This window comes from Martinezella multihospitum (assembly GCF_900094585.1).
GTDB classification, from domain to species: Bacteria; Pseudomonadota; Alphaproteobacteria; order Rhizobiales; family Rhizobiaceae; genus Rhizobium; species Rhizobium multihospitium.
Genome location: NZ_FMAG01000001.1, coordinates 572,058 through 629,728, shown reverse-complemented (window position 1 = coordinate 629,728; position 57,671 = coordinate 572,058). Strand labels below are relative to the sequence as shown.

General features: G+C 60.0%; 50 protein-coding genes and 1 pseudogene (2 of these 51 cut by a window edge). 28 read left to right on the top strand and 23 right to left on the bottom strand.

The window, feature by feature from the left end:
- From GA0061103_RS02835 to GA0061103_RS02815, 5 genes are all read right to left on the bottom strand, one after another.
- Window positions 1-277, bottom strand: partial view of a M20 aminoacylase family protein gene (locus GA0061103_RS02835; protein WP_092706884.1) — the beginning only. 905 nt of this gene lie to the left of the window's left edge; only the first 277 of its 1,182 coding nucleotides appear in the window; its start codon is at window positions 275-277; the stop codon falls past the left edge of the window.
- A gap of 75 nt (window positions 278-352) precedes the next feature.
- Window positions 353-1,132, bottom strand: coding sequence for an amino acid ABC transporter ATP-binding protein (locus GA0061103_RS02830; protein ID WP_092706882.1), 780 nt, complete (start codon window positions 1,130-1,132; stop codon window positions 353-355).
- Window positions 1,129-2,073, bottom strand: coding sequence for an amino acid ABC transporter permease (locus GA0061103_RS02825; RefSeq protein WP_092706880.1), 945 nt, complete (start codon window positions 2,071-2,073; stop codon window positions 1,129-1,131). The genes GA0061103_RS02830 and GA0061103_RS02825 overlap by 4 nt, the downstream gene beginning before the upstream one ends.
- The gene (locus GA0061103_RS02820) at window positions 2,070-2,960 is read right to left on the bottom strand and encodes an ABC transporter substrate-binding protein (protein WP_092708560.1); all 891 of its coding nucleotides are present in this window, start codon (window positions 2,958-2,960) and stop codon (window positions 2,070-2,072) included. The genes GA0061103_RS02825 and GA0061103_RS02820 overlap by 4 nt, the downstream gene beginning before the upstream one ends.
- Before the next feature lie 44 nt (window positions 2,961-3,004).
- Window positions 3,005-3,982, bottom strand: coding sequence for a substrate-binding domain-containing protein (locus GA0061103_RS02815; protein WP_092708557.1), 978 nt, complete (start codon window positions 3,980-3,982; stop codon window positions 3,005-3,007).
- 100 nt (window positions 3,983-4,082) lie between these two features.
- Here GA0061103_RS02815 and GA0061103_RS02810 point away from each other — a divergent pair, with 100 nt between their 5' ends.
- Entirely contained in the window at window positions 4,083-5,411 is a 1,329-nt protein-coding gene (locus tag GA0061103_RS02810) for an aminotransferase-like domain-containing protein (RefSeq protein ID WP_092706878.1), read from the top strand.
- Window positions 5,412-5,420: 9 nt separating this feature from the next.
- On the opposite strand, the gene GA0061103_RS02805 is transcribed toward GA0061103_RS02810, so the two are convergent.
- The 5 genes from GA0061103_RS02805 to GA0061103_RS02785 all read right to left on the bottom strand — a co-directional run bounded on the left by GA0061103_RS02805 (window position 5,421) and on the right by GA0061103_RS02785 (window position 10,673).
- Window positions 5,421-6,491: an acyltransferase family protein gene (locus GA0061103_RS02805; RefSeq protein WP_092706876.1), complete on the bottom strand. Its 1,071-nt coding sequence runs from the start codon at window positions 6,489-6,491 to the stop codon at window positions 5,421-5,423.
- A 38-nt stretch (window positions 6,492-6,529) separates the two neighbouring features.
- Window positions 6,530-7,345, bottom strand: a complete 816-nt coding sequence (locus tag GA0061103_RS02800) for a galactosyl transferase (RefSeq protein WP_092708554.1) — start codon at window positions 7,343-7,345, stop codon at window positions 6,530-6,532.
- A gap of 91 nt (window positions 7,346-7,436) precedes the next feature.
- Complete coding sequence (locus tag GA0061103_RS02795) at window positions 7,437-8,933, bottom strand: lipopolysaccharide biosynthesis protein (protein WP_092706874.1); 1,497 nt, start codon at window positions 8,931-8,933, stop codon at window positions 7,437-7,439.
- 226 nt (window positions 8,934-9,159) lie between these two features.
- Window positions 9,160-9,789: a DnaJ domain-containing protein gene (locus GA0061103_RS02790; protein WP_092706872.1), complete on the bottom strand. Its 630-nt coding sequence runs from the start codon at window positions 9,787-9,789 to the stop codon at window positions 9,160-9,162.
- Between the two features lie 188 nt (window positions 9,790-9,977).
- Entirely contained in the window at window positions 9,978-10,673 is a 696-nt protein-coding gene (locus tag GA0061103_RS02785; RefSeq protein ID WP_092708551.1) for an NrtR DNA-binding winged helix domain-containing protein, read from the bottom strand.
- 122 nt (window positions 10,674-10,795) lie between these two features.
- Between GA0061103_RS02785 and GA0061103_RS02780 the strand changes: the two genes are divergently transcribed.
- Both GA0061103_RS02780 and GA0061103_RS02775 read left to right on the top strand, forming a co-directional pair.
- The gene (locus GA0061103_RS02780; RefSeq protein WP_092706870.1) at window positions 10,796-11,815 is read left to right on the top strand and encodes an SPFH domain-containing protein; all 1,020 of its coding nucleotides are present in this window, start codon (window positions 10,796-10,798) and stop codon (window positions 11,813-11,815) included.
- Window positions 11,816-11,818: 3 nt separating this feature from the next.
- On the top strand, window positions 11,819-12,772 hold the full coding sequence (locus GA0061103_RS02775; protein WP_092706868.1) for a diacylglycerol kinase catalytic domain-containing protein: 954 nt from the start codon (window positions 11,819-11,821) through the stop codon (window positions 12,770-12,772).
- Between the two features lie 58 nt (window positions 12,773-12,830).
- Here the strand turns inward: GA0061103_RS02775 and GA0061103_RS02770 are convergent, their stop codons facing one another.
- From GA0061103_RS02770 to GA0061103_RS02750, 5 genes are all read right to left on the bottom strand, one after another.
- Window positions 12,831-14,333: a DegQ family serine endoprotease gene (locus GA0061103_RS02770; protein WP_092706866.1), complete on the bottom strand. Its 1,503-nt coding sequence runs from the start codon at window positions 14,331-14,333 to the stop codon at window positions 12,831-12,833.
- Between the two features lie 269 nt (window positions 14,334-14,602).
- Complete coding sequence (locus tag GA0061103_RS02765; protein WP_092706864.1) at window positions 14,603-15,259, bottom strand: DUF2161 domain-containing phosphodiesterase; 657 nt, start codon at window positions 15,257-15,259, stop codon at window positions 14,603-14,605.
- Window positions 15,260-15,416: 157 nt separating this feature from the next.
- On the bottom strand, window positions 15,417-18,677 hold the full coding sequence (locus GA0061103_RS02760) for a GH36-type glycosyl hydrolase domain-containing protein (protein ID WP_092706863.1): 3,261 nt from the start codon (window positions 18,675-18,677) through the stop codon (window positions 15,417-15,419).
- A 177-nt stretch (window positions 18,678-18,854) separates the two neighbouring features.
- A complete protein-coding gene (locus GA0061103_RS02755) occupies window positions 18,855-21,323 on the bottom strand; it encodes a glycoside hydrolase family 2 protein (RefSeq protein ID WP_092706861.1) in 2,469 nt (822 codons plus the stop codon).
- Between the two features lie 28 nt (window positions 21,324-21,351).
- Entirely contained in the window at window positions 21,352-22,050 is a 699-nt protein-coding gene (locus tag GA0061103_RS02750) for a FadR/GntR family transcriptional regulator (protein ID WP_092708548.1), read from the bottom strand.
- Between the two features lie 118 nt (window positions 22,051-22,168).
- Between GA0061103_RS02750 and uxuA the strand changes: the two genes are divergently transcribed.
- The 3 genes from uxuA (at window position 22,169) to GA0061103_RS02735 (ending at window position 26,187) form a co-directional block, all read left to right on the top strand.
- Window positions 22,169-23,347, top strand: coding sequence for a mannonate dehydratase (gene uxuA, locus GA0061103_RS02745; protein ID WP_092706859.1), 1,179 nt, complete (start codon window positions 22,169-22,171; stop codon window positions 23,345-23,347).
- Window positions 23,348-23,533: 186 nt separating this feature from the next.
- Window positions 23,534-25,624: a putative bifunctional diguanylate cyclase/phosphodiesterase gene (locus GA0061103_RS02740; RefSeq protein ID WP_092706857.1), complete on the top strand. Its 2,091-nt coding sequence runs from the start codon at window positions 23,534-23,536 to the stop codon at window positions 25,622-25,624.
- A 137-nt stretch (window positions 25,625-25,761) separates the two neighbouring features.
- Window positions 25,762-26,187, top strand: a complete 426-nt coding sequence (locus GA0061103_RS02735) for a VOC family protein (protein ID WP_092706855.1) — start codon at window positions 25,762-25,764, stop codon at window positions 26,185-26,187.
- Window positions 26,188-26,250: 63 nt separating this feature from the next.
- On the opposite strand, the gene GA0061103_RS02730 is transcribed toward GA0061103_RS02735, so the two are convergent.
- The 5 genes from GA0061103_RS02730 to GA0061103_RS02710 all read right to left on the bottom strand — a co-directional run bounded on the left by GA0061103_RS02730 (window position 26,251) and on the right by GA0061103_RS02710 (window position 31,263).
- Window positions 26,251-27,081 (bottom strand): alpha/beta hydrolase, encoded by an 831-nt coding sequence (locus GA0061103_RS02730; RefSeq protein ID WP_092706853.1) that lies wholly within the window; start codon window positions 27,079-27,081, stop codon window positions 26,251-26,253.
- 34 nt (window positions 27,082-27,115) lie between these two features.
- Window positions 27,116-28,354 (bottom strand): kynureninase, encoded by a 1,239-nt coding sequence (gene kynU, locus GA0061103_RS02725; protein ID WP_092706851.1) that lies wholly within the window; start codon window positions 28,352-28,354, stop codon window positions 27,116-27,118.
- Between the two features lie 20 nt (window positions 28,355-28,374).
- Complete coding sequence (locus GA0061103_RS02720) at window positions 28,375-29,298, bottom strand: ABC transporter permease (RefSeq protein ID WP_092708545.1); 924 nt, start codon at window positions 29,296-29,298, stop codon at window positions 28,375-28,377.
- 7 nt (window positions 29,299-29,305) lie between these two features.
- Entirely contained in the window at window positions 29,306-30,085 is a 780-nt protein-coding gene (locus GA0061103_RS02715; protein ID WP_092706849.1) for an ABC transporter ATP-binding protein, read from the bottom strand.
- A 191-nt stretch (window positions 30,086-30,276) separates the two neighbouring features.
- On the bottom strand, window positions 30,277-31,263 hold the full coding sequence (locus GA0061103_RS02710) for an ABC transporter substrate-binding protein (protein ID WP_092706847.1): 987 nt from the start codon (window positions 31,261-31,263) through the stop codon (window positions 30,277-30,279).
- Window positions 31,264-31,449: 186 nt separating this feature from the next.
- On the opposite strand from GA0061103_RS02710, the gene GA0061103_RS02705 reads away from it, so the two are divergent.
- Both GA0061103_RS02705 and GA0061103_RS02700 read left to right on the top strand, forming a co-directional pair.
- A complete protein-coding gene (locus tag GA0061103_RS02705) occupies window positions 31,450-32,178 on the top strand; it encodes a GntR family transcriptional regulator (protein ID WP_092706845.1) in 729 nt (242 codons plus the stop codon).
- A 148-nt stretch (window positions 32,179-32,326) separates the two neighbouring features.
- A complete protein-coding gene (locus GA0061103_RS02700; RefSeq protein WP_092706843.1) occupies window positions 32,327-33,772 on the top strand; it encodes a site-specific integrase in 1,446 nt (481 codons plus the stop codon).
- A gap of 322 nt (window positions 33,773-34,094) precedes the next feature.
- On the opposite strand, the gene GA0061103_RS02695 is transcribed toward GA0061103_RS02700, so the two are convergent.
- Together GA0061103_RS02695 and GA0061103_RS02690 are read right to left on the bottom strand one after the other, a co-directional pair.
- On the bottom strand, window positions 34,095-34,589 hold the full coding sequence (locus tag GA0061103_RS02695) for an NUDIX hydrolase (RefSeq protein WP_092706841.1): 495 nt from the start codon (window positions 34,587-34,589) through the stop codon (window positions 34,095-34,097).
- 171 nt (window positions 34,590-34,760) lie between these two features.
- Window positions 34,761-35,282, bottom strand: coding sequence for a GNAT family N-acetyltransferase (locus GA0061103_RS02690; protein ID WP_245304636.1), 522 nt, complete (start codon window positions 35,280-35,282; stop codon window positions 34,761-34,763).
- A 403-nt stretch (window positions 35,283-35,685) separates the two neighbouring features.
- Between GA0061103_RS02690 and GA0061103_RS02680 the strand changes: the two are divergent.
- The 4 genes and pseudogenes from GA0061103_RS02680 to GA0061103_RS02665 all read left to right on the top strand — a co-directional run.
- A pseudogene (locus tag GA0061103_RS02680) lies at window positions 35,686-36,250 on the top strand (DUF932 domain-containing protein); the annotation flags it as partial.
- 625 nt (window positions 36,251-36,875) lie between these two features.
- Window positions 36,876-37,412 (top strand): tyrosine-type recombinase/integrase, encoded by a 537-nt coding sequence (locus GA0061103_RS35225; protein ID WP_208603474.1) that lies wholly within the window; start codon window positions 36,876-36,878, stop codon window positions 37,410-37,412.
- Window positions 37,413-37,698: 286 nt separating this feature from the next.
- Window positions 37,699-37,944: a CopG family ribbon-helix-helix protein gene (locus GA0061103_RS02670; RefSeq protein WP_092706835.1), complete on the top strand. Its 246-nt coding sequence runs from the start codon at window positions 37,699-37,701 to the stop codon at window positions 37,942-37,944.
- On the top strand, window positions 37,941-38,231 hold the full coding sequence (locus tag GA0061103_RS02665; RefSeq protein WP_092706833.1) for a type II toxin-antitoxin system RelE/ParE family toxin: 291 nt from the start codon (window positions 37,941-37,943) through the stop codon (window positions 38,229-38,231). The genes GA0061103_RS02670 and GA0061103_RS02665 overlap by 4 nt, the downstream gene beginning before the upstream one ends.
- Window positions 38,232-38,457: 226 nt before the next feature.
- Here the strand turns inward: GA0061103_RS02665 and GA0061103_RS02660 are convergent, their stop codons facing one another.
- Window positions 38,458-39,822, bottom strand: coding sequence for an MmgE/PrpD family protein (locus GA0061103_RS02660; RefSeq protein WP_092706831.1), 1,365 nt, complete (start codon window positions 39,820-39,822; stop codon window positions 38,458-38,460).
- 39 nt (window positions 39,823-39,861) lie between these two features.
- Here GA0061103_RS02660 and GA0061103_RS02655 point away from each other — a divergent pair, with 39 nt between their 5' ends.
- The 16 genes from GA0061103_RS02655 to GA0061103_RS02580 all read left to right on the top strand — a co-directional run.
- Complete coding sequence (locus GA0061103_RS02655) at window positions 39,862-40,836, top strand: LysR family transcriptional regulator (RefSeq protein ID WP_208603473.1); 975 nt, start codon at window positions 39,862-39,864, stop codon at window positions 40,834-40,836.
- A gap of 37 nt (window positions 40,837-40,873) precedes the next feature.
- Window positions 40,874-41,779, top strand: coding sequence for a LysR family transcriptional regulator (locus GA0061103_RS02650; RefSeq protein WP_092706827.1), 906 nt, complete (start codon window positions 40,874-40,876; stop codon window positions 41,777-41,779).
- A gap of 169 nt (window positions 41,780-41,948) precedes the next feature.
- Complete coding sequence (locus tag GA0061103_RS02645; RefSeq protein WP_092706825.1) at window positions 41,949-42,893, top strand: ABC transporter permease; 945 nt, start codon at window positions 41,949-41,951, stop codon at window positions 42,891-42,893.
- Entirely contained in the window at window positions 42,890-43,708 is an 819-nt protein-coding gene (locus GA0061103_RS02640) for an ABC transporter permease (protein ID WP_092706823.1), read from the top strand. The genes GA0061103_RS02645 and GA0061103_RS02640 overlap by 4 nt, the downstream gene beginning before the upstream one ends.
- Complete coding sequence (locus GA0061103_RS02635) at window positions 43,705-45,345, top strand: dipeptide ABC transporter ATP-binding protein (RefSeq protein WP_092706821.1); 1,641 nt, start codon at window positions 43,705-43,707, stop codon at window positions 45,343-45,345. The genes GA0061103_RS02640 and GA0061103_RS02635 overlap by 4 nt, the downstream gene beginning before the upstream one ends.
- Before the next feature lie 85 nt (window positions 45,346-45,430).
- Window positions 45,431-46,210, top strand: coding sequence for a serine hydrolase (locus GA0061103_RS02630; RefSeq protein WP_425349467.1), 780 nt, complete (start codon window positions 45,431-45,433; stop codon window positions 46,208-46,210).
- A 29-nt stretch (window positions 46,211-46,239) separates the two neighbouring features.
- Window positions 46,240-47,781 (top strand): ABC transporter substrate-binding protein, encoded by a 1,542-nt coding sequence (locus GA0061103_RS02625; RefSeq protein ID WP_092706817.1) that lies wholly within the window; start codon window positions 46,240-46,242, stop codon window positions 47,779-47,781.
- A 127-nt stretch (window positions 47,782-47,908) separates the two neighbouring features.
- On the top strand, window positions 47,909-49,384 hold the full coding sequence (locus GA0061103_RS02620) for a M20 family metallopeptidase (RefSeq protein ID WP_092706815.1): 1,476 nt from the start codon (window positions 47,909-47,911) through the stop codon (window positions 49,382-49,384).
- Window positions 49,385-49,510: 126 nt separating this feature from the next.
- On the top strand, window positions 49,511-50,644 hold the full coding sequence (locus GA0061103_RS02615; protein WP_092706813.1) for a transporter substrate-binding domain-containing protein: 1,134 nt from the start codon (window positions 49,511-49,513) through the stop codon (window positions 50,642-50,644).
- A 1-nt stretch (window position 50,645) separates the two neighbouring features.
- Complete coding sequence (locus tag GA0061103_RS02610; RefSeq protein WP_092706811.1) at window positions 50,646-51,269, top strand: ANTAR domain-containing response regulator; 624 nt, start codon at window positions 50,646-50,648, stop codon at window positions 51,267-51,269.
- A gap of 195 nt (window positions 51,270-51,464) precedes the next feature.
- A complete protein-coding gene (locus GA0061103_RS02605) occupies window positions 51,465-52,310 on the top strand; it encodes a nitrilase family protein (protein WP_092706808.1) in 846 nt (281 codons plus the stop codon).
- 34 nt (window positions 52,311-52,344) lie between these two features.
- On the top strand, window positions 52,345-53,493 hold the full coding sequence (locus tag GA0061103_RS02600; protein ID WP_092706806.1) for a substrate-binding protein: 1,149 nt from the start codon (window positions 52,345-52,347) through the stop codon (window positions 53,491-53,493).
- Between the two features lie 51 nt (window positions 53,494-53,544).
- A complete protein-coding gene (locus GA0061103_RS02595) occupies window positions 53,545-54,378 on the top strand; it encodes a branched-chain amino acid ABC transporter permease (protein ID WP_092706804.1) in 834 nt (277 codons plus the stop codon).
- On the top strand, window positions 54,371-56,128 hold the full coding sequence (locus tag GA0061103_RS02590) for a branched-chain amino acid ABC transporter ATP-binding protein/permease (protein WP_167376512.1): 1,758 nt from the start codon (window positions 54,371-54,373) through the stop codon (window positions 56,126-56,128). The genes GA0061103_RS02595 and GA0061103_RS02590 overlap by 8 nt, the downstream gene beginning before the upstream one ends.
- On the top strand, window positions 56,121-56,828 hold the full coding sequence (locus tag GA0061103_RS02585; RefSeq protein WP_092706800.1) for an ABC transporter ATP-binding protein: 708 nt from the start codon (window positions 56,121-56,123) through the stop codon (window positions 56,826-56,828). The genes GA0061103_RS02590 and GA0061103_RS02585 overlap by 8 nt, the downstream gene beginning before the upstream one ends.
- A gap of 35 nt (window positions 56,829-56,863) precedes the next feature.
- Window positions 56,864-57,671 carry the 5' portion of an amidase family protein gene (locus GA0061103_RS02580; protein ID WP_425349453.1) on the top strand. 329 nt of this gene lie beyond the right edge of the window, so 808 of the gene's 1,137 nt are visible here — the first part of the coding sequence; it begins with the start codon at window positions 56,864-56,866; the stop codon falls past the right edge of the window.

The following is a 57,671-nucleotide window of genomic DNA, read 5'->3' as shown; positions in this document are numbered from 1 at the left end:
CGGTCTGCTCGGTGATCGGCAGGGCGTCCATATCGGCGCGGATCGCGATGCTCTTCTTGCCCGCGCCCACCGTCATGCGCGCGACGACGCCATGGCCGCCGACATTGCGGGTGACTTCGTAGCCCCAGGCTTCCAGCTTCTCGGCGACGAAACGCGCGGTTTCTGCCTCTTCGAAGGAAAGCTCGGGATTGGCGTGCAGGTGCCGGCGGATACCGGTCAGCTCGTCCTTCATCGGTTCGAAGTCGGAGAGGCGGGCGAAATCGTTGTCGAGGGTCATGGCTATTCCAATGGTTCGCTTGAGCCGCCATTCGCCACAAGGCGCGCGGGCTTTGCTGATGATATGTGCATCGCGCTAGATGAAGCGCGACAGGAAGCTTCTGGTGCGCGGATGCTGCGGATTGCCGATCACATCCTCCGGCTTGCCTTGTTCCACGATCTTGCCGCCGTCCATGAAGACGACGCGGTCAGCAGCCTCACGGGCAAAGCCGATTTCGTGGGTGACGACGATCATCGTCAGGCCCTGTTTGGCAAGGTCGCGCATGGTGGCAAGCACTTCGCCGACCAGTTCCGGATCGAGCGCCGAGGTCGGCTCGTCGAACAGCATCAGCTTCGGCTTGATCGCCAGCGCCCTGGCGATCGCGACACGCTGCTGCTGGCCGCCCGAAAGTTGCCTGGGATAGTTGTTGGCCTTGGCTGAAAGCCCGACACGGTCCAGCAATGCCATCGCGTTTTCCGTTGCCTGCTTGCGGCTTTCACCATGGATGCCGATCGGCGCCTCGATGACATTCTGCAGCGCCGTCATATGCGGATAGAGATTGAACTGCTGGAACACCATGCCGATCTTGCGCCGCTGTAGTGCGATCGCATGGTTGGAAAGCTTGACCAGCCGTCCTTTGTTCAGCCGGTAGCCGATCTGCTCGCCATCGACTTCGATCGAGCCGCGATTGATCGATTCCAGATGGTTGATGCAGCGCAGGAAGGTCGACTTTCCGGAGCCAGAGGGGCCGAGGATCACCACGACTTCGCCAGGCGTCACGTCGAGATCGATACCCTTCAGCACCTCCAGATGCTCAAAGGATTTGTGGACGTTGCGCGCCTGTACCAGCGGCGCCATGTTGACGACAGCGTTCATTGTCCCGCCTCCTGCGCCGGCACGAGCGCTGGCGCGTTCTCCTTTGCGGCCTTGGTAGTGCCCGTGCGGCGATCGGCGCGACTATAGTAGCGCTCGATATAGCTCTGGCCGATATTGAGCACCGAGGTGATCAGTAGATACCAGATGACGGCGACGAGCAGCATCGGGATGACTTCGAAGGTACGGTTGTAGATCGACTGCACGGAATAGAGCAGGTCGGCCATGGCGATGACGCTGACGAGCGACGTCGCCTTGATCATGCTGATGAGCTGGTTGCCCGTCGGCGGTACGATGGAGCGCATGGCCTGCGGAATGATGATTCGCCGGAGCGCCCGGATGCGGGTCATGCCGAAGGCTTCAGCCGTTTCGAACTGGCCCCTGTCGACCGAAAGCAGGCCGCCGCGGATGATTTCGGCCATGTAGGCCGCTTCGTTTAGCGCGAGGCCGGCGATTGCGGCCGTCATCGGGCTGATGACCGAATTTGTGTCCCAGCTGATAAAGGTAGGTCCGAACGGAATGCCGATCGATAGCGTGGGGAAGAGCGTCGACAGATTGTACCAGAAGATCAGCTGCACGAGCAGCGGCGTGCCGCGGAAGAACCAGATAAACAGCGAGGTGAGCGTGCTTGCCAGCGTGTCTTTCGACATGCGGGCAATCGCCAAAAGCAGGCCAAAGATGATGCCGAGCGCCATGGCGACGACGGTCAGACCGAGCGAGACATAGAGGCCGCTGATGACAACGGGATCGAAGAAGTACTGTGCGACGACATGCCAGCCGAAGTTTTCATTGTGGGCGACCGACCAGGCCCAATAGGCGGCGATCGCAAGGGTAACGACCCAGGCAGCCACACGGCCTTTCGGGAACGGCGTATGGGCATTCGCCACATCTCGTTCGGCCGCATCGCCGGAAGGCGATGCGATATCTCTGGAATTCGTGCTCATTTCGGCAATGTCCCGCCAAGATTGATGCCCGGTTCCTTGATCATGTTGTTCTTAAGGCCCCATTTCTTCATGATGGCGGCATAGGTGCCGTTGTCCATCAGAACCTTGACGGTGTCCTTCAGAATCGGGCCGAGCGGCGAACCCTTCGGCACGACCGCGCCCTGATAGAGATCTTCAAAACCGTTCTTCTGGCCGACGCCGGTCAGTTCCAGCTGGCCGTTCGCCTGCGAGACGAAATAGGTGAGCGGCGCCTGCGACGAGAAGAAGGCGTCGGAGCGCTTGGAGCGGACGGCGAGGATCGAGCTCGGCTGGTCGGTGAAGGACTGGACTTCGATCGCGCCCTTGCCGTCGGTCTTGCACTTCTCGGCCTGCACCTGGATCACCTTTTCGGCCGAGCCGCCGGCCATGACGGCGATGCGCTGGCCGCAGGCGCTGTCGAGCGAGGTGATGCCCTTCGGATTGCCCTTCTGGACGGCGAAGACGACGAATTCCTGTACCCAATCGACAAAGTCATTGGCTTCTTCGCGGCTCTTGAAATCGCCGATCGGGCCGAAGGCGAATTGATAGCGGCCGGAATTGATGCCCGCGAGAATGGCAGGCAGGCCGCTGACGCTCTCATGCTCGATCTTCACGCCGAGCACCTCGCCGATCGCGTCGGTCAGATCGGCGCTGGCGCCGGTCAGCTTGGTGCCGGTGACGATCTCGTAGGGAGGGAAGGAGCCGTTGTTGACGGAAATCATCTTACCCGACGTGCGGATTGCTTCCGGCAGCTTGGCTTGCAGATCCTTGTTGACCGAAAGTTTCGGCAGGCTCGCATCCTCCGCGAAGGCAGCACCTGACATCATCAGGCTTGCCAGGGCGACGTAGGTCATTTTCTTCAGCGACATGTTCATTCCCCTTTTTGCTTTGTGTCTCTGATTTCAGGCGGTCGTCAGGCAGCGCTTGTCCGGCTGCCATCAACGTCGAACGGGAAGAGTTCCTCTGGTGTCAGGAGCCGCGGCAGGATGCCCTGCACATGCAGTTCCCCAGCGAAGTCCGCGATCATCTTGCGGTTGGCGGCAAAGCCGCTCGCATCCCACCCTTCGGGCAGCTCGGTTGCCGATTTCAACAGCTCGTCGAGCATAAAGGGCGTGGTGTCGGCATATTTACGCCGCTTGCTGAGCCACATGCGCTGGGATTCATCGATCAACTTGCTCAATTCGGCAATGACCCAGGGATGCTCGGCGACGATCTCGGCCTTCAGGCCGATCAGGTGCATGCCCGGTACATAGCCCACATCGGCAAAATAGCGATGCTCGGCGGCACGGAAATCCGGCAGCAGCTGGCGGAAGCCGGAATTGCCAGCGAAATAACCATCCGGCATGAAAGGCGTGAAGATCGCGTCGAGCTGGCCTTCCTTCAGCAGATCTACCATCGGCCTTTCGCCGGGCGCTGCCTCGATGCGGCCGGGGTGGCCGAAGCCGTCGAGGCGATCGGTGATCGGATGCGCTTCGGTGAGGCGGCCGGCATACCACATGGCGTCCTCGACGCCAACGCCTTCGCGCCGTAGTGCTGCCCGCGTCCAGGTATTGCCGGAGTCGCGCCAGCCGGTGACGCCGATACGCTTGCCGGCAAGCTCGGCAAAGCTCGTGATCGGGCTCTCCCTGGTGGTGATGACGCAGCGATGGCGGAAGCCACGCATGATGAAATTCGGAATGCCGACCACGCTCTCGTCGCCATCGATGCGCAGCTGCGTGTAGCGGCTGAAGGAGGTTTCGGCGGCATCATAGGCGTCGCTCTTGCCGACATGCGAGATCAGGGTGCCGACCCGGTCGACCTTGATGTCGAGCTTGGGGGAGGAGACGTCACCCAGGACCAACGGCGTCATGTAGTCCCAGTCACGGAGAGCAAGTCGAAGAGTAAGGGCCATGAAATTCACTCGCGGGAAAACTTGTTTTCTCAACGACTAAATGTTCAATATAGGTCGATCAAATGTTATTACGTTATTGAACATTAAAAATGGTGCGAAAATGAGCGAAGATCGGGATGCGAAATGGTTTGCCTCAAAATTGAGCGATCGGACCATCCGCGGCATCGCGCTTGAGACGAGCGCGCTCATTCGCGCCGGCGCCCTGCCTGTCGGCACCAAGCTTCCGCCGATCCGCGACCTCGCTTTTGTCCTTGGAGTGAGCCCGGCAACCCTATCGGAAGCCTGGAGCGAGCTCAGGCGTCAGAAGATCATCAGCGGACGCGGCCGGAATGGCACATGGGTCAGCGGTGACCGCTTCGTCGCCAAGCCGGCACGGCTGGCAAGTGTCGGCGACTACGGTTCCGACGCCCTCAATCTGACGGCTGCCGTTCCCGATGTGCAGCTGCTACCGAAACTCGATGCGGCGATGGCCTATGGCGCCTCGGCCGAAAATCTCAACAGCTACGAGCGCAGCCGTATCCTGCCGGAGCTTGAACGCGAGGTCAGGAAGACCTGGCCCTATGAGCCGGAAGCGTTCCTGGCCACCAATGGCGGCTATAATGCCGTCTACACTCTGATCAACGCCCTGGTCATGCCGGGTGCTGCCGTTGCGATCGAGGATCCGACGGGCATGCGGCTTCTCGATATTCTCGAGGACCGGGGTGCCCGCATCATTCCAGTGAAATGCGACGAGGAGGGTCCGCTGCCGGCCTCGCTGGAGGAGGCGCTGAAATATCGCCCGGTCGCCTTCATCTTTCAGCCGCGCACCCATTCCGTCACGGGCCAGAGCGTGAGCCCGGCGCGTATGGCAAGGATCGCCGAGATCCTTCGCGACAAGGATACGTTGATCGTCGAAGACGATGGTATCGCGGATATCTCGATCGCGCCACGCCATTCCATGGGACATCTCTTTCCCGATAGGGTCATCCATATCCTGTCATTTTCGAAAACGCACGGGCCGGATCTACGCCTCGCCGTATTGTCGAGCTCGCGGGCGATCATCGACCAGATCCAGTCCTATCGCAGCTTCAGCTCCGGCTGGACCAGCCGCATTCTGCAGGCGGCGGCTGCCTGGCTGCTGCGCGATCCGGCAACGGCATCATGCCTCGATCATGCCCGCAACACCTACCGGGAACGCCGCGCAGGCCTCATCGATGCGCTTCGCAAGCGCGGCGTCGATGCGCAACACGGAGAAGGGCTGTGTGCCTGGGTGCCGGTCTCGTCGGAGCCCTTCGCAATGGTGACGCTTGCCGCCCGGGGCATTGCAGTGCATCCCGGTGCCAAGTTCTCGATCCTGCCCAGCAGCCATTTGCGTGTAGCGACGGCCAAACTCTTGGAGCGGCGCGAATATGTTGCGGATGCCATTGCACTTGCCGCCGTCCACACGTGAGCGGTAATGCTACCGGCTTGACGTCGCGCCCACGCTTTTCGGCACATCCCTCCAAGGGGAAGCGTACTTGACAAGGATGGTCGCAAGCCTGGCCGAGATGAGCGCGACGATGGAAATCGCGACGAGATAGATTGCGATGTAGACGGGCTGCGGCAAGTGGATATTGCGCATCAGATGCCCGTAGATCTCGGTAAACCCGCGATGGCACATGTAGATAGGGTAGGAGAGATAGCCGAGAAAGATGCCGAGCCGCTGCAGCCTCTCCGGCAGTTCGAGCATGGTGCCGGCAAGGACGATGAGCGGCGAAATCAGGATGCAGAAGACAAGCGCATATTTCAGCGAATAGGTGGGGAGAAACAGCAAGGCTAAGATCGCCGCGATGGGCAATAGTGCCGCATAGCTGTTCACCGTGCGCCCAAGTGTGGTTTCGCCTCGAAGCCGATAGATGATCATTCCGAGGGTGAAGGAGAAGAAGACGCGGGCAAAGCCGCCATCCACGGAGTGCCATTCCCAGCCGAGATCGAGCGATTTGTGCAAAAAAACCGAGCCGATCAGCATCGCCAGAGATGCGGCGGCAATGAGGATGAGGCTCCGCGTTTTCAGCCTGAACAGCAGCAGCGCGAATACCAGATTGGCCAACAGCTCCCAAAACAGCGACCAGGCGGGGCCATTCAGCGGGTAGAGCGCCAAGATGTCTCCGGCCGACCGCGTCAGAAAGCTCGGGGACGGCAGCATGAACACGGTCGTGAGGATGCTTGCGGCAAGATCGGCCCGCCCGACGCCTGCCGCCTGCCAATGTAGCAGCAATTGCACGAGGCCGTAGACGCTGCCGATCAGGAAGAGCGGATAGAGACGCGCGTATCGCGCCTTCATGAAGGCCAGAACGGTCATGCCGCTGGCGAGCTTTTCTCCGTAAGCCCTGGCGATGACGAAGCCGCTGAGCACAAAGAAGAAATCCACGGCGATATAGGCCGAAGGCGCATAGGGCCTGTCGAGGTGATAGACGACGACGGCGAATGCCGCCAGGCCGCGCATCGCATCCAGGGCGGCATATCTGTGTCTCGTTGCATCAGCCGGCATTGATCGGAACCTCATTGGGGGAAAAGGTTACGCCTAAGCTATCCGGCGGCGCGCGCGCCGAAGAATTCGTTTCTCAAATTTCGATCGAGCGGGCGCACCCGCGAAAGGTTACCCAGGAACTGGCGGGGGCTTGTCAGCACCGATCGGTTCAGGAAATGGGTCCTGATCAGGTTGGAGGACTTGCTGTGGGCGCCGGCATGGCCAACCCGGTAGATCGCGCCGCGGAAGGGCAGCGATCCGAGCGGCGAGCCGGCATCGGCGAGCATCTTGCCGATGCGCACATGGCTGCCGAGCATGGATTTGATGTAATCGACCTCGGCATCCTCGAAGGTCGCCGGCAAGCGATAGAGATCGGAGCGGATGATGAGCGATGTGCCGCAATAATTGGCGAAGTCGTTGTGATGCAAAAGCAGTCGGCCGCCCTCGTTCCAGAGATAGCCGCGGTCGATCTTCCACCCGTTGGCATCGGTATTTCTGGCGGCGAAATCGACGATATTGGCACTGACGAAATCATCGTCGTCGACGATCATGAAGAAGCGGGTATCGCGTGCGGACAACATGCCGCTCAGAACGCGGCGGCCCTTGTCCAGCCGGAAGGCATCGTACACCTTCTCGCGATCGGCGCCGTTGATGTCGTGCAGCTGATTCGGCGGGAAGGTCACGCGCTCGGCCGTAAAATTCGGCGGCAGATCGGGCAGATCGGCGCCTTCATTGGCGACGACCACACCGCGCCAATTACTGTTGGACTGCCCCGCGATCGATGCGATCGTTTGCGACAACCGTTGTTTCAGCGCCGGCCAATCGTTGGAATTGGCCTGATGGCGAACGGGAATGATGAACGTAACCAGTGTCATGAGGCGCCTTTCCGACATTTGCTATTGCTACCGCAGGGATCGAAGGCCCCATGTGGAATGCCATGCTTCGATCCGATGGCCACGATTCTTGCTACTGCGCCCTTGCGCGGCGACCTTGCAGTGTCGTCCGCACGAGGAAGAGGACCCTTTCCCTGCATAGGAGAAGGATGAGGCCCGAATAGGTGAGGCCGCCGACCAGGACTTCGCAGATCAGACGTGCTGCGAGGGAGCGGTCGTACAAGGCCGATGAGGCTGCCAGTACCACGACGAGCATACCGAGATAGGCGGCTATGGGCCGCAGGAACTGGCTGAAATATTCGAGAATGCTGAGGCCGATCAATCGTGAGACCATCCAAAGCGTCACCGGCCAAAGCATCAGCACGCCGACCATGAGCCCGAAGACGACGGTCGCGACACCATATTTATGGAGAATGAAAACGGTGAGGATCGAGACGACGTTGCGCACCAGCTGATAGTAGAACCACCAGTCGGATCTGCCCTGACTGGTGATCAGGGACGCTTGTATGATGCCGATGCCGGCCATCAGGCCAATCACGCAGAAGAAACGAACCGGCCAGATGGCGGCCGCCCAGTGCGGTCCGAAGATCAACGGAATGGCGTCGTCGGCGACCGCTGCCAGTCCCATGAAGGCCGGAAAGGACACCAGCGAGCAGCCGAAGGTCGCCATGAGGAAGGCTTCACGCACTTTGTCCTTATCGTGCTGCAGGGAGGAGAGCAGCACATGGCTGACCGAATTCAGCCCGCCCGCCACGACATTGTTGAGCATCTCGTAGAGCCGGCGGGCGAAATTGTAGATACCGAGAGCGGCCGGGCTTACCAGCGTGCCGATGATCAGCTGGTCGAGATTCATGGTCTGGAGGAAGCGGTTGCCCGAGGCGAAGATGCCATAATGCAGCAGTTCGCGCAGGCTCGAGAGCTTTACCCTGAAGCCAGGCAGCCACTTCGCGCCCCAGAAAGCGGCGATGCAGGCGGCCGCCGGTGCGGCGATCTGGGCAATCGCAAGCGCCCACAGGCCGAAACCGGCGAAAACCAGCGAGAGACAGATGACCGCCGAAACCGAGGTGGCGATCGCGGTGCGGGCCGCAGCAAGATGGAAGGACATCGTCCGGCCGATCAGGGCATTGGGGACGATGATCATCATGTCGAAGAAGATTTTGAGGCCGATGATCAGCAGCAGCTTGACGATATCGTCATGCCCGAGCCAATGGGCGAGAAACGGCGAAAGCAGAAACAGCGCGGCATAAAGAATGGCCGCGGAGACGAAGGATAGCCAGAAGACCGTATCGAGATGGCTGCGCCGAATGGATTTCTGCTGGATCAGTGCTTCGCCGAAGGCCGTCGGGCCAAAGCCGGAGGCGAAACTGACGATGGCAAAAGCAAGTGCTACCAGACCGAAATCCTGAGGCAGAAGGAAACGGGAGGTGACGACGAAGACAAGGCTGTTGAGTGCTGTTGGGATAAGCGTATCCAACGCCGACCAGAAGGCGCCCCTCAATGCGGCCCGCGATCGGTTCTCGCTCAGATGTTCAAAGACGACTTCATCCGCTTCGGACGCCAGCAAACGCATACCTCGCCGTTTTAGTTCTGCAGCGGATGCCGGAGTTCCAGCGCCCGCCATTGCCGCTTCGCCATCGTTCGATGGAGCAGGACGGCGTGTTGGATGCTTGATCTAGGCCAGCCCCTCGATTTGTCTAGGGAGGATTGTTGCATTGCAACATTGCGTTGCTGAAAGTGATCTCGCGATCAAGGCAAACGCGAAATTTGTCTCTTCAGAGCGGTGAAAAGCGCCGCCTTCACTGCGCGGCCGAGCGTACCCTTGGCTCGTCCCATTCGATTTCGGGAGCAGCATCGGCTTCGTCCTGGGGCTCGATCATCTCGTAAAGATAGCCTTCGAGCATGTCGCAGGCGCGTTCGCTGGCGCCGATCTTGGCTTCCGTTTCGCTGATGGCAGTGGCGATCGCCTTGATGCGGGCGCGCAGCATGTGGCCGACCACGTCCTTGCCGGGGCGCTGACCCAGCCGGTCGAGGTGCAGGCCGATGCGGTTGGAGTGTCGCTCGAGCTCGCTCTTGCTGAAATTCGCCTTGCGAATTTCTTCCAAAAGGCTCGCGCGCATCTTGGCGACCGGATCGAATGTGCCGGGTTCCCGCTCGTCCAGCACTATCTCGGTAATAAGCTTTTCAATGGCGACCAGCGCCTGCAGGTCGACGGCATCGGTCAGTTCGACGTCATAGCCGGTATCGTCGAACACCTTGCGGCGCACGGGATCGAGAAGAAGCTCGTAGGCCTTCTGCAGCTGCGCGAAAGCGTCGGTATCTCCGCCGGAATCCGGATGGGCTGCCTTCGCGCGCTTGCGATAGGCTGCCTTGATCTGCTCTTCGCCCGCATCGCGCGCAACGCCGAGAATATCGTATGGATCAGTCACTCCAACTCCTGCCGCCGCTTATTCCTGTTTCCGAAGCCCTTGCAGCTGATACCGCCGGCGCGGCTTAAACTTCCCGCCAGCCTGTTTCAATCGGGCATGGCGCTATTTGTACCATCACAAAGGCAGAGTTTGGACAAAAAGAGGCTTATGTCAAAGACGAACTGTCTCGCGCGTGGAAATGCGCTGCCTCAGATCGTCCGGTCGAAGAAAACGGTGGAGCGTGCCTGTTTCAGCCGATAGAGCTGGGCAGGGCGATTGCTGGCGCGGCGCATTTCGCCTGTGATCGGCTCGATGAAGTCGACTTCCGCGATACGTTTGCGAAAGGCGGATTTATCGAGGAGGCGGCCGAGCAGCCGCTCATAGACGGCCTGCAATTCGCTCAAGGTGAACGCTTCCGGCAAGAGATGCACCGGCAGGGTCGTATATTCGACCTTGTTGCGCAATCTGGTGATCGCCGCCTTCAAGATTGCGGCGTGGTCGAAGGCGAGCGGCTCTGCTGTCGTGTCACCTGCGATCGGATGCCAGGCGACGTCAGTGACATTGCCGCCGTGCCGCAGGATGGCTGCATCCGGCGCGATCAATGCCATATAGGTCACGCTCAGGCTCCAGCCGCGTGGATCGCGCGCCGCATCCCCGAAAACGCCGACCTGCTCGAAATAGGGCGCCGCGACCCCTGTCTTGCCGCTGAGCACGCGTCCGGCCGCAGCCTCCAGGCTCTCATCTTCATCGGCATGAATCCAGCCGCCGGGCAAGGCCCAGTGACCGGAAAATGGCTCCGTGCCGCGTCGAGCCAGCAGGACCTCGAGCCCGTCCGGCGCCAAGGCAAAGATTGCAAGATCGACCGAAACGATCGGCCTTTGGTGAAACTCTTCTGAGCTGCTCATGGCTTTGAACATACTGCAGCGATCCCTTAGTGTAAAGTTTCAACTAAGTTAGTTGACAAAATACACTAAGTGGTATTTGTTCGCGTCATCGCAGTTTGCAACGCCGCTTTCAGGAGGCAGTCATGTTCGGATTTCGTTTCATCAAGGCTCAACCGACCCAGTATGTGATCCAGTATCAGAGCGGCCGGCCGCAGCGGGAGGGCGCGGGGCTCTCGTTCTGGTATTTCGCGCCGTCGACCTCGCTGGTCGTGGTGCCGACCGCCAGCGTCAACGAGCCTTTCATTTTTCCCGAGGTGACTTCGGACTTCCAGGAGGTGACGGTGCAGGGGCAGATCACCTATCGCATTGCTGAGCCGAAGCGGACGGCGGAACTGCTCGATTTTTCGCTCAATGCCAAAGGGGTTTACAGCTCGGAAGATCCGCAGAAGCTGTCGCAGCGGCTGATCGACCAGGTTCAGGTTGTCATGCGCGCCGAAGTGCAGGCCCTGTCGCTGAAGGAGGTGCTGGCCGCCGGCGAACTGCTGGTCGGGCGCGTGGCAACCACGCTGCACGGTCATCCGGTGCTGCAGGCGCTGGGTCTTGAGCTCCTGAGCCTGTCGATCCTGGCGGTGAAGCCGAAGCCCGAAACCGCCAAGGCACTGGAGGCGGGGGCGCGCGAAGCGCTGCTGCGCAGCGCCGACGAGGCGATCTACGCCCGCCGCAATGCCAGCGTCGAGCAAGAACGGACCATCAAGGAGAATGAACTCGCAACCGAAATCGCCGTCGAAAACAAGAAACGCCAGGTTCGCGAGGCGCAAATGGATGCCGAGCGCTCGGTGCAGGAACGGCAGCTGCAGATCCGTCGGGAAGAGATGACCGGCAAGATCGCTCTTGAAGAGCAGAACAAGGCGCTTGTCGCACTCGCCTCGGGTAATGCGCGCGAGGAGGCTGACGCCAAGGCCTATGGTCTCGCCGCCATGATGAAGTCGTTTGGAGATGCTGATCCCAAAATGCTGCAGGCGCTGGCTTCGGTCGGCATGGATCCGGGCCAGTTGATGGCGCTCGCCTTCCGCGATCTTGCCGATAACGCCACCAAGATCGGCCAGTTGAACGTCACCCCCGATCTCCTGCGCGAAATGCTGCAGCCGCAGGCAAGGGGGTAAGCCATGCCCGTCGCGAACAACGGAAAGGCAGATGATAGAAAGATCGTCCTCATCGTACGCGACACTCGCCTCGATGAACTTGTCGCGCGCTTCAATACCGTCCAGCAGGCGCAGTTCTATGTCGAGCATCTGGGCGCGGACTTCGGCGATTATCTCGCAGAACAGCAGCACTATCAGGCGGCGGTGCGCGACGTCGAAACCAGCCTGCGTACCGTCGCCAGGGTGCAGACGCTCAACCGGCGCTATCTTGCGAACTTCATTTTCGGCGCCGACGATCTCGTCGTCGTGCTTGGACAGGACGGCCTAGTCGCCAATACGCTGAAATATCTTGATGGCCAGAACGTGCTCGGCGTCAATCCGGATCCGAAACGATGGGACGGCGTGTTGCTGCCCTTTCAGGTCGCCGATCTCGGTAAGGTCATGCGGGAAGCCTTGGCGCAGCGCCGACCACTCAAGCGCGTCAGCATGGCAAAGGCCGCGCTCAACACTGGCGAAGTGCTTTATGCGGTGAACGACCTCTTCATCGGCCCGCGCAGCCACGTTTCGGCTCGCTACGACCTCCGGGTCGGCGAGCGGCACGAGCGGCAATCGTCGAGCGGCATCATCATCTCGACGGGCATGGGGTCGACGGGCTGGCTGAAGAGCCTCTATGCCGGCTGGGTGGGTGCTGCGGCAAGCTGTGGCGTGGAGCTGCCGGCAGGGATTGCCGACGCTGCATTTCCCTGGGATGCGGAATTCCTGCACTATTTCGTGCGGGAACCATTCCCAAGCCGGACGACGGGCGTTTCGTTGGTTTCCGGACAGATCGGGGCAGAGATGCCGATGACCGTCATGTCCGAGATGGCGGAACATGGCGTCATCTTCAGCGATGGCATCGAGGCGGATTTTCTGCCCTTCAATGCCGGAACGCTGGCAACGATCGGCCTTGCAGAACGGCGGGGATTGCTGGTGACATAACGACAATCGGCCCGCCTCGTAGAGGGAAGCGGGCCGATTGTAGAATGTCTTAGACTTTTTAAGCGGCCGAGAACGGGACAGCGACGAAGGTCTTATCACCGTTGCGTTCGATCAGGAGCAGCACGGATTTGCGGCCATCCTTGCCGGCCTTGGCGACGGCCGTCTGCACTTCATGAGCGTTGCGCACCGGCTGATCGTTGACCGAGACGATGATGTCGCCGGTCTGGATGCCGGCAGCTGCGGCCGGCTTGTCCGGATTGACGCTGGCAACGACGGCACCCTCGACGCCATGCGGCAGGTTCAGCTGCTCACGCACATCGGGCGTCAGATTGGCAAGGCCGACACCGATGCTCGGCTGGTTGGATGGCTGGACCTTGCCGTCGCCGGCATCGTTGGCAGCCTGCTTGCTGTCGTCACTGCCGCCGATGGTGACATTGACATCCATGCTTTTGCCGTCGCGCCACAGCGTGATCGAGCGCTTGTCGCCGGGAGAGAGATCGGCGACCAGCCGCGACAGGTCCTTCGGCGTCTTGACGGTCTCGTTACCGACGGCCGTGACGATGTCGCCACTCCTGATGCCGGCGCGGGCGGCCGGCGTATCGTCGTTGACGCTGGCGACGAGTGCGCCCTGGGTCTGCGAGAGGCCCATGGCATTGGCGATATCGGAGGTCACCGGCTGGATGGCGACACCGAGGTAGCCGTGATCGATCGAGCCGTTCTTTTCCAGCTTGGCGACGATCGCCTTGGCCTCGTCGGACGGAATGGCAAAGCCGACGCCAACGCTGCCGCCGTTCGGAGAATAGATGGCGGTGTTGATGCCGACGACATTGCCTTCGCGGTCGACCAGCGGGCCGCCGGAATTGCCGTGATTGATCGGGGCGTCGATCTGGATGAAGTCGTCATACGGGCCGCTGTGCAGGTCGCGGCCGCGGGCCGAAACGATACCGGCGGTGACGGTCGTGCCGATACCGAAGGGATTGCCGATCGCGAGAATCTGGTCGCCAAGCTTCAGCTTGTCGGAGTCACCCCAGGCGATGGTGGCGAGCGGCTTCGGTGCGTTGATCTTTAGGACGGCAAGATCGGACTTGGCATCGGCGCCCAGCAATTTGGCCGGCAGCTCGGTGCCGTCATCGAGCGTCACCTTGATGTCAACCGCATTCTGAATGACGTGGTTGTTGGTGACGATGATGCCGTCAGGGCTGATGATGAAGCCGGAACCGAGCGCCATGGCGCGCTGATTCTGCTGCTGATGCGGCATCTGCTTGGGGAAGGGGATGCCCTGATTTTCGAAGAATTGCCGGAACTGCTCGTCCATCGGCGAATTGCTGCCGTCGGCGCTGGTATCGGTCGCTTTCATGGTGGTGGTCACGGTGACGACAGCCGGTTTGTCGGCGTCGACGATCGGAGCGAAGGAGCCGCCGGGTGCGATGATGCCGGCCGGTTCGGCGGCCGATGCGACGGTTGCAGACGTGCTGAAGGCGAAAGGCAATGCGCCAGCGCCGACGATGATAGCGGCGCCGACGATGGCTGCAGTGCGATGTTTGCGGAGAAGAGAAGGCATGGCAAAAGTCCCTTGCGAGATCGTTGGCGGTTTGGCGTCCCGTCCATATTTGGAAATTTGGAACGGGCTTCGATTGGTCCGCGTCAATTTTGCGAGCGACTTTGTTTCCCGTTTTTACTGCGGGAAGCAAAGTATAGATTTGAATTGGCGCTTGGTGCTAATATGATCCGCCAAGAGACTTTTACAAATTAAATATTGATCATGTTTTTATTGCAAAATGTTAAGATATTACATGAATTTAATGTTGGGCAGCCGGAATTTTTCCATATTCAGCTCTGCGGCATCGGCCATCTCTTAAGGGCTTCCGTTCCAAGTTCCGTCAACGCATAGATGCCGCGGTCGACACGCTCGAACCAGCCGTAGACGTTATCCCTCAGAATTTGCGGAGCCTTTGGCGCTGCTTCGCGCATATCCTTCGGGCGCTGCACGCCGCCTTCGATCGCGGCGGCGCAGACGAGAGCCTGCTGGCGATAAGCGGTCATGATCGGCTTGCGCGTGCTGCCCCCAAGAGCGGGATCACCCTTGCGCCGACGATGTTCTTCAACAAGGCGTGATCTGCGCCGTGCATTCTTGCGCGGCATCGGGGCAATGGGGCTGACGATGACATCGACCAGGTCGTTATCCGATACCGCCAGCATGCCGAAGCCCAGCCTGCGGCACAAGTCGCGGAAACGGCGATCGCCCTCCCGGCCCTTGCCCTTTGCCGAGACGCGGGCGGCGATCCAAACTTCATCACTGGCAGCGGCGCGATCGACGGCTTGCAGGATCAGCTCGAGATTGAAGGTCATCTTCAGCTCGCAGATGACGACGACGGGTGGCTCACCATCAGTCAAGCCGACGAGGTCGCAGCCGCCGACCTCGCCTTTCACTGCATAGCCGGCAGCTTCGAGAAATGACTTGATCGGGAGATAGAGCGCCGTTTCCAAATCCGCCTCCGGGTTTTGCACATCCGCATGAGACTAGCCGATTCGGTTAACCGGAAGGTCCACGGAGGCAAGAAGGCACTCTCTGAGGTGTCGGCGACTATCCAAGGCTTGGCAAAAGGAACCGGTGCTGCGGCCCCTTTTGCTATCCGCGATTGGCTCAGGCCTTGAAATCCAGCTTGACCTCGCAGGCGCCGATCGAGGCCGGCAAGAGCGGTTTGCGGATGCGCTGGCCGAACTGCCGCTTGAAGCCGAAGATGTTGCCGATCAGGCTCTTGGTGTAGAGGCCGGGGCCGCTCGAATAGATGCGCCAGCCGCCATCGGCGGCGATATCGCCGGCCTTGACGCGCGCCCATTCCGCAGATGCCTGATAGCGATCGTCGAAGGCCGCGTCGCTGCTGCTGAAATAGGTGTTGCGCTGGCGGAGCGACGCATGTTCCACCCGGCCGCTGACCGCGATCGGATTGGCAAGCGCGAGCGCCGCCCATACGGCCTCCGCGTCGTCGTCGAGGGCAAGGGCCTCGCAGTAGCGCAGATGCGCATGCACATACATGAGCCCGATCTCGCGACCGAAGAAGGAGGAGGACTCGGCACGACGGAAGAGCTTTTCCGGACCGCCCGAGTACGTCGCCGGCTGTTCCATCAATCGGACGCCATCCGGGAACAGCAGGTTCTCGCGGATGATCTTCATATGGGCGTGGCGCTGATCCGGCGTGAACAGGCCACCGATCATCGGCTGCGTCATCGCGATCAGCGAATAATGCAGGCCGGTGCGGGTATCCTCAGGGTGCAGCAGCAATTCGACGCCATCATGGCTCGGATCGAAGACGCCGTAGCCGGCTACGATTCCATCCCGCATCAGCAGCCGGTTGAAATCGGCACGCATGGCAACGGCGGTCGCTTGAAGCGACTGCGCCTCCTCATTGCGGCTGGCGAGCGTCAGGATGTTGGCGTAGCGCACCAGCTGTTCGTACAGAAGTGAAACAGTCCAGCTGCTGACCATCCAGTCGCGCAAGTGCGGATCGGCCGGCTGCAGGCTGTCGTTCCAGTCGCCTTCGCCGTAGCGGATAAGGCTCGTGCCAGGCACGAAGCGGCTACGCACGGTATCAAGCAGTTTTTCGATGTGATCGGAGATCGTCGCGCGTTCCGAAGTCAGCTGCATGGTGTCGTCGGCGCGCCACGGCACGGTTTCGGCGAGGAAGGTGATATTGCCGGTCGCCTCGATATAATCGCAGAGCGCTTTCAGCGGCCAGACGACGATATCGCCATGCGCCTCGCCGGCACGGATGTTGGCATAAGGCTCGAGCATGAACCATTGCGGCCAGTCGCCGCGATCACGGTACTGCTCGGAAAAGAGCGTCGAAAGGATCTGCCGGGCCTCTTCGTCATGCTCATAGGCGAGCAGGAATTCGATCGGCCCCTGGCAGACGTCACGCGTGCCCCAGGCAGCCCCTGTATATTGCTCCAGCCCGTGCGGCACGCTCAAATGCACGATGGCGTCATGCGCGATCCAGGGCAGCATGACCGCTTGTGCAGCCACATCACGGCCGTTGCCCTCGATGCGTGCGCCGCGCGTCACATGGCTCCAGAAGCGATGCGCGGGTGCGAGCATCTCTTCGCTGTCGACACCAGCGCTGTAGCGCGCGGCAAGGGCTTCTGCCGCATCCGGATCGGTCATCGATCCCGTGACGGCAAAGCGCAACGCCTTCGTCGGGCGTGATTTCAGGGCGATGAACGGGCCATTGCGGGCGGTGCCGTCGTTATAGAGCAGTTCATCGCCGCCAACGGCTTCGAACGCATCCGGGGTCGACGTGACGAGATGATATCCAGCCTTCGGATACCGATCCCAGAGCCACGACGGCTGCGGCCGGAAGGAAATGCGCTTGGCGGCCGCGTCGACCGCGATATTCGCCACGGCTTCATAGTCGCGCTCGCCAAGCACGATATGGCCGAACACGAGGAAGCGGCAGGCTTCGCCGTCGACTGAGACGCTCCACTGCATGGCCGGATCGTCGCCGGAGGCGATTGCCGATATGGTGATGGTGCGGCCGGGAAGGCGGTAGATCCAACGCGTGTCGCTCAAGCCCATCTCGAAGGCGGCGGGCACGCCGAGCAGGCGCCAGCCGTCACCGAGATCCACAAGGATGCGCAGGCCGCTCGATCGCGTCAGATTGTAAGGGTCGCGGGAGACGGAGAACAGCTTGTGGAAGGAGGTGTTGCCGATGGTCAGCTGCGCGGCGAAGATGCCCTGCATCCAGCAGGTCGAGGCGAGCGTCTGGTCGTCGAGCAGCATGTTCTGCCCACTGCGGACGATGGCGCCGTGACGGCGGGCCACCAGGCGTTCTTTTTCCTGGAGCACGATGTGCCTGTTGTGCGCTCCATCCGGCACGAAGAAGGAGAGCAGCTTTCCGTCGGCGTGCTCCTCCAGCATCCGCTTTGGATAAAGCGCGTCGATGGCGGCCTGATCCAGGCTGTCGCTCTCAACAAGAGGGGCGTCCTGTACGAGACTGCGCGCCGACTGTGCGGCCGCAATCGTGTCCATGCCCAATTCACTCTGAAGCTTCGGCAAAGCGTCAAGATGGGCAAGATCGGCATCGCTGGAAGCGGCCGGATGATCGGCGATGAAGAGGCCGAAGAAGGTCGTCGCGGCGGCATCACCTGGTGTCAGCGATAGCGGCTTCGACTGGATTGTCGGGCAGGCGACCTCATGCTGGCGGCGCGCGCTCGGCAGGTTTGTGCCGAGATCCGGTACCATCACGCCGTCATTGTCCTTGGAGGACACGAGGAGCTGGATCGCATCGGTCGCGTATCCAGCCGCGCCGTCGAGGCAGCCCTGCGCGAGCCACGGATTTCGTCCGCCGCCCTGCTTGAGGTTCTGCCTGACCATGATGACAGGACCGAAGGCGGCATGGCTGGCGATGTGATGATCGATATATTGCGAGGCATAGGCTTCGCTGTTCATCAGGAAGCCGCGATCGCCGAGGCCGACATCCTGGACGAGGATGAGATCAGCCGAAAGCGTTGCATTGGTGCCGTTTTCCAGCGAAATTTGCCAGAACCACGCGGTCTCATTCGGATGCAGCCGCAGGCTGACGGTATGTCTTACGCCGGCCGTCTCGCCGCTCCAGGAAAAACCGCTCTTGCCGTGGCCGAATTCTACCGCAGCTTTCGGGCCGACGATTTCGGCCGTTGCCGGCTTTTGGCCGCCGATGCGCAGATAGAGCCGGCCAATGCCGCCATAGACAGGTGAACCGAGGACCTGATTGATCATGACGCCGCCCTGCTGGTCGGCAAAGTCGATCGAAAACAGCGTGCCGTTCGGCAGCGCCGAAGCCGAAAGACCGGCGGTATTGCCGAGCGTGATGAGGCCAAGTTCTTCGCGGCGGGGCGTTTGAAAGCTGCGATTGGTGTCCGAGGACATAAGCGTGATCTCGCTGATTCATGGATCGGATGAGGGGCACTAGATCACAAGGCGCCGCCCGATCATAGGAGGCAATTCGCCATTCACCAGCGCAATCTTTTGTGACGGCTTACGGAAAATATAGGCCTCCGGTCCGGCGCATTGCGCCGGATCTTTTCCGTGGGAGAGCGCCTTGTGTCAGTGGTGCGGGCGCTCCGCAACCTGGTTGGCCGTGCGGATAACAGCCGAAAGATCGGCATCGTCGAAGGCTTCCTTGGAAATACCTCTTACCTTGAACGTCCTGCTTTCGCCCGGCGCGAGATTGACCAGCATGTCATCGACTTCGGCGTTCGGGCTGATGCGGTCGACGAACAGGCAGACATCGCGCAGGAACGACTGAGCGGTGATGGTGACGCTGATCCCGTCCGTCGTCTGGACGCTCTCGATGTCGAAGCGCGGCTGCGGATATTGCAGCGTCATATCCTTCTCGAAGAACCACCAGGCTTCCGCATCGCCGAGGCGCGCACGCAGGTATTCGCGGCGTGGATCGCCCGGGGTCGTAACCTCGGCCGGGATCGCAATATCCGTATTTTCGAAGCGGTCGCAGAGGATGCGCCAGACATGGTGGCGGGCAAGCAGCTTGCCGTTGAAATCGAAACGCTCGACCGTGAAGGGCACGCGCCAGAACAGGGTCGCGTCATTGACTGCGATCGCCGCCAGGCCATCGCCGCGCGGCTGGATGGTGAGGAGATGCGGGGCATAGCTATGCTTCAAGGCATACCAGAGCGGCTTCTTCCGGCCGGCGCCATCGACGGCCGCCCAGGAGGTCACCGGCCAGCAGTCGTTGAGCTGCCAGACGATGGTGCCCATACAGGTCGGCCGGTGCGAGCGCATATGGTCGATGCCGTAGCTGATCGCGCGTGCCTGGTTCAGCTGCGTGACGAAAAGCCAGTCGTCGAAATTTTGCGGGTGCGGGAACCAGCCTTCCAATCCCTGCAGAAGCTTGTCGTTGCCGCCGGTTGCTTTCTGGTGATGCAGGACTGCGGGAGAGGCCGGGGCGCGGTCCTTCTCGCGCACGGATTGGGCAAGCGTTGCGAAGGTCGGCGGCGCCTGCCAGCCGAATTCCGAGCAGAAGCGCGGGATGTAGTTGCGGTAGGTCTCGTAGCCCACCTCGTTCCAGACATCCCAGATGTGCCTGCAGCCGTGTTCGTCGGCATTCGGCGCTATCTCCATCGAGCCGGAATAGGGGCTGCCCGGCCAATAGGGACGTGTCGGATCGGTCTCGGCGACCAGCTTTGGCAGCAGATCGAGATAGTAGCCGGCGCCCCAGGGGCGATTGCCGAGCACGTCCTGCCAGCCCCAGTCGAAATAGCCCCATATATTCTCGTTGTTGCCGTTCCAGATCACCAGCGAGGCGTAGGGCATGAGCCGTGTGATCGCCTCGCGTGCTTCCGCCTCGATCTCGCTGTAGACCGGCTCTTCTTCGGGATAGGTGGCGCAGGCAAACAGGAAGTCCTGCCAAACCATGATGCCGGCGGCATCGCATTCCTCGTAGAAGGTATCGGTCTCATAGATGCCGCCACCCCAGACGCGCAGCATGTTCATGTTGGCGTCGCGAGCCTGGGCGATCCGCTCGCGATAGCGTTCGCGCGTCACGCGCGGCAGGAAGCAATCGTCGGGGATCCAGTTGGCGCCGCGGGCAAAGACCGGCACGTCGTTGACGACGAGCGTGAAGGCGGAGCCGATCTCGTCGGCTGCCGTATCCAGCCGTACCGAACGGAAGCCGACGCGCCGCTTCCAGTTGTCCAGTGCCGCACCGTCCGACCCAAGCAGCTGCAGGTCGAGATCGTAAAGCGGCTGACCGCCCATGCCATGCGGCCACCAGACCTGCGGATTGTCGATCCGGCATTCGATCAGCGCATGGGTCTCGCCTTGGGCGACGCGGACTTCCGCGCGCTTGCCGCCGATGGAGAGGACGAGCGCCACGCTATCCGTGCCCTTGTCGGCCCATTCGATTTCGACATGCAAGCGTGCGACGCCCTGGCTGCCTTGCAAAGTGATTTCCGGGCGGATGCTGCCGAGACGTGCCTTCGACCAGCTTTCGATGACGACAGGTTTCCAGATGCCAGAGGTGACAACCGTCGGACCCCAGTCCCAGCCGAAATTGCAGGCCATTTTGCGGATGAGATTGCTTGGGCCGGGATAGTTCTGGGGAATATCGGCGGCGCTGCCGAGCTGCTTGCGGACTTCCTCGCCATGTTCGTAGGCGGACTGGAAATCGACGATCAGCTCGTTGCGGCCGCTTTTCAGATGATCGCCGATGCCAAAGCGGTAGCTGCGATGCATGTTGCGGGTTTCGCCAAGCAGGCTGCCATTCAGTTCCAGGCGTGCCGCCGTGTCGAGGCCTAGGCAGGAAAGGTCGATGCGCTCGGCGTCCTCGCCATCCCAGTCGAAGGCCAGACGATAGCGCCACGCTGAGCGGCCGATCCAGTCCTGCGAGATTTCGTTGACGTCGAGATAGGGATCGGTGATCAGCTGCGCCGCCATCAGGTCGAGATGAACGTTGCCCGGCACGGTCGCGGGGATCGAATTGGGCAGGGCCGGTGCGCTGGATGGCGCGCGAAGGCGCGAGATGGTCCAGCCGGTGTCGAGCGTCTGTCTTTTCATGTCATGTGTCCGTGATGAAATGGATGTCTCAAACAGCCTTTGGCGCGATGAACTGCAGGCCCGCCTGCAGGTGGCGGTTCATGTGATAGGCGTAAGCGATTCGATCCCGTTGTTCCAACGCTTCGATGATGGCGCGATGGTCATTATAGGCGCTGTCGACAGCCTCGCGTGAACGCTTGCCCGCTTCCATCAGCCGCTGCAACAATGGCTGCAGAATGCCATAGACTTGTGACAGGGTCTGATTGCCGGCAAAGCCGATGAGCGCGGCATGAAACCTGAAATCAAGTGCCGCAGCCTCCGCTAATGTCGATGCGGCCTTCATCGCGTCGTTGATGGAGCGCAGCCTGTCGATGGCGGTTTCATCGGCAGTTTCGAACAGAAGATCACTGAGATTGACCTCGATGAGGCGACGAAACCCCTGGATATCGAGAAAGCTTTCCGCCGAGATGTCGATAGCGAAGGAGAAGAGATCCATCAGCGCCTGCTGGCGGCGATCCGTTATAACGGCGCCGACCTTCTGGCGGCTTTCGACGATGCCATAGGCCTTCAGGATGCGGATCGCTTCGCGCACCGTATTGCGGCTGGCATTGAACATGGAAGCGAGCTCGGCTTCCGAGGGTAGCGCGTCTCCGAGACCGAGATTGCGCTCGCGCATCAGCCGCCGCAGCGCATCGACCACCTGATCGACCGCCGAACCTCTATCCTTGACATCAGCGGTATCTACCACCGTCTCTCCTCCGTTGTCGAAAGCATATTGTTGGTCAATAATGGGTGTCAAGCGACGCGATACAATGGACATTTCGCTTTTCAGCAGTATTTTGACCGACAAATGGAGGGGATGCCGTATGGAAAGCTGCTGGCGTTGGTTCGGTCCGAAGGATCTCGTTCCGCTCTCGCATGCGCGCCAGGCCGGCGCGACGGGCATCGTCACGGCACTGCACGAGGTCTCGCATTCGCGTGTCTGGATGCCGGCCGAAATCGAGGCGCGAAAGGCGCTGGTGGAAGCGGCGGGGCTACGCTGGAGCGTCTGTGAATCGATCCCGGTGCCAAGCGCGATCAAGCTCGGCGGGGCAGGGGCAAAGGCAGCGATTGGCGTCTGGAAGGACAGTCTCGCTAATCTCGCCCGCTCCGGTATCAAAACCGTCTGCTACAATTTCATGCCGGTTGTCGACTGGACGCGTACGGATCTGCGCTTCGAAATGCCAACCACCGCGCTCGCATTGCGGTTCGACATGGTGGAGTTCGTTGCCTATGACGCTTTCGTCCTGCGCAGGAAGGGTGCGGAAGAAAATTATGCGCCGGACCTGCTGCTGCGTGCCGAGGAGCGGCTGAAGGGGCTCTCGCCGGAGGCTGTGCAACGGTTGGAGAACAACATCATCGCCGGTCTTCCCGGCGGCGAGGACAGCTATGGCCGCGATGCCATCCGTTCGGCCATCGCCCTCTTCGAGGGCATGACGGCTGAGGATCTCCAGGCCAATCTCGAAGCCTTCCTGCGCGAGATCGTGCCGGTTGCCGCAGAACTCGGCGCCAGCCTTGCGATCCATCCTGACGATCCGCCCATCTCGCTCTTTGGCCTGCCGCGCATCGTCTCGACGGCGTCGGATCTGCGCCGCATCCTCGGCAATGTCGATAATCCGGCCAATGGTTTGACGCTCTGTGTCGGATCTCTCGGCTCTCGCGCCGACAATGATGTACTTGCTATCGCAAGCGAATTCGCCTCGCGCATCAATTTCGCGCATCTGCGCGACGTTGCGATCGAAGCCGATGGATCGTTCGTGGAGGCCTCTCATTTGGAGGGACGCAGCGATATGTATGCCATTCTGGGCACATTGCTCGCCGAGGAGGCACAGCGTCGCAAGGAAGGACGGGAAGATCATATGATCCCGATGCGGCCGGACCACGGACATCTTATCGGCGACGATATCGATAAGCCGACCAATCCCGGCTATTCCCTTATCGGCCGCCTGAAAGGCCTTGGCGAGCTTCACGGCGTCATCCATGCGCTCTCCAAAGCGGGGCTTTGAACCTCGCGGCATTTGCCGTCCCATGTCGGTGAAACGGGGCGAAGAGAATAAAGCCTGCCGTTGCATATTCGATAGGCTTTTGCCTAAAGTTTAATCTTGTTACAATTTTGATTTTATTTAGTTTTTTCGTCTATCAATATCCAATTCGCTAATCTTCAAACTCGAATTGGCAAGGTCGACCTTCCTATGAATTCCGTTTGGCCCGACGCCCCGAACGACGATTTTCGGTCGCTTTTCAAGACGCATCCGTCGCCGATGTGGGTCTATGATCCGCAGACGTTGAAGTTTCTGATCGTCAACGATGCGGCCCGCGACCTCTATGGCTATGGCGATGCGGACTTCGCGGTCATGACCGTGCTCGACATCAGGCCATCCGTGGAACGCGAGCGTATGCTGGATGCCGTGCACTACCGTACCGACATCGAGACGGCGCAGCGTTGGACGCATCTGAAGGCGGATGGCGAGACATTCGAAGTCCTGACCTATGGGCGGGAGATCCGCTTCGACGGCAAGATGGCGATTCTGGCGATCGTGCAGGACCGCACCGAGGTCAATGCGGCACGGCGGCAGGTCGACGCCACCCAGTCGCTGCTCGACAGCATCGTCGACAATCTCCCGGTCGGCGTCTTCGTCAAGGACATGGAGCGGGATGGCCGCTATATCCTGTTCAACGAGGCATGTGGGGGCATCGTCGGGCAGGCAGCACAGGATATGATCGGCAAGTCGGATCGGGCGATATTCTCCGATGAGCAGACGGCGCTTTTCCGGGAACAGGACAAGCTTGCCTTCGAAACCGCCGCAACCGTCTACTTCGAGGAAACCATTCACACCGTAGATGGCGCGTTGCGTATCCTGAAGACCGCGAAGCGGGCGCTTCCTGCACCGTCAGGGCAAGCGCCACGCTATGTTCTTGGCATCTCCCAGGATGTGACCGAGGAGCGCAGCGTCGAGGCGCGGCTTGCGCATCTTGCCATGCATGATTCCCTGACCGGCCTTCCGAACAGGGCCTTCTTTTCCGAGAGCATCGTGCGACAGGTGGCTGCTGCCACGCCGGAAAAGCCAATCGCGCTGCTCTACATCGATGTCGATCATTTCAAGCATATCAATGACAGCAAGGGCCATGCCGCGGGCGACATGCTCCTGCGCCAGGTTGCCGAACGCCTCCAGCAGCTTGCCGAGAGGAATGATCTGGTCGCGCGCCTGGGCGGCGACGAGTTCGCGCTGGTTTTGCGGATGACGGATGCCGGGCGAGCCCGGCGCTTCGCCGACCTGTTGTTGCAATCGCTCTCGGCACCCTTCGATCTCGACGGCGTGCGGGAACATGTGACCTGCAGCATCGGTATTGCCATGGCGCCTGAACACGGTAGCGACGCCGATGTTCTGATGCGGGACGCGGATCTGGCGCTCTATGCAGCCAAGGCAAGCGGCCGCTCAACCTATCGCTTCTATCAGACCGAGATGCGGCTCGAAGCTGAACGACGCCACCAGCTCACGCTGGAGCTTCGTGAGGCGTTGCAGAATGATGAATTCGAACTCCATTACCAGCCGATCATCCGGCTGGATGAGGATGTTCTCTCCGGCTTCGAAGCTCTGATCCGCTGGCGCCATCCCAAGCGTGGGCTCATTGCACCGGCGGAATTCATCCCCGTCGCCGAAGAAACGGGGATGATCGTGCCGATCGGCGACTGGGTGCTGCGGGAAGCCTGCCGGGCTGCCATGGAGTGGCCGGAAGATCTGAAGGTGGCCATCAACCTGTCCGTCTATCAGTTCCGTCATGCGAGCCTGCTGGCCACCGTCGTCTCGGCGCTGAGCGAGACAGGTCTTTGCCCTGGACGCCTGGAGATCGAGGTCACGGAATCCATCCTGCTTTCCGAGGTCGAGCAAAGCCTGTCGCTGCTGCGTGCCCTCAAAGAGCTCGGCATTCGCATCGCGATCGACGATTTCGGCACGGGCTATTCCTCGCTCAGCTATCTGCGCTCCTTCTCTTTCGACAAGATCAAGCTCGACCGCAGTTTCGTCGCCGGCATGGATGCCGATCCCGGCAATCTCGCCATCGTGCGGGCCGTGGTCGGTATCGCCTCCGGCTTCAACGCCGTGACATTGGCCGAAGGCATCGAGACGGAGGCGCAATTGGCGAAATTGCGGGCCGAAGGTTATGACGAAGTGCAGGGTTTCCTGCTTGGGCGGCCAATGTCACGTGAGGATGCCCTGGCGCGAATTCTCCGTGAGGCCTGTCCCGCCCGGACCTTACGTGCCCGAAAACCAGCGCATGGATGACTGCCGAGACGCCTGGGCGGCTATCGCGAATAATAGCAAAAAATTAGTACCCTGTTGTCGGGAAGGCTGGTTGACCAACGTCCTTGGGTCAGCCCCGATGAGGGCGTGACACCAAGAACCGTTCCAAGGAGACGAACATGACCGATGCAACAGAACAATCCCAACAGCCGCGCGTGCCGGTTCGCGGCGGCGTCGTGGCCTATCTGACCGTCGATGGGGCTGTGAAGGCAGCCGAATTCTACAAGCGCGCCTTCGGTGCCGAACAGGCTTTCATGTATCCGGTCGACGAGAAAGGCCGGACCATGCATGTCCATCTCTACATCAACGGTAGCTCGGTCATGCTGGGCGACGCCTTTCCGGAATACGGCCATGCGCTGGAGAAGCCGCAGTCCTTCACGATGCAGCTTGTCGTGGATGACCTCGATTTCTGGTGGAAGCGTGCCGTCGATGCGGGAGCCGAAGTGGTCGTCGAGCCGCAGGTGATGTTTTGGGGCGATCGCTGGGGGCAGCTGCGCGATCCCTTCGGCGTCGCCTGGGCGATGAATGCGCCGGTCAACGGCTGACGATATAATGCCCTCGGTGTTTGTGGCGCCGAGGGCACTACTTTCGATCCTGCTGCGAAGACGCTATTCTGCAAGCAGGGTCCGCGTCAGCGTATGCTCAGCGTCCGTAAGGCCGTCCAGCACTGTATAGTGATGCTTGTCTGGCTCGACCACTACCTCAGTTGCTGCCCCGAGCCCGGTCCAGATATTGGCCAACAGCGCATTCTGGCGGATGAATTCGGCGCGCTCGGCACCACCAACCCAACAGGTGAGGCGAATGCTGTCGACCGGCTCGAGAAGAGCCGGGCTTTCGGTCCTTGCTTCGGCGTCATCGATGCGAAGCTGCGCGTTCATGCTGCGCTTCATGATCGGGCGCAGGTCGTGGAGGCCGGAAATGGCAAGAACATGCCGGATGCGCTTTAGAAACGCCTCGTTGAGCGGCGATGTCGTCGTCATCATGCGGGCAACGAGCTGACCGCCGGCCGAATGGCCGGTCAATACGATCGGGCCGTCGACCATTTCGGCCGCTGCGGTAATCGCTGCCGCGATTTCCTTGCCGATCCCGCCGATGCGATTTTCCGGGCAGAGCGTGTACGAAGGGATCGCGACGGCATAGCCGGTTGCAATCGAACCCGCCGCCAGATGCGACCAGTAGCTTTTGTCCAGCTGCAGCCAGTAGCCGCCATGGACGAAAACCACCAATCCCTTCGGTCGGCTTTCGGGGAGAAAGAGATCGAAGCGATTGCGCGCAGCCGGAGCATAGGCCAGATCGAGTTTTGTGCGTCCTGCTGCCGTCAGATTGTCGCGGAAAGCTTTTGCCGGCTCGACCCAGGCCGCCGGCCATTGGTCACCGTCGACGATATAGGCGCCGTTGGTATAGGCGGCCTCCCAATCGGTAACCTTGAAATAGCTCATCTCCGCCTCCCTCTTCCGGCTGCCGATATTCGCATCAGGTTACGGCCGAACGCACCGCAAAGCGCGCTTCCTTCCACGATCCGCTGCTGAGGATCTCTTCCAGCACCGTAGCCGCCCGCCAGACATCGCGATAGCTGACATAGAGCGGCGTGAAACCGAAACGCAGTGTCGAGGGTGCGCGGAAATCGCCGATGACGCCGCGCTCGATCAGGGCCTGCATGACCTCATAGGCATTGCTGTGGATGAAGGAGACCTGGCTGCCGCGCTTCTCGCTGTCGCGCGTGGTTTCCAGCTCGAGGCCGCACTTTGCTTCGACCAATCGGATGAAGAGGTCGGTGAGCGCGATGCTCTTCCGGCGCAAAGCATTCATATCCACCTCGTCCCAGATGGAGAGCGCCCCCTTCAGGGCGCGCAACGACAGGATCGGCTGCGTCCCGCAAAGGAAGCGCTGGATGCCGGCATCGCCGTCGAAGCTTTGTTCGAAGGCGAAGGGACGGGCGTGGCTCCACCAGCCGCTGAGAGGCTGGCTGATCGATGCGTGATGACGCTTCGCCGCATAAATGAAGGCAGGTGCGCCGGGACCGCCATTCAGATATTTGTAGGTGCAGCCGACGGCGAAGTCGGCACCCGCGCCGTCGAGATCGACGGGCAGGGCGCCGGCGCTGTGGCACAGATCCCAAATGACGAGTGCGCCCGCCGCTTGAATGCGTCTTGTCAGTGCCGCCATGTCACGCAGCTCGCCGCTCTTGTAGTTGACGTGATTGACGAGCACGACGGCGACATTCTCGCCGATCAGCTCTTCGATGGTGTCGGCATCGCGGCCTTCGAGACGAAGCGTGACACCGGGCCGAGTCGAGACGACGCCTTCCGCCATGTAGAGATCGGTCGGGAAACTATCGCCCTCCGCCACGATGACGTTGCGATCCGGTCGCATCGCGAGCGCCGCATGAAGCGTCTTGTAGATATTGACCGACGTGGAGTCGGTCACGACAGTCTGGTCTTCGGCAGCGCCGATCAGCCGGCCGATGCGATCGCCGAGTTCCAGTGGCAGATGAAACCATCCGGCGCTGTTCCAGCTGCGGATCAGGCCGTTGCCCCATTCTTCCATGGCGGCCTGACGGACTTCGGCAAAGACTTCGTGCGAAGCCGCGCCGAGCGAATTGCCGTCGAGATAGATGACGCCGGCAGGCAGGGCAAAGCGGCTGCGAAAAATGCGCAGCGGGTCGGCCTCGTCCATGGCCTCGACGGCCGCGAGATCGGGAAGGCTATCCATAATGTCGTTGCCTCGTAAACTTATTCGCGAATGGTTTCTCGGGTGGCGGCTCCCCCGCGGCTGCGGCGGATGCTCGGCAGCGCCAGCATGATGAGCACGAACAGGCCGGTGGCGAGCTTCAGATTCGGCGGCGGCATACCGGCGGCGAGGCAGAGCGACACCAGCTGATAATAGATGATCGAGCCGACGAAGGGCGCCAGCAGCTGACGCAGGACGGTCTGCTTGCCGGTGAAGGCCTCGCCGATCATCAGCGCTGCAAGGCCGTTGATCAGGATGCCGATACCCATGTTGACGTCGGCAAAGCCCTGCGACTGGACCATCAAGGCGCCGCTGGCCGCTGAAAAGGCGCTGGCGATGCCGACGCCGCCGATGGTGGCAGCCCAGACATTGATGCCCTGCGCCTCGGCCATGTCGGGATTGGAGCCGACGGCGCGCATGGCCGTGCCCTTTTCCGTCTTGAAGTAAAGGTTGAGCGCGATCAACACGATAATAGCAAGCAGGCCGGCGATGACGATCTTGCTCGCCGGGAAGCCGGGCTCGGTGAATGGTACGACATCGAATACGGTTGGCGAGCCGAAGACGGAGAGGTTCGATTTGCCCATGATGCCGAGATTGATGCTGTAGAGCATGGTCGACATCAGGATGCCGGCAAGCAGCGTGTGGATGCGGAAGCGCAGATGAATGAAGGCCGTGCAACAGCCGGCAGCAAGGCCGACGATGAAGGCGACGGCAATGGCGAGCGGCGGTGCGACGCCGGCGGCGAGCAGAATGCCGCAGACGCAACCGCCGAGCGGAAACGCGCCTTCACTGGTCAGATCCGGAAAGCTGAGCATCCGGAAGGGGATCATGATGCCGAGGACGACGAAGCTCAGGATGAAACTCTGGGCCAGCGTGACCGGGATGAGCGAGATGAAGCTCGAAACGGTTGATTGAATGAAATCCATCATGATGTCAGCTCACCAGCAGCATGCGGTCGGTCTTGACGGCGAAGTGGCCGATCAACTCGGGCACGGTGATGCGCCGCTTGCCATCCCCGGTAATTTCAAGGTGAACGCGGCCGGCATCGAGCATGACGATGCTGTCACCGAAATCGACGGCGTGCTGCATGTTGTGCGTCACCATCAGGGTCGTCAGTTTCAGCGCTTCGACGGTGCGCACCGTCGCCTGCATGACGATATCCGCCGTGCGGGGATCGAGCGCGGCGGTATGCTCATCGAGGAGCAGCACGTCAGGAGAGCCGCCGACCGCCATGATAAGCGACAGCGACTGGCGCTGGCCTCCCGAAAGAAGCTCGACCTTGGTGTCGATACGGTTTTCCAAGCCGAGGCCGAGAACGGCGAGACGCTCTTTATAGGCGGCGAGGCGGGCCGCATTCAAACCGGGGCGAAATCCTCTGGCTTTGCCGCGCAATTCCGCCAGGAGCATGTTCTCGCCGACCGTCATGCTGGCGGCGGTGCCCTTCATCGGGTCCTGGAATACGCGGGCCAGACGCGCGGCGCGCTTGTGGACCGGCATGTTCGTCACGTCATTGCCGTTGATGAGGATCTGACCGGAATCGAGGCTGAGAGCGCCCGAAATCGCATTCAGCATGCTGCTCTTGCCGGCGCCATTCGAGCCGATGACGACGCCGAATTCGCCTGTCTTGAGGGAGAGCGTCAGGCCGTTGAGCGCGATCTTTTCGTCGGGCTGGCCTTTATAGAAAACCTTGCGCGCGGATTTGATATCAAGCATCCGTGCCTCCCCTGCAGTATAGGGTTATGAAATGGCGGCGTCCTTGACGCCGCCATGGATCGGATTGATCCTACAGCGCCGCGCGTCACACATGACGCGCAAAGGTCGCTGTAGCACTTTAAATCTGCTGCATAATTTTATCCTTAAATCGATGTCGATTTAAGGAATTATGCAGTAGAAGATGCCGCCTATCACTTCGTGAAGCAATTGCAATCGGCAAGCGAAGCCGGAACTTCGGCGCCGAATGCCTTCAGCACGGTCTTGTTGATCAGCGGCGCGTGGTCCTTGTAAGCCGGAACGGAGGGCTTGATCGTCTTCGGATCGGCACCCTTGAGGATCTGCGCGGCGATCTTTCCGGCATTTTCACCGACCTGCTCGTAGTTGACGGCAAAGCTTGCCGGCACGACGCCGTTGCGGACAGCCGCGTCGTCGGAATTGACGATCGGGATCTGTGCCTGGCGGGCGGCGGCGGCAACGGCCGGAATTGCCGGCTGCAGCAGGTTCGACGCCGGCGTGTAGATTACGTCTGCCTTGCCGGCGAGCGATGCGATGCGCTGCTGGATGTCGTTGACGTTGTCGACGCCGACCGGAACCACTTCGAAGCCGGCTGCCGGAGCGGCGGCCTTGACCTTGTCGATCAGCGCGACGTCGTTGGCTTCACCCGGATTGTAGGGAACGCCGATACGCTTGGCATTTGGAAGCAGCTTCTTGGTGAAGGTGAGGATGGCCGAGATGTCCTGCAGGTCGCTCGAGCCGGTGATGCCGGTGTCGCCCGCATCCCACGACGGGACGAGCTTGGCGGCGACAGGATCGGTGACGGCGGTGAAGACGATCGGAATGCCGGAGCCGGCAAGCGCCTTCTTGGCGATCTGCGAGACGGGCGTCGTGACCGTGTACATCAGCTTCGGGTGCTCGGACTGCAGCTTGGCAATCATCTGCGGAACGAGCGAGGCGTCGAAGCTGGTATTGCTTTCGGAATAGACGACATCTTTGCCCTCAACGAAGCCGTTGTCGGCGAGAGCCTTCTTGAAGCCGGCAATCGATGCGTTGAGCTGCGGATGCTCGCCGAAGTTGGCGATGGCGATCTTGATGGGCTCGGCCGATGCGGTTGCAACGCTTGCTGCGAAGGCGCCGACGACAGCGAGGCCGACCAGCCATTTGGACGTAGATCTCAGCATATTTTCCTCCCGGATGTGACAAGGAGCCGTGTTCCCTCGGCTCTCTTGGGCAGCGATCATAGCGAGTGCTGCAAGCGTGTCAATTTGTGATATATGATATTCACGATGGGCATATATGATATATAATTCCCCTATTAGGCGATTTTATATATAATCTGAACCCTGAGGAGGATCGGGACGAGGACCATGCAGGACAAGGATGCGCTGAGCAAGACCGAGGCGGCTTACTGGCTGTTGCGACGCGACATCCTGAATACCAAGCTGCGGCCTGGTGCGTCCCTGCGGTTGAGTGCCCTTCGGGATATCTATGGCCTCGGCTGGACGCCGCTTCGCGAGGCGCTGTCGCGGCTGGAGGCTGAGAAGCTTGTGACTGCGATCAGCAATCGCGGCTTCGCTGTCGCTCCGGTATCGCGGGCCGAACTCGAGGACTTGACGCGGGCGCGCATGGTGGTGGAGCTGCCGCTTCTCATGGAGTCGATCGAGAAGGGTGGCCCGGATTGGGAATCGGCGGTCGTCACCGCACATTATCGCCTCTCACGCTGCAAGATCGTGCCCGACTCCGCCTCGGAGGAGATGGCGGACGAATGGGATGAGAAGCACAATGCCTTTCACGCTGCGCTCGTCAGCGCGGCAACGTCGAACTGGCTCCAGCGCTTCCAGTCCACCATCTCGGATCAACTTCGCCGCCACCATCGTTTTCTCGGCCTTGCGCCGACGCAGCGCGCGGCGGCTGGCCTTTCGATAGGCTACGAAAAAGCCGTTGCCGCCTTGAAGGACGCCATGGCGATCGAGCATCATACGGCACTGATGGAAGCGGCCCTCGACCGGGATCTGGAACGTGCCAGAGCGCTGATGACCGAGCATATCGGTTATACGCTGCAGGTGTATATTCGCTCGGAGGATAAGGACGGGTAACTCTATTATATCCAATTCCACTAAATATCACTACTATATCAATGTGTTAGCTTGACACGTTCGCCGATTGCGCGCTACCAATATCCCGCGATTTTCGGCCACGGTGGTATCCCGGTGGTATCCTGTTCAAAGTCTTGGAGGGCGCTAAATGGGCAAGCGCAGCACCGTGCTTTTGACCAAGCGTATCGTAGACGCGGCTCGACCCGATCATGAACGCTACCATGTTTGGGATAGCGAGCTTTCCGGCTTCGGTCTTCGCATCGCTCCCACCGGCGTCAAGACGTTCATCATCAAATATCGGGCCGACGGCGGCGGGCGATCGGCTACCCAGCGAATCCTGACCATAGGACATTTTGGTCAGATCACCGTCGAGCAGGCAAGAAAGCTCGCCAAGGCTAAACTCGGTAGCGTTGCTGCAGGAGGAGATCCGGCAGGCGATTTGCGGGCAAAACGCCGCGGTGCGACGATCGAAGCCCTCATCGACCTTTACGAGAAGGAGGGTTGTTTCGTTCGGGGCGGTCGGCGGCATGGCCAGCCGATGAAGGCCAGAACGAAGACGATCACGTTGGCGCGTCTTCGCAACCACGTTGTGCCGCTACTCGGGCGCAGAAGGGCCTCGAGTTTGAATTCAGGTGATGTCGAACGCCTCGTTGCCGATGTCACATCCGGCGCGACAGCCCGCGATGAAAAGATCGGATATCGCAAACGAATTATCGTGCGGGGTGGTGAGGCCGCCGCGCGCAAGGTTGCTCGTGATCTGTCCGCCGTTTTCAATTTTGCCATACGGAATGAAATCGTTTCACATAATCCATATACAAACGCCGCCGTTCGAAAAACGGATATTCGAAAGAAGCGCTTTTTGACCGCAGACGAACTTGCTCGCCTCGGGGCCGTTCTGGATGAATTTGATGCTGCAGGTTATAACCAAAAGGCTATCATGATAATCCGCCTCCTGGCGCTGACAGGCTGTCGTCGTGAGGAAATCGCTGGCCTGGAATGGTCGGAGGTTAATCTTGACGACGGGCTCATCGAGCTCCGCGATAGCAAGACTGGTAGGTCCGTTCGTCCATTAGGGGCACATGCCATGGCCTTGCTGAAAGCAATTCCACGGAACGAAAGCAAGTTTGTCTTTCCCGCCGAAATTGGGGACGGCTGCTACAAGGGAACCGTGAAGGCTTGGCGCAAGATCGCAACCAAAGCGCAAATTTTCGATGCAACACCACATACGCTGAGGCACACGGTAGGGTCTGTCGCGGCCTCCTCCGGAGAAGCGATGGCATTGACGGGTGCGATCCTGGGGCATACCGACATAAGCTCAACGGCCATCTACGCTCACGTGCAACATGATCCGTCTCGCGACGCCGCAAATCGAGTGACCAGCAAGATCGCTGAAGCCCTCGCAGGGGAAGGCGCCGGTGAAAGCAAAAAACAGAAAATCGATCACAAGACGGATCTGGGTGAGTTGGAGGCTCAGCTTGAAGCTCTCGTGTTGCTATGTCTGGACGAAGGTGCGGAGGTAAAGCGCCTCATAGCGATCGTAAGTGAAGCGGTCGCCATGTCGATTGCGCGGCGAAGTCTGTCGAAATTCGCTTAGCGGAAGATTGGAACTGTACGATCGGAACAAGGCCACGCGAGGTTCCGTGCACCACTGAACGCCAGCCGCTCGATCTTGACTCCCGCGCTTGCCACTTGCGGGTTCGATCAATGTGCAAGTAGACATGTTTACAGTTCCAAGTGCGAGACTGAGATCCCGCCTGATCTTCTCCCAAGGATCGAAAATATCTATGGGAGACACTGGGTGGCGGCGATAAACCTTGATCCTGGTCAAGTAAGTTATCATTTTTCGCGGACGTCGACACCCCGTCGTTAGAATGTCAGCCGGCGATCTCGCAGTTCGCCACAGCTATGATACAGCATTACTCTTTGCCCATCTGGTCAACGACGCGTTGCGCGGCTGCCGTATGGAGCGCCTCCAGACGTTCCAGGAAGGGGGCCTGACCGCTGACGATCTTTTGGCGCGCCTCGGCCAGGGCGAACCACTCGGCACGATCGACTTCGGGGAATGTTTGCATGCGTCCGCTTCGCGGCGGCCACTCGATTTCGAACATGTTGCTGCGCAGGCTGGAGGTATCGAATTCCCCCTCCAGCGCAAAGGCAATGACATGCTTACCGCTCTTCTGGCGTAATTGGCCAAGCGGCTGCAGCTTACCTTCAGGCACGTGGCCCGTTTCTTCGGCAAATTCCCGCCGCGCCGCAGCCTCAGCTTCCTCATCCTCCTTATACTCGCCCTTGGGAATGGACCACGCGCCCTCATCTCGCTTGTGCCAGAAGGGGCCGCCTGGGTGGACAAGCAGGATCAAAAAACCGCTTTCCGCCTCTTTGTACATTAAGATGCCAGCGCTTTTCTTCATGGCTGATCATTTCCGCCGGCAGGCGAGATTGGCCCTTATGCAAACTCGGATGTGTTGACAGCCAAAACCGCGTTCGAATGTGCGAATAAAGTGGTTAACCCACCCAGACTATCCTGATCAGCACGATATTCACAGGCGCCCAACAAAGGTACGAACAACGGCAGAGAATTGTCATTGTTGGAATTCCCGCCGCAGTACAATGATTGTGGGGTCGTCAGGATCGCTATGGGCCTGGAAGGCCATGTCGCGTTCGAGCTCGATAGCTTCGTGGTTCTCGCGGCTCTCGATGGATTCGATGCTCTTGAAATTGTGCCGCTCCGCATAGCGGCAAATATGGGCGAGCATTTCCCAACTTATGCCCTGATGCTTATAGTCTTCACGAATGCTCAGCGCGACCTCTCCGCGTTGAGTATCCTTGCTGACCGCCAGCATTGCCACTGCAAGCAAGGTCTGATCCGATGAAAAGGCAAGGAAATTGACGCGCTTGGGATCACCAGCGCTTGTCATTTCAACGAGCCTTTCATGGGAAACGGATTTCATTCCGGATAGGAAACGAAATCTGACGTCGTCTGGTGTCACGTGGGTGAAAAAATCAGCGACAATTGCCTCATCCTTTGGCTCGGCGGCGCGAACGTGAAAGTGAAAGCCGTTACGCGTGGTTAGGTCACCCTTGGTGTCTTCGATTTCCATCATGCTTCTCCTTCAGACCCGCAGAACAACTGTCAATCGATGTCTGGACACGAGCGGTCAGGCGTTGAGCCTAGCAGGTCCGCACATATCGACTTTGATCCAGCGCAAAACTGGCCTGCCGATCAGGATTATCGCGCATCTCTACAATCTTTGGAAATTCTCCGTTGGTCGATTCGACGCAGAAGCAGACGATGCGCTGCATTTCGCAGATCGGGCCATCCGGGCGCGATGGGAGTATAGCACAATATAACATTCCCCATTGTGTGGAACATCGGTCCAGGAATTGCGCCTCCGAAAGCATCGTCGTGGCGTCGGCGTCATAGAGAGTGAGAGATCGGCCGAGATTTCCATGAGGGATTTAGGGCTGGGAGAGAGTTTTCCGGCGCCCGCCATGGAGAGACGACCCATGACCCAGGTGGAAATTATGGATACCGATCGTGGACAGCAAGGCTACAAAGTTGATATCAATCGTGGCCAGCGGATCGGCCACGTGTCCTCGGAGTGGTTCTCGCGGCCTGTGGACGAGCGTTACCTATCCCTGTCGGACCTCTATACCGCTCCGCGGCCGGACTGAGCGGAGCTGTACCCGAACTGTAGAAAGCGCGGCGATCCGCGTGGAGGCCAATCGCGATGACGCCGAACGCCCGGCGTTGCTGTTACCCCGTTTCGATGTGCCAATTGTCCCAACCCATTGGAGCTTCGGCCCGTTCACGAGTCTGGTCGGGGCGCCCGCCGCCTACCCCCGCCAACTCCCGGCGCCGCTTGCCGGCATCAACCTGCAATATGGACTCACCTCGCATCGCGCCGAGCAGGTGAAGACGCTCGACATCGAAGACGGTCGGGCCGAGCTGCGCGCCGTCACGGGACCCGACTATGGCCGCATCTTCGATCATGCGCTGGTTGCAGCGGTGCAGCGCATCGCCGGTAACGGCACGGGCGATACACGCTGGAAGGTGCCGAGCGTGCTCGACTAGTCGACCGGGGTCTACAATCCGCGCGTCGATATCACCCGGGACACGACGACGCTCTTCGATCTTCACCTGGGGTCCGGCCGCGCTGGACGATCAATCGGGCAAGCGTGCCGTCGAAGTGACGGCTCTCGGAGACATGAGCACTATCGATGGTCCGCAAAATTCGATCCTTGATGCGCAGAAGTGCTGCCTCGATCGCCGCCAGCGATTCGGCGCGCGATGCCACCGGCAGATAAGTGAGGTCGATATCGATCGGTCCGTCGCTGATGTGACGGCCGGGAAAACCGTCAAGGACGAGAAGGTTGGTCCGCGTAAGCGGATTATCGTCCGCGGTGGCGCCGGCGCCGCCTGCAAGATAGTGCGAGACCTATCGGCGGTTTTTACCTGCGCGCATGCAGCGAGATCGTGAAGCGCAACCCCTGTGAAACGGCGGCGGTTCGGAAGACCGACAATCGGAATGAGCGCTACCTGACGCTTGAGGAAGTCACCCGTCTAGACGCCGCCCTGGATGAACTCGAAGCCGAGGGTGTGAACCCCAAAGCCGTCAACATCGCTCGCCTATGGGCGCTCACCGGCTGCCGCCGCGATGAGATCGCCGGATTGCGCTGGTCGGAGTTTCATGCAGATGAGGGGGCTACTGATTCTTGGCGACAGCAAGACCGGAAAGTCACTGCGCTCGCTCGGAGCCGCTGCCATCGCCCTGCTCAAGAGCATCGATAAGACCGATGGCTCGGATTTCGCCTTCCCGGCCGAACGCGGTGACGGGCATTATCAGGGCATCAAGACGATGTGGAGCAGAGCGATCGCCAAGGCGAAGCTGCCCGGCGTCACGCCCCATACACTCCGGCATACGATGGGATCGACCGCCACCTCGACGGGCGAGGCGTTGGCGCTCACCGGCGCGATCCTGGGACATGCGAATCCGCGTTCGACCGCAATTTACGCCCATGTGCAGACCGACTCGTCCCGGCAAGCGGCAGAGCGTGTCAGCGCCAAAATCGCAGCAGCGCTCGCCGGCAAGTCTGCGAGCGGGGCGACCTCTCGGCAATCCATCGATGCAGTCGAAACGCTCGCCCGCAGTCTCGTTGAGCAATTCACCCAGTGCGGTGTCGATGCGGAGCAAATCACTGCATTGGTGGGCCAAGTTGCGCAAGATGAGTAAAGCCAGTTCCGTTTGGCAGCAGCCAAGAGTTTTTGCTTATGAGGTGTTAGACGGGGGAAACGGCGGCTATCAAGCGTTTACCTCAGCACATTTTGCACTTGATCCTATGTCGTCGCTGCAAGCCTTTGAAAATTTGTGAATATTATAGATTATGGGACTCAGCAGTTCGATTCCTATCAAGAGCAACCATCTAAGGTTCGTTGAAGCGCTCTCACACGAGACTTGAACCTTGACGAACCACTATGGTTCAAGGATAACCGTAGTGAACCAAGGAAAGTTCGGTGTTATGGCTGCATTTACCGTGCGTGTTTCAGACGAGACGGCTAATAAGCTCGATCAGATCGCGGAAAAGCTTGATCGTTCCCGCGCTTATATGGCCGCCCAGGCCATCGAGGATTACGTCGCTCGCGAAGAGTGGCAAATTGCTGAGATCGAGGCCGGTTTGGCTGAAGCCAACCGGGGTGAATTCGCTAACGACGACGAGGTGGCTAAGGTCGTTGGAAAATACATCAAGTCTGTTCGTCAATCATGAGCGAAAGACGTGTCCGCTGGACGGCAAGAGCGCTGGGGCGGCTTGATGAGATTGGTGCACATATTCATAAGGATAATCCAGACGCCGCGGCGCGAGTGGTTTTGCGGATCGTATCGGCAGTAGACATGCTTGTCGATTTTCCCGCAACGGGTCGCGTTGGTCGCATTAGCGGCACGCGCGAATTGGTACTGGGAGATATCCCCTATATTATTCCCTACCGTGTCGTGCATGACGTTGAGATTCTCACAGTCATGCACGCCCATCAGCGATGGCCTTCAGTGCTTTAGGTTTCCACCCTGCACTCCAAGTTAACGCAGGTGACGCTCGTTCACATCTATTCAAGACGCCATGCACGACGTCAGTCGGTTCAGTAGAATGACTGGTCGAAACTCATACCCATTCAAGAGCAAACAGAGATTAAACAAACTCTCGGTGCTTATTGCGGAAAGTTTGTCCCTCGGCTCCGCTCGATCTAAGCTTGATATCTTAATGGCGCTGTCCTTTTTCGGGATATCAGGCATTTGAGATCACGTTCCAAAACACCTCGTGGCAAGACAAGGTTTCCAACTCCGCCAGGGCGCGAAGCCGTTGGAAAGAGGCTTCGGAAACATGCTGATTTGCCCAGCGCAAACAATCCATGAACTTAACGTCGCGTTCCTGGTCACTCATTGGCGTTTCGATCGAGCCCTTCGCGTGCAATCGGGATTTGCTGCAGATGCGGCCGTCGCGCGTCGTGACGGTGACGATGTGCGGCAGGCGTTCTACGCCCTTCTCCTCTTCAGCCGAATAGGCCTGCATTTCGATGCGGGGCATAAGCTCTCGGATTTCCGGCCGATCGATCTTTTGTCGTGTAAAGTCCGAAAGGCTGAGGGAGCTTTTTAGGAACGCTGCGGCCAGGCAATATTGCATTGAGAAGCGTGCCTGCATCTCGTCGGTGGGATTGGGATAGGCGAGGTTGTGGGCAGCTGATATGCCGACCTTGGTCTCGATCCTGACGATGGCATCTGTCGCAAGCTCATGCTCCTGCTTCAGATCCAGAAGCGCGTCGATCGCGCGATGGGTCGAGGCGCAGCAGGGATGGCGCTTGGTTACCAATCCGCGGCTCTCGATGATATGTGTGTCGTCGAATGTGAGGCCTTCCCAGCCATTGGCCTCATCACCCCCGAAAAGATCGAGGAAGCCTTGCCGCCGCTCGAGAATATCAAGTCGTCCGCTCATGCCGGCAAGCGCCATGCGCGCCGCATCCACCGCGTTGCGCGCGGCGATGCCCGCATGCAGCGGCTTGGCGGTGGTGCCGAATTGTCCTTTCGGGCCGCAGGCGAAGCTGGTTGCGAGGCTCATGGCCGCGGCGATGGCCTCTTCGCCCGCGCCGAGAAGCCGCGCCACGCCCGCCGCGGCTCCGATGCTGCCGACCGTCGCTGTCGCGTGCCAGCCCCTGTTGTAGTGAGAGGGATTGACGCCAAAGCCGACTGCCGCTTGCGCTTCCAGCCCGGCCAGATAGGCTTCGAGGAATTGTCTTCCGCTTGTAACTCTGTCAGTCGACAACACCGCCAGCAGCGCGGGCACCAGCACGGCCGATGCATGCGCTCGCGCCGGATGAAAATTATCATCGAAATCGAGAGCGTGTGCCGAGGTTGCATTGATCAGGGCGGCAAGGGAAGACGAGGTTGAACCGCCTCCGACCAGCCGCGCGGCACCGCCTTGGGCAATTTCCCGGTCGAAGGCGCGGGTCAGGGCCGCAACGCTTCCGTCGTTCCTGCCAGCTATCATACAGCCGATAGTATCTACCGTGGCATCTCTTGCCTTGTCTATGGCGAGGTTTGAGAACGTCGTTCGGGACAGAACCTGTTCCGCGATCTTCTGGAGAATGGTGGCCATTGACGAAAGTCTTTCCGTGAGTTTGGTTCTTCGCGGAAAATGTTCAACTTTCTGCAAGCTCGCAATCTTATGCGGTTTGCGGGTAGGGCTATCGATATCGGAGATAGAATGGCGCGCGACAGCAGTGCGGCGATCAGCCTGAAGCATATCGAGGCCTATGACGCTATCGCCGCGACCGGCTCGACGATTGCCGCCGCCGCCGAGCTTGGCATATCGCAATCGAACGTCAGTCGCCTGTTGCAGCAATTGGAGGACTATCTCGGTGTCAGGCTTTTCGACCGGGAAAAGAATAGGCTGCAGCCGACCCGCGAAGGATTGCAACTCGGCCCGGAAATCCGCGTCATCTCCGACCGGCTACGCGCTTTGAAAACCGCGGCAATGGAGCTTGAGAGCGGTCGTTCGCGCGAGATCATGCTGCGGCTCGCTTTTCCGGCCAGCCTCTCATCGACGCGCATTCCGAAGTTGGTGAAGAGCTTTCTCGAAGAGAATGGACCAATGCGCGTCGAAGTCGCTTCCGGCAGCTATCTGGCGATAGAGCGCATGGTCGCCGACGGCGAAGCCGATCTCGGTTTCTCGCGCTTGCCACTCTCGAGCCCAGGGTTGAGGCAGGAGAAGATCTTGCCGTCGAGGATCGTCTGTGCCCTGCATCGAGATCATCCAAAGGCTCAGAGCGTCCTTTTGTCGGTTGGCGATTTGAAGGGGCAGGATCTGATCATGCTGAACAGGGAGCGGCCGGTACGGCATGAGTTGGAGGCTGTGTTTTACAAGGCCGGCATCCGGCAGCGACCCTTGTTGGAGGCGCATTCGGTGGCGAGCGCCTGCGCGCTTGCAGCCGAGGGGCTGGGGATTGCCCTGGTCGGAGAGATCATCGCCCGGGAATATGCGACCTTGCCATTGCGCTTCATCCCGTTCGAACCGGAACTACCCGTTGTCTATACCGTGATCAGCGGGGAAAAGTCCCCCCTGTCCAAGGTCGCCAGTCTTTTTCTTCAAAGCATTTCGTGTTGGTCATGATGCCGCTGCTTGGATCGTTCGGGGAGATCGCAAACATATGAACATCAGGCAACTGGAAGTCTTACGCACGCTTCTGGCGACGGGCTCGACGATCGCGGCGGCAAAGACGATGGGTCTGAGCCAATCCGGTGTCAGCCGCCTCCTCCAACAACTCGAGGAGGACCTTTCGATGTCGCTTTTCGTGCGTGACAAGGGTCGCCTCCTTCCCACTCCGGAAGCTCAGATTCTTGCCCTCGACGCGGAAAACATACTATTGGCGGTCGATCGCATGTCGAGCCGCGCGGAGGATCTGAGAAGCGGCGCGGCCGGACCGGAGATCGTTCGTATCGGCCTGCCGAGCAGCATGTGGGAACATTTCGCGCCGGCAATGCTTGCCGATTACATTCGTGATTTTCCCGGTGTGCGCATCGAAACCTTCTTCGAGACGACGACCTCGATCAACAAGCTCGTCGAGCAGCGGGTGATCGATTTCGGCTTCCTGCGCATGGAGGGCGAAAGCGGGCCTGGCGTCGAGATCGAGCGCGTCGCGACGGGGGAAAGCGTGTGTGTGGTGCCGATGGGTCATCCTCTTGCTGAGCTGGAGGAGATCACGGTCAAGAATCTGCGCGATGTCCCTCTCATTCTGATCGGGCGGCAAAGACCGAACCGCATGGCGCTCGACCAGAGCTTTCGGCGTGCGGGCATCAAGCAGTTCGTGAAGATAGAAACGCATACCAACAGTTCGGCTTGCTCTTATGTTGCCCACGGTCTCGGCGTGACGATCATCAGCAGCTTCTATGCCAATCTCTATCGTCACCTGCCGGTGGTCTACCGTCCCTTCGTGCCACGCACGACGCAGGAGTTCGGGTTGGCAAGGGCAGTCGGCATGCCGCTTTCGATCGCTGCCCATGCCTTGAGCGACGCCTTCAAGCGGCAGGTGGAGATCTCTCAGAAAGATCATTGAGATCATTCTGTTAGCGTAGCTTTCCTCTGGAAAGCAGATGTGCCGGCCGCTCCATGGTTCTGCATAGTGTTATGACAAAATTGCATAATATTGCGGATTTTTTCTCATTCAATCATAGTCTGCGCAACGAAACCGATGGCGGCCATCCGTCGCCAATCGCGGGGAACATATGCTTAAATTCATTCTGAACCGCCTGCTCATGGCGTTGCCGACGATTGTCCTTGTCGCGGTGACGGTTTTTACCTTGATCCGTTTCATTCCGGGCGATCCCGCCGCGCTGATGCTCGGCGATATGGCGCAGCCCGATCAGATTGCTGCGATGCGCACCGAGCTCGGACTCGACAAGTCGATGCTGCAGCAATTCATAATCTGGGCCGGTAATGTGCTGCAGGGCGATTTCGGCAGATCGATTGTCAACGGCGAAGCCGTGCTGCCACTTGTCGCTTCACGCTTTCTCGTAAGCGCCGAAATCGTCGTCGTCGCGGTTTTCTTAGCGAGCCTGATTGCCGTTCCCGCCGGCCTGATCGCAGCATGGCGTCAGAACAGCCTGACCGATCTGGCTTTGGTGGGCACGGCCACCATCCTGCTGTCGGTTCCGACATTCTGGCTGGGGCTGCTTTTGTTGCTTTTCTTCGGCCTCAAGCTCGGCTGGCTCCCGGTCCTCGGCTATGTCTCGATCGGCAGCAACATCACCGCTGGCCTGCTTTATCTCGTATTGCCGATCATGACGCTGGTCATTCACGAGATGGGCGTTTTGATCCGCATGGCGCGCGCGTCGACGCTGGAAGTGCTGCGTCTCGACTACATAACACACGCTCGCGCCAAGGGTCTGTCTGAAGGCGTCGTCCTTTGGCGGCACGCTTTCAAGAATGCCTTTGGCCCGACCTGGACGATGATCGGTCTCATCCTGGGCAATCTGCTGGGGGGTATCGCCGTCATCGAGACGGTCTTTACCATCCCCGGCCTGGGGCGATTGATGGTCGATAGCATTTTCGCACGCGACTATCCCGTCATTCAGGGCTGCCTGCTGTTCGTGTCGCTCTCCTACGTCCTGGTCAACCTCGTCGTCGACCTTCTCTATCCTCTCTTTGATCCGCGTGTAGTTGCCGAATGAAAAAGCTTTCTCTCAATGGGCTGGTCGGCGGCCTTCTCGTCGCCATCCTGCTTACCACCGCTGTTGTCGGATTGTTCTGGACGCCATTCGATCCGACGAAGCTCTCCTTCACCGCGCGGCTTGCCACACCAAGCGCGGTCCATCCTCTTGGAACCGACGAGTTTGGCCGCGATGTGCTGAGCCGCCTGATGGTCGGCGCGCGCGCAAGCGTCTGGATCGGTGCGCTGACCGTCGTCCTCGCAACGGTCTTCGGCACCTTGATCGGGCTTGTCAGTGGCTACGCCCGCGGCTGGGTGGATGGCACAATCATGGCGGTCAATAACGCGCTGCTCGCCTTCCCAGGTATTCTCCTGGCACTCGGTCTGCTCGCAGTCTTCGGTGCCAACCAATATGGCATCATCTTCGCGCTCGGCATCGCCTATATGCCGTCCATGGCGCGTGTCGTCCGCGGTGCTGTTCTTTCGCTGCGTGAGCGCGAATTCATCGAAGCCTCCCGAGTGATGGGCAATGGTGAGCTCTACACGATGTTTCGCCATGTTCTGCCCAACTGTCTTGCGCCGATAACCGTGCTGGCGACCTCGATGTTCGGTTGGGCCATTCTGTCTGAAAGCGCTCTCTCCTTCCTTGGTCTCGGCGTGCCGCCGCCGGCGCCGACCTGGGGTAACATGCTGGCCGCCGGCCGGCCGCTCATCCAGCAGGCCGTATGGCTTGGTCTTTTCCCCGGCCTCTGCATCGCATTGACGCTGCTTGGCATCAATCTTCTGGGCGATGCGCTGCGTGACAGGCTCGATCCGCGCATGAGAGGTCTGAAATGACATCCGAAAGAGTAGGGAACATTCTTCTCAGTGTCCGCGGCCTCTCGCTCGAGGTCGCAAGATCCGGCCACAGAGTGGTCAAGGACGTCAGTTTCGATATCGCAGCCGGCGAGATTTTCGGCATCGTCGGCGAGAGCGGCTCCGGCAAGACGCTGGCGACCCGTGCGCTGATATCGCTGCTGCCGCAGGCGATCGGCGCTGCCGGCGGAGCCGTGACTTACAAGGGACGCGACGTCCGGGCGATGAAGGGACGTGAGCTTCGCGAGTTGCGGGGTGGTGAGATCGGCGTCGTCTTCCAGGAGCCGATGACCTCGCTCAATCCGTCTATGACGATCGGCCGACAGCTGGAGGAGGGGCTTGTTCTCCACACCAAGCTCTCGCCCGATGAACGCCGCCTGCGCATTCTCGACATGCTGAAGCGTGTCGGGATTCGCGATCCGGAAGGGGCGCTCACCTCCTACCCGCATGAGTTTTCCGGCGGCATGCGCCAGCGCATCATGCTTGCCTCCGTCATGCTCCTGAAGCCGGCGCTCCTGATCGCCGACGAGCCGACCACCGCACTCGATGCCGTCATCCAGCGCGATGTGATGGAGCTCATGGTCGACCTCACGCGGGCGGAGGGAACGGCCGTTCTTCTTATCAGTCACGATCTGCCCATGGTGGCGCGATACACGAACCATATCGTTGTCATGGAAAAGGGTGCGGTCGTCGAGCAGGGGCGCACGGAGGATCTGTTGGAGGCACCGCAGCATGCCTATACGAAGAAGCTCCTGTCTTCTCTGCCGTTCCGTAGCGAAGCCCGCCGCATCGATACCTCGCGGGCGCCGATGGTTTCTGCCCGTAACATCGTGGTCGATTATGCCGGTCGCAAGTCGCTGCTCAAAAAGGGAAGTCCCAAGCGCGCGTTGCACGGCGTCAGCGTCGATATCCATGAAGGTGAAGTTGTCGCACTGGTTGGTGGATCGGGTTCGGGAAAGACGACGCTCGGCCGGACCATTGCCGGTCTCGTCAAGGAGAGCGGAGGCGACATTCGCTTTCAGGGCCGGTCACGTGATGAAGACTGGCGCGATTACCGTCTGAATTGTCAGATGGTCTTCCAGGATCCCTATTCCTCGCTCGATCCGCGCATGACGATCCAGGCGCTGGTCGAGGAGGCGCTCAGGCTCGTGCCGGACCTCGAGGGTAACGCCAAGCGCAAGCGGGCCTTGGAAACGCTGGAGGAAGTCGGTCTTAGCAATGACTACGCCAACCGCTACCCGCATGAACTGTCGGGCGGCCAGCGGCAACGCGTGGCGATCGCCCGTGCCATCGCCCGGCGCCCCCGCTTTCTCATTGCCGACGAACCGGTTTCCGCGCTCGATGTGACGGTCAGGGCCCAGGTGCTTGAGCTCTTCTCCAACCTGCAGAAGCGCTACGGCTTCTCCTGCCTCTTCATCAGCCACGACCTCGGTGTCGTCGAACAGGTCGCCGACCGCGTCGTCGTCATGCAGGACGGGCGTATCATTGAGGAAGGCGACCGCGACATGATTTTCGATCACCCGAAGGAGGCCTATACGCGCCGGCTCCTCTCGGCCATTCCCGCCCTGGACCAGAATGAAAAGGGTGGTGTGATACTCAAATGGCGCCTGGAGAATTGATGTGGTCAGTCTTTCCAATTCCGCTTCGGTTGCCGAACGGCTCGCAGAGATCTGCGACGCACAACCCTTCGTAACCCGCTTCCTGATGCGCAACCTTTTGACCGGCGAAACGATCGAACGCGGCGCCGACGAAGAAACCCCTTCGGCAAGCACCCGCAAGACCTCGATCATGATGGCCGCGCTGAAGGCGGCACAGGAGGGTCGGCTGGATCTTGACGAGCCGGTTACTTATGAAGCGCGCTTTGCCGAGGAAGTGGCGAGCGGCATGTTCCGCTATATGACCCCAGGTATCGTCATTTCACTGCGTGACGCCATCACCGGCATGATGGTGCTGAGCGATAATGTCTGCACCAAGATGGTGTTCGAACGTCTGACGCTGGAGGAGGTCGACACTTATTGCAAGTCGATCGGCCTTGCCGGCACGCATCACCGGTTTCTGATCCCGCCGCTCGCCCTGTCGCCGGATCATGCGCTGAAGTCGGTGACCACGACCACGGCGCGCGATCAGGCCGGACTTCTTCAGATGATCCTCGATGCGCAGACGTCGGCGACGGTTCAGGAAAAGCTCGGCGTCTCGGCCGAACTCTGCGCCTATGCGCTGCAGACGCTGAAGGACCAGATCCTGCGTTATGCCATTCCGTCCCGACTGCCTTTCGGCACGGTCGTCGCCCACAAAGGCGGTACCGGCAAACGTGGTCGCATGAATGCCGGCATCGTCTATCGCGACGGCGTGCCATTCTACATTATTTCCGCCTACACCGATGAGGTGCCGCTTGCCATGCCGGACGGCACGCCGGGATATACGATGGCGCTCGAGACGATCGGCAGGCTGTCGCGTGCCTGCTGGGATGGGTTCGCGTCGTAACGATCAACGACAGATAAGAGGGTAGAACAGTGAAAAAGCTTTTTCTTGCGGGCGTGGCCCTGCTCGCATTGGCAAATGCCGCGGCAGCGCGCGATATCACCGTTGCGCAGAGTTCGGACCTGCGCAGCAACAATCCGGGCGTAAACCGCGACGGTAATACCGATGGCGTCATCCTGCATATCGTCGAGGGGCTCGTCGGCTACAACAATAGCGGCGAAGTAAAGCCGCTGCTCGCCAAGAGCTTCGAGACCTCGGCCGATGGTCTTACCTACACGTTCAAGCTCAGGACCGATGTCAAATTCCACAATGGCAAGCTGCTGACGGCGGACGATGTGGTGTGGAACTGGACGCGCTACCTGAAGCCCGAGACCAAGTGGACCTGCCTCGCCGATTTTGCCGCCGGTGGTGCTGCGCATGTGACCGAAGTTAAGGCGATCGATGCATCGACGGTCGAAATCAAGCTCGAGAAGCCCTCCGCCGTTTTCCTCGGCCTGATGTCGCGTCCGGAATGCGGTTATACTGGGATGATCTCGCCCGATTCCGTCGCCGCGGACGGCAGCTTTATAAAGCCGATCGGCACCGGTCCCTTCATGTGGGACGAATGGAAGAAGGGTGAATATATTCACCTGAAGAAATTCGCCGACTACGTCTCGCCGGTAAATGACGGCAAGCCTGACGGCATGGTCGGTTCCAAGCGACCGCTTGCCGATGGCATCAAATTCATGGTCATTCCCGATCCTTCGACCGTGAAGGCAGGCCTGGAGTCGGGCGTGCTGGATACGGCCGAACTTTCGCCGGATCTCATCCCGGAAATCAAGTCGAACCCGAAGATGCAGCTGATCGTGGCGCGCAACAACGGCAAGAACCTGTTCTACATCCAGACGCGCGACAAGGTGCTGGGCAAGCCCGGCGTGCGCCGCGCCATGGCGATGGCGCTCGATCTCGATGAACTCGTTGCCGCGGCATCCAATGGAACGGGTGAGGCCAATGGATCGATGGTGTCGCAGGATTCCGTCTATTTCGACGCGACCCAGAAGAAGCGTCTACCCTATGACCTGGAAGCGGCCAAAAAGGAGCTAGAGGCATCTGGCTACAAGGGCGAGCCAATCTCGATCATCGCCAACAAGCGCGGCAACGTGCCGAGCTTCCCGGTCGCCGTGATGGCGCAGGCCATGCTGCAGCAGATCGGCCTCAATGTGCAGATCGAGGTGCTCGACTACGCGACCCAGGTCGATCGCCGCCGCTCCGGCAATTACCAGATCATTTCGCAGTCTGTCGCGCCACGTCTGGATCCGGCGCTGATGTATTCCTTCTACGTCGGCGACAAGGACAAGAACGCCTCGCTGATGTGGGACGACCCGAAGGCGATCGAACTGATGAAGGCCGCGTATGTCGAGTCCGACCAGACCAAACGGCAAAAGATCTTCGATGAATTCCACGAGCTCATGCTGAAGGACATGCCGGGCATCTTCCTCTACGACATGGTCGATGTCTGGGGCGCGGCCAAGACGCTGAAAGGCCAACCGGTTTGGCAGTCGAACGCCCGGCTCTGGGAAGTGTCGGTCGACTGAGTTGTTTGCCCGCGCCGATGCGGATTGAGGCGCGGGCAGCTTATTTTCCAGAAGAAAAGCCAAACGCCTTCGCGGCGAGCGGCTTTGTGCGCCCTTAGACGGCGTCAACACGATACGAGGACGAGCGATGAACCGAGAGGCCGTACAATCGATTGCGGCAGTAATCGAAGCGATGAAGCCGGATTTTACCAAGCTCAGCGACAGCATCTGGGATTTTGCCGAACTGAAATTCGAGGAGACGCGTTCGTCCGAACTCCTTGCAAAAGCGCTCGAAGATAACGGCTTTTCGCTCCGGCGCAGCGTGGCCGGCATGGAGACGGCCTTTATCGGCGACTTCGGCACTGGCAAGCCGGTGATTGCTTTTCTGGGCGAATTCGATGCGCTGGCTGGCATGAGCCAGGTTGCCGATGTCGCTGAGCACCAAACCCTGGTCGATGGTGCGACCGGGCATGGCTGTGGCCATAACCTTCTCGGCGTCGGTTCGCTGATGGCGGCGATCGCACTTGCCCGGCATATGAAGGCAAACGATCTCCCCGGCACCGTCCGCTATTACGGGTGCCCGGGTGAGGAGGGCGGTTCAGGCAAGACCTTCATGGTGCGGGCCGCCCTGTTCGATGATGTCGATACCGCTCTGACCTGGCATCCGGCGCCGTTCAACGGGGTGCGCTCGACCAATAATCTCGCGGTCATCGAATACTATTATCGCTTCAAGGGTGTCGCCGCGCATGCGTCGAACGCGGCCCATCTCGGCCGGTCGGCGCTCGATGCGGTGGAGCTGATGAATGTCGGTGTCAATTTCCTGCGCGAGCATATGCCGCAGGATTGCCGCGTGCACTATGCGATCACCGATACGGGTGGCAGGGCCGCGAATGTCGTTCAGGCAAAGGCCGAGGTGCTCTATCTGATCCGCGCTCCGGAAATGCCGCAGGCTCTGGATCTTGCCAAACGCGTCGAGAAAGTAGCGCGCGGCGCCGCCATGATGACGGAAACGGAGGTGGAGATCGTCTTCGACACGGCTTCGACCAATCTCTTGCCGAACATCACGCTCGAAACCGCCATGCACGAGAATATGATGGCGCTCGGCCCGATCGCCTTCGACGAGGCGGATCTTGCTTTTGCCAAATCCATTCAGCAAACCTTTACCGGCGAGGCGATCAGGAGCTGCATCCGGCTCTATCAGATCAAGCGAGATGTCTTTTCCAACGCGAAGATCGACGGATCGACGCCGCTGCATCTCGGCTTGCGCGAGTTCGAAGGCCAGTCGCATTTCCGCGCCGGATCGACCGATGTCGGTGATGTCAGCTGGGTGACGCCGACGGCGCAATGCTGGACGCCGGCTTGGGCGATCGGCACCAATCCTCATACCTGGCAGGTGGTCGCCCAGGGAAAGAGCGCAGCCGCCCACAAGGCCATGGCGCATGCCGCAAAGGCGCTTGCGACAACCGGGCTATCGCTGATGACGACGCCCGAACTCTTGGCCGCAGCCAGGGCTGAATGGGCGGACAAGACCGATGGGCAGGCGTATGTCTGCCCGATACCCGGCAATGTGACGCCCGGATCGGTTCATGGCGGCAAAGCACTTCTTTCCATTGGCGATGGCTAACCTAATGACTTGCATCCAGCCGGCTTGCAGCATCCTATGGAAACGCACTAAGGGTAGGGAGGTCGAACGGGCGGGATTGCAGAATTCCCGGCTATCGAACCTCCAGCGACGTCGGAAGAGGCGAAGATGACAAGCTCCGAATGGCGGGTGGGAGTGCTTTTTTCCAGAAGCGGAATCAGCGAAATCACGGAAACCGAGCACTTTCTTGGCACCGCGCTTGCGATCGAAGAGGTCAACGCGGCCGGAGGCGTGCTTGGCAAGCCCATCGTTCCGATCGCTTATGATCCGGGCGGCGATCAAACCGCCTATCGCAATCTGGCGCGGCGCCTGCTGGCCGACGACGACGTCAATATCATCTTCGGCGCGTCGATGTCGGCCAGCCGCAAGGCCGTGCTGCCGATTGTCGAGCGGCATAACGGGCTGTTGTTTTATCCTTCGATGTACGAAGGCTTCGAATATTCCGAGAATGTGGTCTACACCGGCGCCACACTCAATCAGAACACCTTCGCGCTTGCCGAATATCTTCTGCGCAACCATGGACGTCGGATTTTCTTCGTCGGCGCGGACTATATCTACCCACGCGAATCCAATCGCGTCATGCGGGACGTGGTGGAGGCAAAAGGCGGCGAGGTCGTCAGCGAGCGATATCTTCCCCTTCATGCCGACGAGCAAACTTTGCGGTCGGTCATTTCAGACATCGTTCGCCTCCAGCCGGACGCCATCTTCTCGACGATTATCGGCCGGCCGGCACAGCGCTTCTATCGCATGTATGCCGAGGCCGGCATTGATCGCAAGCGGGTCCCGATTGCCAGTCTGACCATGGCCGAAACCGAGATACGCGAGATAGGAGCCGATGCCTGCACCGGCCACATTCTCTCGGCGACTTATTTCCAGACGGTCGAGAACGAGGCGAATGACCGTTTTGTCAGCGCCTTCAAGAGCCGTTTCGGCAAAGAGGTGACCACGAGTGTCTGGTCCCAGCCGGCCTACGCACAGGTTCATCTTTTCGCCCGGGCGCTTGCCCGGGCGGGCTCGCTCGAGACCCATCGCATCTCTGAAGAAATTCTCATGGAAGATTTTCTTGCCCCGGAAGGCCGTATCAACTTCGACGCCGATACCCGCCATCTCTGGCTGCATCCGCGCATCGGTGTGGCGCGGGCCGATGGGCTGTTCGACATCGCCTGGCAGGCACCTGGTCCGATCCGGCCGGATCCGTATCTGACGGCTTCGCGTTTCGAAGACGTCTGGCTGGAGGCCTGAGATGACGGGACCGAGCAGGATCATTCAGGATCTGCGGCGAGCGCGCGTTCTGGTCGTCCACCCACGCGATGAAGACGGCAACACATTGATCGCGCATCTGAAACGCCTTGGTTGCGAGGTCAGGGCGACCTGGCCGTTGCCACCGGCCTTGCCTCCCGACGTAGACACGGTCTTTCTGCATGTCGAGGACACGCACGTCGAACACGCGCTGCAGATCATCGATCTCCAGCAAACGGCGATCATCGCCATCCTGACCTATGAGAGCCCGACGGCGCTTCAGGCGATCATCGATCTCAACGCCCACGGCGTCATCAGCAAACCGCTACGACCTCTCGGCATCCTTACACAGTTTGCGTTGGCGCGTTATCGGCAGAGCTACGAAAAGAGGCTCGCCGGCAAGGTTCAGAAACTCGAGGAAACATTGAAAAGCCGCCGGCTGGTCGAAAAAGCAGTTTCGGCGCTGCGGGCCATGAACGGCCTCGACGAGGAGGCGGCCTATAAGCTGTTGCGCGATCAGGCAACGTCGAAGCGCGTTCCCATGGCGACAATCGCCGAATCGATTATTGCCGCGCAAGACACGATGAAAAGCCTCGGATTGTCCATTGGCGGGAAAAGCGAACTCTAAGCCCAGGTACTATCGCTCGGCGATTTTTAAAAATGTCTGACAGAGCCGCTTGACGGTCGCGTCGTTACGTGAAAGCTTAATGGCAACGAGCAGGTTTGCTCAGCGGCAGGGCTGCCGCTTTCACATTGTGGCTATGTAGCCTCTGGTTCACGGATTGAATTCCGTGCCAGAGGTTTTTTGCGTTTGGAGACAAGATTGAGCGTCAAGGCCTCAACCACGCGGACGGTAACCGTCGCGACCGTCCAGTTCGAACCGATCGTCGGCGATCGTATCCATAATCTTGCTGCCATCGAGCGGCTGGTAAGGACGGCGAAAGCCAAGGGTGCGGAGATCCTTGTCCTGCCGGAGTTGGCCGATAGCGGCTATAGCTTCCTGGACGGCGACGAGGTTGCGGCACTGGCCGGCCCGGTGCCAGGCGGCGCGAGTGCTGAAGTGCTCTGCCGCCTTGCCGGGGAACTCGGCCTCTATATCGTCAGCGGCATCGCCGAGCAGGACGGTGATCGGTTTTACAACAGCGCTCTTCTCTGCGGGCCTAAGGGATATATCGGCAAATATCGCAAGCTCCATCTCTGGAACAATGAAAATCGCTTCTTCAAGAAGGGCGATCTCGGGCTGCCGGTTTTCGATCTGCCCTTTGGGCGGATCGGCATCGTGATTTGCTACGACGGCTGGTTTCCCGAAACCTTTCGCGAGTTGGCGCTGGCCGGCGCCGAGCTGGTCTGCGTGCCCACCAACTGGGTGCCGATGGCCGGCGCGGAAAGCGCTCCCGAGCCGATGGCCAATATTCTGCACAAGGCTGCCGCCCACACCAACGGCCTTTACATCGCCTGCGCCGACCGGATCGGCATCGAGCGCGATCAACCCTTCATCGGCCGCAGCCTTATTGTTGGCCCTCAAGGCTGGCCGGAGTCCGGTCCGGCAAGCACGGATCGCGAGGAAATCCTCCTTGCGCAAATCGATCTGTCGAGCGTGGCGGAAACCCGCACGCTCAACAGCTTCAATCATCTGCTCGGCGACCGCCGCGCAGATGTCTACGGGTAATGATATCAACCCAAATCAAGAAAAAGGGAACAAAATGCAAATGAAAACCATCATCCTCACCCTGGCATCGGCGGCATACGCCACGGCAGCTTTCGCCGCGGACCCGATCAAGATCGGCGTACCGGTCGGGCTTTCCGGAGCAAACAGCGTGGTCGCGCCATCGGTCGTTCAGGCTGCCGAACTTGCCGTCGAGGAAATCAATGCCAAGGGTGGCGTGCTCGGGCGCCCGCTGGAGCTTGAGATCGCCGACGACGCATCCGGTGCGGCGGGCGCGCAAAAAGCCTTCGATTCCCTCGTCTTCCAGAAGGAGGTGAATGTCGTCATCTCCATGGAGACGAGTGCTGCTCGCAATGCCGGACTGCCGATCATTTCCAAGGGCGACGTGCCGTATATCTACACATCCTTCTACGAAGGCAAATCCTGCAACGCCAATCTCTTCGTCGATGCCTGGGTTCCCGAACAGCAGGTTCCGCCCGTCGTCGACAATTTCATGAGCAAACAGGGCGCGAAGAAATTCTTCCTGATCGGCTCGGATTATGCCTTCGGGCGCGGCATGCTGAGCTTTGCCAAGGGCTATATCGAAAAAGCCGGCGCTCAGGTCGTCGGTGAGGAATATCTGCCGATGGACGGCAGCGACTGGACGGCGATCATCTCCAAGATCAAGCCCTCAGGGGCCGACGCCATCATCACCTCGACGGCCGGCGGCGCGCCGAACGTGACCTTGACCAAGCAATTGCGTTCGGCCGGCGTCACCCTGCCTTACGGCAATCTCGCCGTCGACGAGGGCACCGCCAAGAGCATGGGTGCGGATGCCAAGGGCATCTTTCTCTCAGCTTCCTACGTGACCGGTATCGACAGCCCCGAAAACAAGGCGTTTCTCTCTGCCATGGACAAGAAGTTCGGCAAGGAACTGCGCACGCCCAACGACCTTTCCGTCCCGCAATATGAAGCGATCTACCTTTACAAGGCAGCCGTCGAGAAAGCCGGCAGCACCGATACGGCAAAGGTTCTCAAGGCTCTTCCCGAGGTATCCTTCACCGGTCCGCGCGGCAAGATCTCGATGAACAAGCAGCATCACGCGCCGCTGACCATGTATCTTGGCCAGGTAAAAGATGACGGCAGCGTCGCGGTCGTCGATAGCTTCAAGGATGTCGATCCCGGCAACCAGTGCCCGAAGCTCTGAAACCAAAGTGGCGGGGCAACATGCCCCGCCTCCAGCATCGGAGTTCCAGAAATGACGCTCTTTCTCGATATCGTCAGCACTGCGGCCATTCTCTTCATCGTTGCCGCGGGGCTGCTTGCGATCTTCGGCGTGCTGAAGATCATCAATTTCGCGCATGGCGCATGGCTGACCATCGGGGCTTACTGCGCTGTTGTCGTCGGCGGGTTCGGCCTCAATCCATGGCTTGCCATTCCCTTTGCCTTCCTGGTCGGAGCCGTTCTCGGCGGTGTCGCCGAACGCTTCATCGTCCGGCCTTTGTATCGCCGGCCACTCGATGCCATTCTTGCAACCTGGGGTCTTGGCATCGTCATCGGCCAGCTCATCACGCTCTGGTTTGGCCGCGACGTGCAGTTCACCCCGGCGCTACTGCCGGGCACTTTCGATCTGTTTGGCGTCGGCTATTCATCCTATCGCCTTTTCGCGATTGTCGCCGCGATCGCGCTGGGCCTCGGCTTTACCCTTCTTTTGGATGGCACACGCCTTGGTCTTTCCGCCCGGGCCGTCATCATGAACGAAATGCTGGCGCGCGTACTCGGCATTGATACGGAAAAGGTGCGGCTCGCCACTTTCATGATCGGTGCCGGCCTTGCCGCTCTTGCCGGCGTGCTGCTCGCGCCGCTGACTAGTGTCGATCCCAATATGGGTGTCGCCTGGCTGACGGGCGCTTTCATGCTGGTGATGGTAGCAGGCTCTTCTTTCGGTGCGCTTGCTGCCGCCTGTCTCATCTTCGGTGCCGCTCAGGTGCTGGTCAGCACCTATTTCAGCCCCATCCTCGGCGGCATTACCGTGGCCGTCCTCTGCGCGGTCGTACTGCGTATACGCCCGAAAGGATTTGCCCGTGCCTGACAAACAGAAGCTCCGGCTTGTCCTTCTGCTGCTGCTGGCGTTCGCAGCCATCCTGCTGATCGTCTTTGGACCGATGTTTCTCGGCCGCTTCAGCCTCAACGTCCTCACACGGTCGATGATCTACGCCATGCTGGCGATTACCGTCGACTTGCTCTGGGGCTATACGGGCGTCCTCACCTTCGGACAGGCGGCATTCTTTGGTGTTGGTGCCTATGCCACCGCCATGATTCTCACCCATATCGGCGCAAACCCGGCCTTGTTCGTCCTCGCGCTTGCCGCCGCCATCCTCGTGCCGCTCTTACTGGGGCTCGCGGTCGGCTGGCTGTCGTTCTATCACGGGTCGACGCCGCTCTATGCCACCGTGATTTCGCTCGTCGTGCCGATCGTCATCACGCAGCTGGTCTTCTCGGGCGGTGTCTGGACCGGCTCCTCGAGCGGTCTTGTCGGTTACGATACTCTGCCGCTCGGGCTCACCGGCTATTTTCGCCTGTCGGGCGCGTGCCTCTTCACACTGGCCGTTCTCGCGATAGTATTTGTCCGCTCCGATGCCGGCCGGTTGCTCGTGGCGATCCGCGACAACGAAGCGCGCGTCGCCTATCTGGGTATGAATCCGGCTGCACTGAAGATCGCCCTGACAGGTGTTCTCGCCGGTGTATGCGGCCTTGCGGGCTTCCTCTACGCCAATGCGTCTGGTGTCGTTGCACCTGAGAATACCGGCTTCGTCTTCGGAACCGAACTCGTCGTCTGGACGGCGCTCGGCGGTCGCGGAACGATTGTCGGCCCCTTGTTTGGGGCAATCGGTATCGACTATCTGAGCGCCAGTCTCTCCGGCGATCTGCCCTTTCTGTGGCAACTGATCGTCGGCGCGCTCTTTGTCCTTATGATTATCGTCTTGCCGGGAGGCCTTGCATCTCTTGTGACGCGTTTCCTGCAATCGGGAAGCTCCAACAGCACTTTGAAGTCACTACCGGCGCGCATAGGCTTCAATGATCGCGGCGTCGCAGGCAAAAGCCTTCTGTCGATCCGTGGTCTCGGCAAGTCCTATGGCAGCCTCTCCGTCCTCAAGGGCATCGATCTTGAAATTGGAAGGGGAGAACTCGTCAGCCTCGTTGGCCCGAACGGTGCCGGCAAGACCACACTGATGCGCTGCCTGTCGGACGGTACTCAGCAGATCGAGGGCCAGGTGGACATCGGTGGCGCAAACATCGCCGGTCGCGCGCCGGAACGGATCGTGGCTCTCGGCGTCGGGCGCAAATTCCAGATCGCCAGCATCTTCGACAGCATGACTATCGGCCAATGCCTGAAAATGGCTCGTCTCAGCCATGAGACACCCAGCCCGACGCGATCGCTTGCCGAGATCACACTGCCTGCGGCCGCAATCGAGATCCTGACGCTGACGGGCATGGCGGATATGCTGGACAAGCCGGTATCGCTGCTGTCGCATGGTCAAAGGCAGGCTCTCGAACTGGCGATGGTCGTCGCTCTCGAACCCCGTGTCATTCTTCTCGACGAACCGACGGCGGGTCTCACCAAGACCGAGCGCATGACCATCGGCACGATTCTCAGGAAGCTGACGGACGAGATGAGGTTTGCCGCCATCCTGGTCGAGCACGATCTGGATTTCGTCCGCAATATATCGAGCCGCATCGTGGTTCTCCATCAGGGCAAGCTCGTCCTCGACGGCACCGTGGACGAGGTGGTCAATTCCGAAACGGTCCGCAACATCTACGCAGGAGGCGCCCATGGCTGAAGCGTTCAAACTCAAGCTCACTGGCGTATCGAGTGGATATGGTGCGGTCGATGTCGTCAACGACGTGTCGTTCGCCATCCGGCCGGGCGAGATCTTCGCGCTTATGGGCAAGAACGGCATGGGCAAGACGACGCTGCTGAAGACGATTCTTGGCTTCCTGCGTATCGGCAAAGGCAAGATCGAGGTGGACGGTGCTGTCATCACCGGCAGGAAGCCTGCGGAGCTGATCGCCTCCGGTATCGGCTACGCCCCTCAGGAACTGCCGCTGTTTCAGGATCTTTCCATCCGCGACAATCTGCGCCTGGCGCTCAAAAGCGATCGGGATCTGGCATCCGCGCTGGACCGGGCCTACGGCTATTTCCCGTTCCTGGAGGATCGCCTGGCTCAGAAGGCCGGCACCCTGTCGGGCGGGGAACAGAAGATGCTGATTCTGGCGCGTGCGCTGATGTTGCGGCCGAAACTGCTCCTGATCGATGAAATCTCCGAGGGCCTGCAACCTTCCGTCGTCCACAACATCGCCAATGCATTGAGGGACGACCGTGAGAAGAGCGGCACGACCATACTTCTGGTCGAGCAGAACCTGGACTTCGCCCTTTCGGTGGCCGATCGCTGGGCTATTCTCAAGCTCGGGGCGATTGAGGACGAAAGTTCCAATGGGTCGGACAGCCGCGGCCGCGTTCTGCAGCATCTGAAAATCTAGGGAGCGGGCAAGTGGATGACCGGTGGAACGCATTCATGCCGTATCCGGATGCCAATGTCGGGCATGCGGCCACCGGCCCGCTTTCCGGCCTTCGCCTGGCGGTCAAGGACCTTTTCGATGTTGCTGGCTATCCAACGGCCGCCGGCAATGCCATGTTGCTCGCTACCTCCGGCATCAAGACATCGACGGCATCCCTGGTTCAAACGCTTTTGGATGCCGGAGCCCGGTTCGTAGGCAAGACCAATACGGATGAACTTGCCTATTCCCTTATCGGCGGCAACATTCATTTCGGTATGCCGATCAATCCTTCTGATCCCGAGCTTATTCCGGGCGGCTCGTCGTCGGGCTCGGCCGTCGCGGTCGCCGCGGGCCTTGCGGATATCGGCCTTGGAACCGATACGTCCGGCTCCATCCGACTGCCGGCCGCCATCAACGGTCTCGTCGGCTGGCGGCCGACATACGGAAGCCTCGATAACGGAGGACTGCGCCCCCTTGCGCCGAGCCTCGATGTGCCGGGCTTCATGACGAGAAGCCTGGAGCCGATGGCCGCGCTCATGAGTGCTGTCGGGATATCCGCGGCAGACGACCGGCCATCATCTGTTCTCATCGTCGAGGATATCTTTGATACCATCGAAGAAGATGCGGCAGACGGAATGATCGCCCGCTTACGGTCGGCCGCCATTCCTGTTCGCGAAGTAGGTTCGATCAGCTCGTTCAATTTGGATGAGCTTGCCTTGGCATTCGTCACTATTCTCCAAAAGGAAGCCTGGGAAAGCAACAGATCCATTTTTGAGCGAAGCCCGCAAGCTATCGCACCCGATATCACCGCGCGTCTCCTGTCAG

Bases quoted from the DNA above. Each gene is read 5' to 3' on its own strand.
- GA0061103_RS02700 (WP_092706843.1), top strand. From the start codon at position 32,327: ATGGGCAAGCGCAGCACCGTGCTTTTGACCAAGCGTATCGTAGACGCG.
- GA0061103_RS02610 (WP_092706811.1), top strand. From the start codon at position 50,646: ATGACGGGACCGAGCAGGATCATTCAGGATCTGCGGCGAGCGCGCGTT.
- GA0061103_RS02795 (WP_092706874.1), bottom strand. From the start codon at position 8,933: ATGCGTTTGCTGGCGTCCGAAGCGGATGAAGTCGTCTTTGAACATCTG.
- GA0061103_RS02810 (WP_092706878.1), top strand. From the start codon at position 4,083: ATGAGCGAAGATCGGGATGCGAAATGGTTTGCCTCAAAATTGAGCGAT.
- GA0061103_RS02635 (WP_092706821.1), top strand. From the start codon at position 43,705: ATGACATCCGAAAGAGTAGGGAACATTCTTCTCAGTGTCCGCGGCCTC.
- GA0061103_RS02710 (WP_092706847.1), bottom strand. From the start codon at position 31,263: ATGCTGAGATCTACGTCCAAATGGCTGGTCGGCCTCGCTGTCGTCGGC.
- GA0061103_RS02620 (WP_092706815.1), top strand. From the start codon at position 47,909: ATGAACCGAGAGGCCGTACAATCGATTGCGGCAGTAATCGAAGCGATG.
- GA0061103_RS02650 (WP_092706827.1), top strand. From the start codon at position 40,874: ATGAACATCAGGCAACTGGAAGTCTTACGCACGCTTCTGGCGACGGGC.
- GA0061103_RS02660 (WP_092706831.1), bottom strand. From the start codon at position 39,822: ATGGCCACCATTCTCCAGAAGATCGCGGAACAGGTTCTGTCCCGAACG.
- GA0061103_RS02735 (WP_092706855.1), top strand. From the start codon at position 25,762: ATGACCGATGCAACAGAACAATCCCAACAGCCGCGCGTGCCGGTTCGC.
- kynU (WP_092706851.1), bottom strand. From the start codon at position 28,354: ATGGATAGCCTTCCCGATCTCGCGGCCGTCGAGGCCATGGACGAGGCC.
- GA0061103_RS02825 (WP_092706880.1), bottom strand. From the start codon at position 2,073: ATGAGCACGAATTCCAGAGATATCGCATCGCCTTCCGGCGATGCGGCC.
- GA0061103_RS02615 (WP_092706813.1), top strand. From the start codon at position 49,511: ATGACAAGCTCCGAATGGCGGGTGGGAGTGCTTTTTTCCAGAAGCGGA.
- GA0061103_RS02600 (WP_092706806.1), top strand. From the start codon at position 52,345: ATGCAAATGAAAACCATCATCCTCACCCTGGCATCGGCGGCATACGCC.
- GA0061103_RS02595 (WP_092706804.1), top strand. From the start codon at position 53,545: ATGACGCTCTTTCTCGATATCGTCAGCACTGCGGCCATTCTCTTCATC.
- GA0061103_RS02720 (WP_092708545.1), bottom strand. From the start codon at position 29,298: ATGGATTTCATTCAATCAACCGTTTCGAGCTTCATCTCGCTCATCCCG.
- GA0061103_RS02640 (WP_092706823.1), top strand. From the start codon at position 42,890: ATGAAAAAGCTTTCTCTCAATGGGCTGGTCGGCGGCCTTCTCGTCGCC.
- GA0061103_RS02690 (WP_245304636.1), bottom strand. From the start codon at position 35,282: ATGATGGAAATCGAAGACACCAAGGGTGACCTAACCACGCGTAACGGC.
- GA0061103_RS02770 (WP_092706866.1), bottom strand. From the start codon at position 14,333: ATGCCTTCTCTTCTCCGCAAACATCGCACTGCAGCCATCGTCGGCGCC.
- GA0061103_RS02820 (WP_092708560.1), bottom strand. From the start codon at position 2,960: ATGTCGCTGAAGAAAATGACCTACGTCGCCCTGGCAAGCCTGATGATG.
- GA0061103_RS02695 (WP_092706841.1), bottom strand. From the start codon at position 34,589: ATGAAGAAAAGCGCTGGCATCTTAATGTACAAAGAGGCGGAAAGCGGT.
- GA0061103_RS02740 (WP_092706857.1), top strand. From the start codon at position 23,534: ATGAATTCCGTTTGGCCCGACGCCCCGAACGACGATTTTCGGTCGCTT.
- GA0061103_RS02785 (WP_092708551.1), bottom strand. From the start codon at position 10,673: ATGAGCAGCTCAGAAGAGTTTCACCAAAGGCCGATCGTTTCGGTCGAT.
- GA0061103_RS02780 (WP_092706870.1), top strand. From the start codon at position 10,796: ATGTTCGGATTTCGTTTCATCAAGGCTCAACCGACCCAGTATGTGATC.
- GA0061103_RS02830 (WP_092706882.1), bottom strand. From the start codon at position 1,132: ATGAACGCTGTCGTCAACATGGCGCCGCTGGTACAGGCGCGCAACGTC.
- uxuA (WP_092706859.1), top strand. From the start codon at position 22,169: ATGGAAAGCTGCTGGCGTTGGTTCGGTCCGAAGGATCTCGTTCCGCTC.
- GA0061103_RS02665 (WP_092706833.1), top strand. From the start codon at position 37,941: ATGAGCGAAAGACGTGTCCGCTGGACGGCAAGAGCGCTGGGGCGGCTT.
- GA0061103_RS02585 (WP_092706800.1), top strand. From the start codon at position 56,121: ATGGCTGAAGCGTTCAAACTCAAGCTCACTGGCGTATCGAGTGGATAT.
- GA0061103_RS02705 (WP_092706845.1), top strand. From the start codon at position 31,450: ATGCAGGACAAGGATGCGCTGAGCAAGACCGAGGCGGCTTACTGGCTG.
- GA0061103_RS02630 (WP_425349467.1), top strand. From the start codon at position 45,431: ATGCGCAACCTTTTGACCGGCGAAACGATCGAACGCGGCGCCGACGAA.
- GA0061103_RS02645 (WP_092706825.1), top strand. From the start codon at position 41,949: ATGCTTAAATTCATTCTGAACCGCCTGCTCATGGCGTTGCCGACGATT.
- GA0061103_RS02775 (WP_092706868.1), top strand. From the start codon at position 11,819: ATGCCCGTCGCGAACAACGGAAAGGCAGATGATAGAAAGATCGTCCTC.
- GA0061103_RS02655 (WP_208603473.1), top strand. From the start codon at position 39,862: ATGTTCAACTTTCTGCAAGCTCGCAATCTTATGCGGTTTGCGGGTAGG.
- GA0061103_RS02800 (WP_092708554.1), bottom strand. From the start codon at position 7,345: ATGACACTGGTTACGTTCATCATTCCCGTTCGCCATCAGGCCAATTCC.
- GA0061103_RS02715 (WP_092706849.1), bottom strand. From the start codon at position 30,085: ATGCTTGATATCAAATCCGCGCGCAAGGTTTTCTATAAAGGCCAGCCC.
- GA0061103_RS02670 (WP_092706835.1), top strand. From the start codon at position 37,699: ATGGCTGCATTTACCGTGCGTGTTTCAGACGAGACGGCTAATAAGCTC.
- GA0061103_RS02760 (WP_092706863.1), bottom strand. From the start codon at position 18,677: ATGTCCTCGGACACCAATCGCAGCTTTCAAACGCCCCGCCGCGAAGAA.
- GA0061103_RS35225 (WP_208603474.1), top strand. From the start codon at position 36,876: ATGAGGGGGCTACTGATTCTTGGCGACAGCAAGACCGGAAAGTCACTG.
- GA0061103_RS02730 (WP_092706853.1), bottom strand. From the start codon at position 27,081: ATGAGCTATTTCAAGGTTACCGATTGGGAGGCCGCCTATACCAACGGC.
- GA0061103_RS02755 (WP_092706861.1), bottom strand. From the start codon at position 21,323: ATGAAAAGACAGACGCTCGACACCGGCTGGACCATCTCGCGCCTTCGC.
- GA0061103_RS02805 (WP_092706876.1), bottom strand. From the start codon at position 6,491: ATGCCGGCTGATGCAACGAGACACAGATATGCCGCCCTGGATGCGATG.
- GA0061103_RS02815 (WP_092708557.1), bottom strand. From the start codon at position 3,982: ATGGCCCTTACTCTTCGACTTGCTCTCCGTGACTGGGACTACATGACG.